Source organism: Dyadobacter sp. (genome assembly GCF_039919315.1).
Classification (GTDB): domain Bacteria; phylum Bacteroidota; class Bacteroidia; order Cytophagales; family Spirosomataceae; genus Dyadobacter.
Genome location: NZ_JBDSFX010000058.1, coordinates 1 through 57,671, shown reverse-complemented (window position 1 = coordinate 57,671; position 57,671 = coordinate 1). Strand labels below are relative to the sequence as shown.

Below are 57,671 nucleotides of genomic sequence, written 5' to 3'. Positions count from 1 at the left end.
TAAATGTATATTTGAAGAATTTTTAATTTAAGAAAAGATATTTTTAAAATTTTATAATTATTCATCCATGAAATCCAACCGTAGGTCCTTTCTGCGCTTATCAGCAATTGCGCTGCCCTTTTCCAGGGTGAATACGTTATTCGCCAAAAACGCTGTCAATAAGCCACTTGTCATCTCTACCTGGGACAGCGGCCAGATCGCGAACGGCGCAGCCTGGCCGCTATTGGAAAAGGGTGGTACTGCCTTAGACGCAGTGGAGCAAGCTGCTATCGCCATTGAAAACGACATCAATTGCTGCGTAGGACTGGGCGGCAATCCCGACCGCGATGGTTATGTGACCCTGGACGCGTGCCTTATGGATGATAAAGCGAATTGTGGTTCGGTAGCATTTCTGGAAAGGATCAAACATCCCATTTCGGTTGCAAGAAAGCTCATGGAAACCACGCCTCACGTATTTCTGGCAGGCGTGGGTGCACAACAGTTTGCTCTTGCCAATGGCTTCAAACTTGAATCAGCCAAACTTTCTCCCGACGCTGAAAAAGCATATAAAGAATGGCTTAAAAAAGCGGAGTATAAGCCGGTTATCAACATTGAACATCAGCAGTCCCACCCGAAAGGACACGGCCCATTTGCACCTGAAAGGCTGGAAGATGGCTCTTTTAACCATGATACGATGGGTACACTGGCACTGGACGCGCAGGGAAATCTGTCGGGAATGTGTACGACCAGCGGTATGGGCTTCAAAATGCGTGGCCGGGTTGGCGACTCCCCTATCATTGGCGCGGGGCTTTTTGTGGATAATGAAATAGGCGCGGCCACCTCGTCAGGGCAGGGTGAAGAAGTGATCAGGGTCTGCGGAACGCACCTGGTAGTTGAGTTTATGCGCTCCGGGCTGTCTCCGGAAGAGGCTTGTAAAAAAGCAGTAGAACGCATTGTAAAACCTAATCCCGAACGTGCCAAAACCTTCCAGGTTGGCTTTATCGCGGTCAACAAACAGGGCCAGGTGGGTGCATATTCGGTTCAGCCGGGTTTCAACTATACCGTTACCGAAAAAGGCGGTAAAGGAGTCGTAATCAATGCAAAAAGTCATTTTGCCTGAAATAGTCGTAAGGCTCGGTCATCTCGTTTTATTTAATCAAAAATGAATTTAAAATCCACCATTTTTCTTCTGGCCGGTCTGCTATCGGCCGGTTTTGCTGATGCACAACAGCATTCCGAACAAGACCATTCCAAATACATCGCCCCTACCGACCCGCTCGTACAGCAGAAATTGAGTAAATGGCAGGATGTAAAATTCGGTCTCCTTATGCACTGGGGAACGTATAGCCAGTGGGGAATTGTAGAATCATGGTCGCTGTGCCCGGAAGATGAAGGCTGGTGTGAGCGAAGAGGACCGCATTCGCATGATTGGTTTGAGTACAAAAAAGCTTATGAAGACATTGCCAAGACATTTAATCCGGTCAAATTCAACCCGGAAAGATGGGCGCAGGCAGCCAAAGGTGCAGGCATGAAATATGTGGTTTTCACAACGAAACACCACGACGGATTTTCGATGTTCGATTCCAAATACACTGATTACAAAATCACAAATACGCCTTTCAAATCGAATCCTAAAAGCAATGTGACCAAGGAAGTGCTGGCGGCTTTCCGCAACCAGGGATTCATGACGGGTACCTATTTCTCTAAACCCGACTGGCATACCGACTCCTACTGGTGGCCATACTTCCCACCGAAAGACCGCAATGTGTCCTATGACCCGAAAAAGCGGCCTGAACTGTGGAATAAGTTCAAGGACTTTACCTACAACCAGATCGAAGAACTGATGTCCGATTACGGTTCCGTGGACATTCTCTGGCTGGACGGCGGCTGGGTTCGCCCATTCAGCTCTATTGATCCCAATATCAGCTGGCAGAAAAGCATACCTTATGACCAGGACATTGACATGGCGCGCATCGCTAAAATGGCAAGATCACATCAGCCGGGCCTGCTCGTAGTGGACCGTACCGTGACCGGAGAATTTGAAAATTACGTGACGCCCGAGCAATCCATTCCCGATCATTATATGTCGATCCCCTGGGAGTCGTGCATGACGATGGGGGATTCCTGGTCTTACATTCCCAAAGAAAACTTCAAATCCACCCAAAAACTGGTTCATACCCTTATTGACATTGTTGCCAAAGGTGGTAACCTGCTCTTGAATGTAGCGCCCGGCCCAGACGGTGAATGGCACGAAGAGGCATACCAGCGCCTGGAAGAAATGGGTAAATGGATGAATGTGAATGGTGAAGGCATTTATGAAACCAAACCTTTGGCACCTTACCGCAAAGGCAAATGGGCGTATACCAAAAAAGGAGCAACCACTTATGCTTTCTACCTTGCGGAGACGGGAGAAAAGCTACCTGCTACATTGAAACCCGAAGGTCTTCCCCTTGCCGCTAATGCCAAAATTCACTTTGCAGGAAACAAAAAGACATTAAAAGTGAAGGAAGGGGCCATTGAAGTTCCGGCAAAAACGATTGCGGAAGTTGGCCAGCAGCCGGCTTATTTGTTTGTGATCAACTAGGACCTGGGAGGAAAGGATTGGTACATTTTACCTCGGGTAAGGATTCGTAGCAAAGTAACGTCTGGATGAATACACTCGATGCCAATTCGCCACTCGCCAATGCGTATCCGATAATAATTTTCGCCGCTTTTCTGACCTTCCATTTTTTTGTAATCAAGACCGGCAGATTCCAGATTCTGGGCAGCTTCCAGTTTTTCTATCACATCAAAAACTCGCCTTTGAATATCCAGAGGTGTACTTTTCAAATCTTTTTTAAACCTTTTAACATACTGAACTACCATCCCATTTCTTTCTTCAAATCAGAAACAGGGTATCGGGGTTCATTACTTTCAGCCCGCATGAGTTCGAGGAAAAAGAAATCTTCCAGCTTTTCGTTTTGTATAATGTCCAATATCTTTTTCATTTCCGCCTCAGTCCAGCTTCCACGTTGCTTTTTGACGCTGAATGTCGGCGCCGGAATACCTATCTGTTCCGCTAGAAAAGCATTTTTATAGCCAGACTTGTTGATCAGGGTTCCCATATTTTTTTTCAATTCCATATAGTTTTCCACGATGTTGAACATGACCTAAATTTATCTGAACGTTGAAGATGATTTCAAATTTACCAATTAAAATTAAGGTTTTTGTTATGGAAAAATAACCAACCATGCAGTCTGTTCCAGATTGGGAATTTAAGACAACATACTTCACAAAAATTAGTGAACTGAATCAAAAAAACCGATCTTCACTTTTCAATAATACAAAGACTTACTACTTAATGTCACATACAAAATGATCAAACCCGTAGCCGCTCTTCTTCTCCTTATGGCATTGAATACTTTCGCGCAAACCCCTCCCAAACCTTACGGCGCATTCCCCGCACCCAGGCAGGTAGCATGGCACGAAACGGAGGTTTATGGCCTTATTCACTTCACACCTACTACTTTTGAAAACAAAGAATGGGGATATGGCGATGCGGATCCGAAGACATTCAATCCCAGCAACTTTAATGCAGAGCAAATCATATTGGCTGCCAAAGCGGGCGGACTGAGAGGCATCGTATTGGTCGCGAAACACCACGACGGATTTGCACTCTGGCCTACCAAAACGACCGAATATAACATTTCAAAAAGCCCGTTCCGCGACGGAAAAGGTGATTTGGTAAAAGAAGTAGCCGACGCGGCTAGAAAACACGGACTCAAATTCGGTGTATATTGCTCTCCCTGGGACCGTAATAATGCCAAGTACGGCACGCCCGAATACCTGGCCATTTACCGCGAACAATTGAAAGAATTGTATAGCAATTATGGCGAACTGTTTATGTCATGGCACGACGGCGCAAACGGAGGCGACGGCTACTACGGCGGTGCCAAAGAAAAACGCTCCATTGACAACACGACCTACTATCAATGGGACTCGACCTGGACTAACCTGACCCGCAAATTACAGCCAACAGCCAACATTTTCAGCGATATCGGCTGGGACGTGCGATGGGCAGGCAATGAAGACGGAAGCGTGAACGAGACTTCCTGGGCCACATTGACTCCGAAACCTTCGGAAGGCCAAAATGTAGCAGTTCCGGGCCAGGCCAATGCTACTGAAAACCCGGGCGGTACCCGAAACGGAAAGTTCTGGATTCCTGCCGAATGTGACGTACCATTGCGGAAAGGCTGGTTTTACCACGCTAATGAAAAACCAAAAACGCCTGAAAAGCTCTTTGACCTGTATATGAAAAGTGTTGGTCGCGGCGCGGCACTAGACCTGGGCCTCGCCCCCGACACCCGTGGGCAGCTTCACGACGACGACGTGGCCGCTCTGAAATCATTTGGTGAGCACGTCAGGCAAACATTCACTACCAACCTTGCCGGAAAAGGAGGTTCAAAAGCAGTGAATGTGCGTGGTTACAATTCAGTTTACAGCGCCAAAAACATCCTCGACGGACGGCCGGAAACTTACTGGGCGACAGATGAAGATTTCAAAACACCCGAAGTAACTATTGACTTTAGCCAGCCAATCACATTCGATATTATCAGTATTCAGGAATTCATTAAACTAGGCCAGCGGATCGAAGAATTTGCGGTAGACGCATGGCAGGGAACTGAATGGAAGGAAATCCATAAAGGTACCAGCATTGGCGCCAAGAGACTCGTCAAACTGGAAGCTCCGATCACCTCGGCCAAAGTGAGATTACGGATTACAAAGTCACCTGTAAGCGTGGCGATCAGCGAATTCGGCCTTTATAAAGACTCCGAATAGTAGATTAAATGTCAGTATTTTATCATGAAAGTCCTGCTGGAAAAGAAAAATTCCCGGCGGGACTTTTTCTTTGTCCGACCAATACTTTTCACGCGCGTAAACTGTCTTTGGTAAAATAAAACAATAAAATTTTGTTATTCCAATAATCTACCAAACAGTATTTTATTAATGGGAGTCATTACCTATTTTTGATCATAACGGTCATTTTCCCCGTTTCACTGCTCTTGGCTCAGTTCACAAAACATACTGATGATGCTGTACTTTGGAACTGTTTCCGGAATGGTGATGAGGATGCGTACACGGAGCTGGCTAGGCGCTACTATCGCCCGCTGGCGCAGTACGGGAGACGATTTACACCCAATATGCAGGTAGTCGAAGACGCTCTGCAGGATCTGCTGGTACATCTCTGGCTACACCGGGAATCCCTCAATGAGACACCATCGGTCAGGTTCTATCTTCTCAAATCATTCAGGAACAGGATCCTGAAAACCATTAAGCCGCTGGCCGAAGAAGTGGAGCTGACCAACCATTTCGATGACCTGAATGCTGAATTTTCACGCGAGGATTCCATGATCCAGGGTGAAAATGACCTGGCACTAAAAAAGCAGGTCAGGAATGTGATGAACCAGCTTCCGTCGCGCCAGCAGGAAGTGATTTACCTTCGTTTTTTTCAAAATCTCAAACCGGAAGAAATTGCCGGTCTTCTCTCCATCAATCCGCAGTCTGTCAGTAATCTTATCCAGCGGGCACTCCATAACCTGCGTGAAATCTGGACCTCCGCCTCCTCATATTCTCTTTTCTTTTATTCATTTTACCAAATTTTATATTAACATTTCAATAAATTAAAAAATATTCTGCCCCAAGCGAGTATTCGACCGATATAAACGGATAATGTTAAAAAACAGCACTCTATCCGCTATGAATCACTCGTTCACCACATCACTTCAACAACTCTTAGCAAACCCCGGATTTATTCAGTGGGCCAGAGGTGAAAAACCGGAAGATGATATCATTTGGAAAGAATGGGCGGGCCTGAATGAGGAGCGGACAAAACTCGTTGAAAAAGGCCGCGAACTGGTGATCGCCGTCGAGTCCGAAAATCAGGACCTGACCGACGAACATATTGAGAATAAGATCGGTCAGGCGCTTCGCATTGCCCAACAAAAAGAGCTGCTTAAAAAGACCAGGCAGCTCACTTCGATCCGTCCATTGTTTGCTTCCGGCTGGAATGTAGCAGCATCGTTGTTCATCATACTCGGATTGGGTTTTGCGCTTTTCCGCATTTATAAAAACAATAAGCAAAAGCTCGCACCGTCAGTGGCAGTGTCCCAGGAAAAACCCGAAACCATCACTGAGGTTGTCAATCACGACCAGGCGCTCAAATATGTGCAATTACCCGACGGCAGCTCCGTAGTACTGCACAAGAATAGTAGTGTGAAGTTCCCCAAACAGTTTGCAGCCTCCAAAAGAGCAGTTTTTCTGTCTGGCGAAGCCTTTTTTGAAGTTACCAAAAATCCGGAGCAACCGTTTTTTGTATATGCCAATGAACTCGTGGCCAAAGTACACGGCACCAGTTTCAGTGTGAAAGCCGGGGCCGACGACGAGCAGGTGATCGTAGCGGTGAAGACCGGTAAAGTTTCGGTATTTACCCAAAAAGATGCCAAAGCAAAACAGTATACGGACGATAAAGAACTGACGGCACTCATTCTGACTCCTAATCAGCAGGCTACATTCGAAAGAAACCACGATCGTCTGTTCCGCACTACGTTGAGCACAGCCATACTACTCAATATTCCGATTGAAAATCAGGAATTCACTTATTCTGAAACGCCTGCGGAGACCGTTTTCGAAGGATTGAGCAAAGCATACGGTGTTGATATTGAATTCAATAAAGAAATCATGTCCCAGTGCAGCATTACCGCTACTTTGGGTGATGAGCCACTTGAAAACAAGTTGAAATGGATCTGTACCATTCTTGAAGCTGAGTACGAGATCACACCAACCAAAATAACGATCAAGGGAAATCCATGCAGATAACTATTCACCTAAACCAAACCCTATTTGACTAAAAACAACAAAAGGTGAACGATGCGTCAACATCATTCACCTTGTATGTAAACCCCCACTCTATGCTGGCGCTAAGATGATCCCCGGACTGGAAGTCCTGACGGGATACTGGGAATTATTTTGCTGATTTTTTATAACCTACAAAACAAACAAAAGTATGAAAAAAACCTTTTACCGGCAGAATTACCTGCTCAAAATTATGAGAATCAGCCTCATACAAATGATGATGATCGTCGGGTTCACACAGCTGTCCTTCGCCTTCGATGGTTTCGGACAAGAAGTGTTGAACCGCAGGGTTACGATCAACATTAAGGAACAAAAAATCGAAGCAGCTTTAAACCAGATCGGTAAACTTTCAGGTGTGAATTTCATGTACAGCCCTGAACTGATCCGGTCACAACGCAAAGTAACTTTCAGCGCGAAAGAAGAGAAGCTGGAAGCTATACTGGATAATTTTCTTACGCCTTTGCAGGTCACGTACGAGGTCTCCGGCAAACAGATCCTTTTGAAAAGGGCGTCTGTGAAATCATCAACCCCGGCTCCTGAGAGCAATGGTTCAGCGATTAAAACCATTCAGTCCATCGATATCCCTGTAAAAGGAAAAGTAGTGGATGCTACCGGCGGTACTGTTCCGGGCGCAACAATAGTATTGAAAGGAAGCTCGTCGGTGGGTACTACCACGGACGCGGATGGCGCTTTTTCACTGACGGTCCCTGATGGCAGTACGACGTTGGTGGTGTCGTCTATCGGCTTTCTGACTCAGGAAATTGACATTACCAACAAATCAATGGTGGATGTTACATTACAATCCGATGTGAAAGCATTGAGCGAGGTAGTGGTGACAGGTTATTCGTCTCAATCCAAGAGAGATATTACCGGCGCGGTAAGTACCGTGGACGCTACCGAACTGACCAAAGTGGCTGCGCCCAACGTTGCCCAGCAGTTGCAGGGACGTGTGGCCGGGGTTACTGTTACCTCCAATAACTCGCCTGGCGGTGAGGCTACCGTACGTATCCGTGGTTTTGGAACGATCAATAACAATGATCCTTTGTATGTGATCGACGGTGTGCCGACCAAAGGTGGATTGAACAGCATTAACCCGAACAACATTGAGTCGATGCAGGTGTTAAAAGATGCTTCCTCGGCTTCTATTTACGGTTCGAGAGCGGCGAATGGTGTGATCATTATCACTACCAAGAAAGGAAAAGCAGGTGCTCCGAAATTCACATTTAATTCACGAGCGGGCCTGCAAACTGGCAAAGTTGACCTCGACCTGATCAAAGATCCGCAGCAATTCGGTGATCTGCTTTGGACACAGCGGAAAAATGCAGGCGTACTCACCAATGGTAACCCGTCGCATCAGCAGTATGGCAATGGCGCCAATGCAGTGGTACCTGATTACATTCTGGCCGGATCCAGCTACGGATTGTCAGAAGGAGATCCGAAAGTGAACCCTTCGCTGTACAATTACAACCGGGCCGGTTTTTACCAGATCGTCAAAGCAAATAAAGAAGGTACCGATTGGCACAAGGAAATCCTGCGCCCGGCTGCGATCCAGGAGTATAATGTGGGTGCACAAGGTGGAACAGAAAGTGGGAGGTATGCAATCGCATTTAACTACTTCAAGCAGGACGGTGTACTAATTCACACTTCTTTTAACCGCTATTCATTGCGTTCCAATACTGAATTCTCGTTCAAGAAACGCATCAGGATCGGCGAGAATTTGGAAGTAAGTTATACTGAAAATAAGGGCTACTATAACAATAACGGCACTTCCAGCTCAGCCAATAACCAGGATGGAAACCCGATCGGAAATGGCTATCGTATTCCTTCTATCATTCCTGTGTACGATATTATGGGCAATTTCGCTGCTACCAGAGCGGCGGGACTTGGACCTGCCACCAACCCTGTGGCGCAGCTTTGGAGAACCAGAAAAAACCAGACTAACAACTTCCGCGCATTCGGTAATGCATATCTGGAAGTGGATATCCTGAAAGATCTGACTGCAAAATCAAGCATTGGTATTGACATTACCGCCGCCAACCGCGTAGGTTATACCCTGCTGGATCTGGAAGAAGCAGAAATTGAAGCGGCCAATGCGCTGACCAATGCTAATGCTTACGACATCAACTGGACGTGGTCGAATACATTGAATTACAACAAAACACTGGGCAACATTCACAAGCTGGGCGTGCTTTTAGGAACGGAAGCGATCAAAGGAACAGGTCGAGACTTTTCAGCCACGCGTACTACATTCTTCTCGGAAGATCCTCAGTACATGTTCCTTAACTCAGGTACGGCGGGAATCAACAATACAGGTGCTGGCTACGAATGGGCGCTTTTCTCCATTTTTGGAAAAATCAATTACTCATTAATGGACCGCTACCTGCTGGAAGCTACGGTACGTCGCGATGGTTCTTCCAGATTTGGGCAAAACAACCGGTACGGTACGTTCCCTGCATTCAGTGCGGGATGGAGACTTTCGGAAGAAGCATTCCTGAAACCGGTTTCATGGATTGATGACTTGAAAATAAGAGCTGGCTGGGGCCAGACCGGTAACCAGGAAATTGGAAATTACAATGGATTCAGCACCTACCGTTCAAGCCTGAGCCTTTCTTCTTATGCTATCGATGGCTCTAACAACGCCGTGCAGTCTGGATTCGACACGGATGCATTCGGAAATCCTGATGCTAAATGGGAGACTACCACGCAGACCAACATTGGCTTGGACGCAACCTTCCTGAAAGGAGTGTTCGGTCTGAACCTGGATTTGTATAACAGAACGACCTCCGATATGCTTTATCAGGTGAGCTTGCCTGCTACTCAGGGTGTTGCTACCATTCCTTTTGTCAATGTCGGAGAAATGAACAACAAGGGAATTGACCTTGGGATTGACTTTAACAACAAAGCATTGAATGGTGACCTTACCTATTCGGTAGGCGTTAATTTCTCGACTTACAAAAACGAGGTTAAAAAGCTGAACAGCAGCACTTCCGCTGTACTACTTGGGCCTGCGATCCGCAGCTATACCTGGACACGTTCGGTTGCCGGAATGCCTTTATACTCATTCTACGGCTTGCAGATCGATGGCATTTACCAGAATCAGGGCGATGTGGATAGTGGTCCAAAATATCCTGGTTACGCTGCAATTGGTAAATACAAATACCACGATACCGACGGCGATGGTACCATTACCGACAACGACCGCAAGTTCCTGGGCAACCCACACCCTGATTTTACCTATGGTATCAACCTGAATGTGGGTTACAAAAACTTCGACCTCTCGGCATTCTTTCAGGGTGTGAAGGGTAACCAGATCATTAATATGGTAAAACGCTGGGTTGATTTCAACAACCAGGCTGGTAACAGAAGTCTTCGCATGCTGAACGATTCCTGGACTCCTCAAAATCCCGATGCAGCATTGCCAATCCTGGATGCTAACGATAGCCGCAGCCAGCAGCCATCGAGCTACTTCATTGAAGACGGTTCGTATTTCAGAATGAAGAACCTGACGCTGGGCTACACATTGCCTACCTCAATGCTGTCAAAAATCGGTTTCGAAAGCGCACGAGTTTACCTACAGGCGCAAAACCTTTTCACGATCACCAAGTACAGCGGCATCGATCCTGAGGTTACGTCGGTTGGCTCCACTCCGGGAAGCACGGTACTTGGGGTAGACCAGGGAAATTATCCTAATTCCAAAATGTACCAGATCGGTATCAATTTCGGATTCTAAAAACGGGTATAATCAAAAAATCACTTATCTGAGAATTATAAGTTTATAGATATGAAAAAGAGAGTATTGGTATTAACAGCATTGGTTTGCGCGGGGATGATGACGTCATGCGGCGACAGCTTCCTGGAAACCACACCGCTCGGCGTGGGAAATGAGCAATCACTTTCGAATAAAAATGGCGTCAATGCAGTTTTGATCGGCGCATACAGTTTGCTGGATGGCGTTGGTTCCGGCCCCGTCAATACATCGTCTGTCAGCAACTGGATCTACGGTTCCATCGCTTCGGACGATGCCTACAAAGGCAGCGACGTAGGTGATCAGGCGCAGATCACGACCATTGAACGCTACATTCCGCAGGCTGATATTGGTGCTTATAACGACAAATGGGTGGCGGTGTACGACGGTGTTTCCCGGTCCAACAACACCATTAAACTGATCGGGCTTGCTACCGACATGACCGAAGCCGAGAAAGCGCAGGCATTGGGCGAAGCCCGCTTTTTGAGAGCGTGGTACCATTTTGAAGCCAAAAAGCTTTGGAATATGGTCCCTTACGTGGATGAAACCGTAACGGATTACATCAACTTGCCAAACGATAAGGACATCTGGCCAAACATCGAGGCAGATTTTCAGTTTGCAATCGACAACCTGGCGGCCACCAAAGCGCAGGTAGGCCGCGCGAGCAAATGGACGGCCAAGGCAGCTTTGGCCAAAGTACATATGTATCAGGCTGATTACACTGCGGCGAAACCACTTTTGGATGACATTATTAAAAATGGCCCTTTTGCATTGGTAGCCAGCTTTCACGACAATTTCAGGATCTTGACTGAGAACAACAGCGAATCGATCTTTGAAGTACAAATGTCGGTAGGTGATGGTGGTAGTGGCCAAAACGGAAGCTGGGGTGATAATTACAACTTTCCTTACGGCTCGGCTCCCGGTGGCTGCTGCGGATTTTACCAGCCTACTCAAAACCTGGTCAATGCATTTAAAACGGATGCCGCAGGTTTGCCGTTACTGGATACATTCAATGATGTAGATGTAAAAAATGACGAAGGTCTTGCCTCAACAGATGCATTTGCTCCTTATGAAGGAACATTGGATCCAAGATTGGACTGGACAGTTGGCCGCAGAGGTTTGCCATTCCTGAACTGGGGCACACATCCAGGTAAGAACTGGATCAGAGACCAGAGCTTCGGTGGGCCTTATACGTTCAAGAAGTTTTTTGCTTACAGTGGTGAAAACGCAGGTGCTGAATCGCCTCGTGCCAATGCCAACAACTACCGCGCGATCCGTCTTGCCGATATTCTTCTCATGCGTGCAGAAGTTGCCGTAGAAGAAAGTGACTTGGCTACCGCGCTCAGCATTGTCAATCAGATCCGGAATCGTGCTGCTAATGTGGTGGTAATGGGTGCGGATGGCAAGCCTGCTGCCAACTATCTAGTGAAACCTTATACTGCTTTTGCAACACAGGAATATGCAAGAAAAGCGGTTCGTTTCGAACGTCGCGTGGAACTCGCCATGGAAGGTCACCGTCATTTTGACCTTGTTCGCTGGGGCGTTGCTGACGTTGTTTTGAATGCCTATTTGACCAAAGAAAGCAAAAAGAGAACCTATCTGACCGGGGCTAGCTTCGTGAAAGGTAAAAGCGAGTATTTCCCGATTCCGCAGGCGCAAATTGACATTATGGGATCAAATGTATTGAAGCAAAATCAGTAGCATTCAATCCTAAGCTCCTATTTAATTATATTCCGTAGTTAATAAAGTGCGATTTCTCTGGATTCGCACTTTTTTATGCCACGAATGCACTAATAGGCACGAATGCATTAGTGTGCATTCGCGGCCGCCGCTGCGGTGTATTCGTGGCATAAAATCATTTATAGTAATGATTCTTACACCGCATAATAAACAATATATTTCCCTCAACACGATAAACCAATCTGTGCTCATCTGTAATTCTTCTGGACCAGCATCCAGACAAATTAGCGCGCAACATTTCCGGCTTTCCTTTTCCTTCGAAGGGAGTTTTCAGGCATTCCTTGACCAGCTCGATAATTCGTTTAACGATGTTTTGTCTACCATTTGCCATTCAACATATTGTTCCCAGGCATCAGGGTACCACGAACGCGTCAATGCTCAATAAGATCTCGCTGAATAAAGACGCTTCTGTTATTTTCGAAGTCGTCCATGGCTTGGAGAAGGCGCTCCCTGTCAATAGGGCTGCTCAATAATGATTTCGGCATTGAGCGATAATTATCGCGTCGTTTTCAACTTTGTAAACAAGACGATGCTCATCAGTTATTCGTCGCGACCAATACCCAGCATAGTTTGAGCGCAGTAACTCGGGCTTTCCCTTTCCTTCAAAGGGGTCCGAAGACATTCTTTAATTAGCTCATTGATTTTCTTTACGACACTTCTGTCGATACCCTGCCACTCCAAATACTCCTTCCAAGCATTGGCTTGCCAAACGAGCATCAAAGCTCAATCAAATCATGATAAACAAGATTTCTTCCGTTTTCAATGTCGTCCATGGCTTGCAGAAGCCTTTCCCGGTTGACGGAATTACTCATCAAATAATCCGTAGTATTCATCTCGACAGATTTCCCTTTCTGAGTTTTCCGGCTCAAAAAGTTAAGAATGATCCGCTTTTCTCTCTCTGTCGCCAAAGCTAATCGTAGCATAATGAATATTTTATATGTTAGTATGTGTCATGAATTGAGTACTGTATTTCAAATGATAAGAAAAATTTCAAAAAGCACCACTCCGCCGCGACGACCCGCGCACGATCAGTTCCGTATTCAAAATTTTCCTTTCGTGCAGGTTCAGATCCTCCGAATCAACGAGTTGCAGGATCCATTCTGCTGTGGTCCGACCGATTTCCAGGGTGGGCTGCCGGACTGTGGTGAGCCCGGGACCAATGTAGGCGGACTCGGGATTGTCGCTGAATCCCACTACCCCCAGTTCGTCAGGAATACTGATACCCTTTTCCTTTGCAATGAGCATAATTTCAATGGCAGAGGAATCATTGACAGCAAAAACCGCGTCCGGGCGATCGGCGAGATCCAACAGGTATTGACCGTAGATTCTCGCCTTTTGCTGCGTCAGCATTCCCTGAATGATCATGTGGTCGTCAATGCTTTTCCCATGCTTCTCCATGGCTGCCCTGTATCCCCTCAGTCGTTCCTGGCTCACCTGCAGTGTAAGCGGTCCCCCAAGGTGGGCGATTCGTTCGTATCCGTTCAATATCAAATGCTCCACAGCCAAAAACGACGCTTCAAAGTCGTTCACTACTACCTTCGGGACATCAATTTCTTCGCATACCCGATTAAACATGATCAGGGGTATTCCCCTTTTTTCAAAAACACTGAGGTGGTCAAAATTATTGGTTTCCTGCGTCAGCGAGATCAGCAGGCCGTCGATCCGGTTCGCGAGCATTGCTTTCGTATTCGAGATCTCCACCTGGTACGATTCATTACTCTGCATGATCGTAAGGTTATAGCCCGCCTTGGTCAGAATGTCGTGGGCACCGATAATGACATTGGGGAAAAACGGGTTATGAAATTCCGGAACGATCATTCCAATTGTGTTCGTTTTGCTTTTTACCAGATTGTAGGCAAGCTGGTTGGGCTGGTAGTCTAGTTGCGTTGCTTTATCCAGTACCGCCTGGCGCGTGTCCGGGCTGATGTCCGCGTGGCCGTGCAATGCGCGCGAAACCGTGGAATTGGAAACCCCAAGTGATTTGGCAATGTCGATGATGGTGGTTTGGTGCCGCTTTTTCCGAACCAATGATTGGGATGAGTCATCTTTTTCGGAACAGGTAAAATAGTAATTGCAAGGTTTGCAGAGGTACCGTTGCTTTCCTCTTACGTAACCTGCCTTCATTATCCCATCCACTTCTCCACATTTCACACACTTGATCATTTCAATTGTATTATTTATATAAACAGACAACAAAACTCCCTTTTAGGCATAGTCAGCAATCAGTTTACAAAAATATAAAATTCTCATATTAAAAATACATAAAACCATATATCGGTAACGTCTCCGCAAACGTTACCGATATTTTTTGTTATAATTCTTGAATTATTAGGCTTTAAATAGTCTTGATTCCGGCTCATCGAGCCATTATCTTCAAGTAAATGTGTCATTTTGAAGCGCAGAAACCACATTGGAATTGCACTGCTGAAAAAATTTATCAGTTATCAAATGCTCTAAAAATTGTATTATTCCATTTAACCCGATAGTTGATCAAACCCTAATTTTTTATCTATATGAAGAAAAAAATACATTATTTATTCTTGCTTCTGGGAATGTGCCTCGGAACAACGTCGTATGTTTTTGCCCAGGGTCAAACCGTGACCGGAAAGGTCATCGATGAAAAAGGCGAAGGAATCCCGGGAGCAAGTGTCACTGTAAAAGGAACACAGGTAGGAACGCTTACGACCGCAGAAGGCACCTACTCGCTGGAAGCACCAGGAAGCGGCACATTGGTATTTTCTTTTGTTGGCTATTTGAAAGAAGAAGTAGCGATCAGCAACCGCACAGCTGTAAATATATCCCTCAAAACCGACACCAAAGCACTTGAAGAGGTGGTGGTAGTAGGTTACGGAACGCAGCGCAAGGTGGAAACCACGGGTTCCATCGCGTCCGTAAAAGCATCAGACCTTGTTCAAACCCCGGTTGCAAATATCGCGCAAGGCTTACAGGCACGTGTCGCAGGGGTGCAGATCAACCAAAACTCGGGCGCACCGGGTGGAAACATCAGCGTCCGGATCAGGGGAACAAACTCGATCAACGGATCTTCCGAACCTTTATATGTGATCGACGGAATTCAGATTTCCAATGGCGGCGGCATCACCGATGTGAGCCCACTTTCGACCATTAACCCTAATGACATTGAATCCGTTGAAGTCCTCAAAGACGCTTCTGCTTCTGCAATCTACGGAGCAAGAGCCGCCAATGGTGTAGTACTGATCACGACCAAAAGAGGTAAAAACGGTGTGACGCGCGTCACATTCGATAGCTACTATGGCACTCAAAAAGTTAATAAAACATTGGATGTACTGAATGCATCCGAGTTTGCACAACTGGAAAATGAGGTTTTCAAAAACACCTACTACCCCGACCCTGCGTCACTTGGCGAGGGTGTAAACTGGCAGAGCTATATTTTCCGCAAAGCACCGATCCAAAATCACCAGCTTTCCATTAATGGTGGAAACGAAAAGACGCAGCTAGCCATGTCTCTCAACTATTTTGACCAGGAGGGAACATTCATCGGTTCGGGTTTCAAACGCTACTCTTACCGCCTCAACCTGGATCACCGTCTTAGTAAATCCATAAAAATAGGTACCAGTATTTTGGGAAGTTATTCGGTCAATGATGGCATTCAGACCGGTGGAGAGAACATTGGTGACGGTGGAGCAGTTCTTTCGTCGGTACTCGGTGCAGCGATCGGTGCACCTCCGACATTGAAACCATATCGCGAAGACGGCTCTATCTTTCCATTTGGCGAACAGGCCGGAGGTCAGTACCGGGAAGTGGTAAACCCGCTCAATTTTGCGGCTGCTTTGAATAAAAGGGACATTAAGAGAACGCTGGCCAACCTTTACGGTGAAGTCAATCTGACACAAGGCCTTACGTACCGCGCTTCCTTTAACATCGATCAGCGGGGCGAATTATACGATGGCTACTCACCGAGGTCAATTATCAATAAAAGCGACCTGAATGATAACTCAGGCTCGGCTTCCAAAGCCAATGCTAACTACCTGGCCCTGCTACACGAAAGTATCCTGACTTACAGTACCAGTCTTGGTAAAAACCACACATTCAAAGCCACAGCGGTATTTGGTACGCAGTTGGAGCAGGCCAATTCTAACGCAATGAATGCATCCGGCTTCCCGAATGATGCTACGCAAAACGAGGCAATGCAGCTGGCATTAACCCGTACCGTGAGCAGCGGCAGAAGCAGCCAGCGTCTGGATTCTTACATGGCGCGTGTCAATTATGGTTTCAAAGACAAATTCTTCCTGGATCTGACAGCCCGAGCCGATGGTTCCAGCAAGTTCGGTGCGAATCACAAATACGGTATCTTCCCTGCCGTTTCCGCAGCCTATCGCTTGGTAGAGGAGCCGTTTATGAAAGACCTATCCTGGCTGTCCGACCTGAAATTGCGGGGTAGCTTTGGGATTACGGGTAATGCGGGAGGGATCAACCCCTACCAGTCACTTTCCACCGCAGCAGCTACCGGCAGCGACTACATGCTCAACCACACTTACACGACGGGTATTAATCCGACCGGTATCGCCAACCCTGATCTTCGCTGGGAGCGCTCGGTACAAAGCAATATTGGACTGGATATCAGCTTGCTGAATAACCGGGTAAGCATCATCGCAGATGTTTATCGTAAAAAAACTGATGATCTGTTATATGTCAAAACACTTCCATTGAGTGCTGGTTATGGCTCAATCACAGGTAATTATGCCTCATTGGAAAATAAAGGTCTCGAACTTGCGGTGAATGCCCGTATCCTGAACGGTGCCCTCAAATGGGATGTATCTGCCAATGCAACCATTAACCGGAATAAGGTACTGGACTTGGATGGAGGCGTAACCAATGAGCGCTTCGTGACGACCTACACGGTGTTGAAAGTAGGCCAGCCGCTGGGAATGTTTAAAACTTACGTTTTCGACGGTGTTAACCAGACTGGCGATGCTATTCTTCCGGGTTATGACGGCCGTTTGGGTGGACATAAAATCAAGGACGTAACCGGCGACGGCCTGATCTCGGCAGCTGACCAGATGATCGTAGGTAATCCAAATCCAAAATTCATCTACGGTTTTTCTACCAATCTGGCTTTCAAAGGCTTTGACCTGGGCATCTTTATCTCCGGATCGCAGGGCAATGACATTTACAATGCAAGCAGGTTATCCTTCGAAAATCCGCTTGGTCAGCGCAATTTGCTGAAAGGTGTGGTAAACCGCTGGTCTCCTACCAACCCGAGCAACCAGTATGTAAGCGGCGCGCAGGGCGGAAGGTTACCAATCTCAAACTATGTGGTGGAAGACGGTTCTTACATGCGCTGCAAAAACCTGACACTCGGCTATACCTTGCCCAAAATCAAACGGGTACAGGGGATAAGACTGTATGTGAGTGCGAATAACCTGTTCACGATCACCGATTACAGCGGGTATGATCCTGAGGTAAACACCTATGCCGGTTCCAACACGGTTATTGGCGTCGACAACTTCGTGTACCCGCAATCGAGATCATTCCTTGGCGGAATTCAGGTAACATTCTAAAACCCTCAACGCTGACTTCTTAGCATTCAAAATATGAAAAAGACATTCAAAATAACCGCAAGCTTATGTACCCTGGCAGCGTCCATGATGTTGCCATCCTGCGAGTTGAACGAGACCATTTACTCGTCCATTTACACGGAAAATTTCTATAAAACTGCCTCCGATGCTGAAAAAGGGCTCGTAGCAGTTTACGGAGCACTGGGAAGCCTGAGTGGTGGCCCGGCGCTTACCCTCATCGCCGATTTCAGCGACGACCAGACTTACCCACGCGGCGTGGTGGGGAGAAACACATTGACATTGTTTACCTATGATGTCAACTACACTACCCAGAAAAGCAACAGCCGGGTGAATGAGTCGCCCCAGCAGATCTGGCAGGCTTGTTACATCGGAATTGAAAAGGCCAATTGGGTCATTGCCAAGGTTCCTGATGCTACGATGGACGAAAACCGCAAGAAGCAGATTCTCGGCGAAGCGTACTTTTTGCGCGCTTTTTACCACTGGTTTTTGACTAAAAATTTCGGCGATATTCCGGTAAAGATCACGCCTAGCTATACCGAAGAAGAAGCATTGACAGCCAAAAGCCCAAGGGCAGATGTTTACAAGCAGATATACAGCGACCTGGACCAGGCTTCGGCAGCAGGGCTTTCGTCGTATCCGGCAGTAGAAAAAGGTCGTCCGTCCAAAGAAGTCGTGAGCGCATTGTACGCCAAGGCAGCATTATACAATGAAGACTGGGCGAAAGCTTTGGAAAAAGCAAAAGAAGTGATTAACTCCAACAAGTACTCATTAATGGCTGATGTACAGGATGTTTACAAATACGACAAAGAAGACGCGGCGCGGATTGAAAATATGTGGGCATATGAGGTTGATCCTGTATCTCCCGGACTGGGCCACCAGTTGGTAGGTCTTTGCGGACCTTCGGGAAGCGCTGCTCCTGCTTACGCACGGACTTCGTTTGGCTCCATGTTTGCCTACCAGGCGTTTTTCAACTCTTTCGATCCGACCGATAAGCGCAGGACATTGCTGGATACCAATTACATTGACAAAACAGGGAAAACGGTTCCTCAAAAAAGCATTACGCCCATTACTACTCAGGGCGTTTTGATCAAAAAATACCAGGACCCGGTTTCTACCATTGGCCTGATCCCGAACATTCCTATTTTGAGATTACCTGATGTGTACCTGATTGCTGCTGAGGCAGAAGCACGTATCAATGGAGCTACAACCGTCGCTTATGAGTATGTGAATGCGGTGCGTAAACGCGCTGGCCTTGCCAACTTAAAAACCGGCCTGACAAAAGACGCCTTCATCGACGCAGTCTTGCAAGAGCGCGCGTGGGAATTTTTTGCAGAAGGCGACCGCTGGTATGACCTTACGCGCACCGGCAAGTTCCTAACTGTGATCCCGAAAGCGGTGAACAGTGTATATCCGGTTCGCAATGTTACTGCCAAGAACAAATACTTCCCGATCCCGCAGGATGAGATCAATGCCAATGCCAAACTGGAACAGAACCCGGATTGGAAGTAATGGTGAATTTTGAATGAATGAATTTCAGGCAAAACCCCGTCCGGGCTTGCTGTTTCCAGAAAAACGATATCAATTTATCCGCCGAGCCCCAGCGGGGCTCCCTGTTTATAAATGGTCAAAACGCTTCTTTTATTGATGATGCTTACACTTTTCAATGCTCCAACTTGGGGAATTGAAAGGATCCGTGAATTCACGATTGTCGAGAACGATACGCTGACCTACACATTGAAACTCGCGCTGGATGAAAACGGGAAGCCGCAGTATTTTTTCAGAAACATCTTCACACCGGTTTGCTACACCAATGAATGCAAACCGGTGCATATTAATTTCTACTGGGACCTGCTCGGCAATTATGTACGCTACGATCTACCTAAAAATAAGGTGCTGACCAAAGTTGATCATGACGAATTTAAAGAGGAAGACTACCAGAAGTTGCAGGACATTCTGGCCCAGCCCAACTCAATTTTCGCCGATCTTAAAATGGAGGACCTGATCGTAAAAGGTACCGAAAGCCTTACTGATTCGGTAGATGCCAAAGCAGGTGCGACATTGAAAACCATTAAAAATCAGGTGATCGACGGGGCAGTGTACACCTGCTACACATTATGGCACATTGCTTACGGCAAAGCGGTTCCGGAAATACAAAAAATTATAGAAGGCTATGCCAACGAAAACCTGTTACACCAGTTTCTGACCAGTACCAATCACAATTATCAATACTGGGCAATGGCCAAAGTGACGGATAAAAATGGTGTAGTTCAAAAACCCTTCGAAAACGACATTAAAAAGGTTATTGGCGGGAAAAATATTTTTACTGCCAGGTATGCGCTGCAACATACCGACAGCCAGTTTTTCACCGGTGAACAAAAGCAAAAATGGCTTTGGGAAATATTCCAAACCTCATCCTACGCCTTACAAATTGCAATTTTGAAGAAACTGACTACTATTCCCTTAACCCCATCATTAAAAAACAACCTAACCACGGCCAGCTCCTCATCCAACGAGGAACAGGCCAAACTAATCAACGCCATACTCGCCAAACAATGAAAAAAACATCCTTTCATATCGGATCATCATCCCCGACCGCGATCCCCAACGCCAACGCCAACGCCAACCCAGGGCTTAAGCCCTGGGCTAGGGCCGACATCGGCATCGGCGCATGCATGCATACACCATCCGGACGGCGTACCACATCATCATCCATACAGACCAACCCCGACGCCAACCCAGGGCTTAAGCCCTGGGCTAGGGCCGACATCCGCATGCACGCATGCACGCATGCACCATCCGGGCGTACCACATCATCATCCATACCGACCAACCCCAACCCCAACCCCAACCCAGGGCTTAAGCCCTGGGCTAGCGCCGACATCGACATCCACATGCACGCATGCACGCATACACCATCCGGGCGGCGTATCACATCATCATCCATACCGCCCATGGCCAACGCCAACCCAGGGCTTAAGCCCTGGGCTAGGGCGATGGCCATGGCCACCGCGCTCCTGATCCTACTATCGGTCCACGCCTCAGCCCAAAACCACGTCTTCGTGGAAACCGAATCCTTTGAAAACAAAGGTGGCTGGGTAATCGACCAGCAATCGTTTGTAGTGATGGGCTCGTCGTACCTCATGGCGCACGGAATGGGCAGGCCAGTGAAAGATGCGACTACCACTGTGAAATTTCCTAAAAAAGGAAAATACCACATGTGGGTACGCACGAAAGACTGGGCGCCATTCCCAAAAGGGCCGGGCAAATTCGAGATTAAACTGGACGGCAGGGCTGTCAGTCAGGTCTTCGGTTCCAGTGGATCCGATGAATGGAAATGGTACGACGGCGGCGAGACGGAGGTCAAAAGTGATCAGTTGAGTCTGACATTAAAAGACCTGACTGGTTTCAATGGTCGCTGCGATGCGATCCTTTTTACGGACGATTTGAAATTCACACCTCCAAATAAGCTGGAAGAACTCACCACATTCCGCAAAAAACTACTGAACCTTACCGAGAAACCTGCCGACGCTGGCGACTTTGATATGGTAGTAGTGGGCGGCGGTATCGCAGGAACCTGCGCAGCGATTTCAGCTTCACGCATGGGACTGAAAGTGGCTTTGATACAGGATAGGCCTGTTTTAGGAGGAAATAACAGCTCGGAGATCAGGGTACATTTAATGGGTGATGTAGATAAAAACCATTATCCTAAACTAGGAAGGATCGTAAGAGAAATGGACAATGGCGACCCGGGAAATGGTAACCCTGATGCCAAAGAATACGGCGACGCAAGGAAAATTGCGATCGTAAAAGCGGAGAAAAACATTTCCCTTTTCCTGAATACCCACGTTTATAAAGTGGAGAAAGAAAACGATATCATTACCGCGGTCGTAGGCCGGGATATTGCTACTAATAAAGAATTACGGTTCGCCGGATCGTTCTTTTCGGATTGTACCGGCGACGGAACGATCGGTTACCTGGCTGGTGCTGAGTTCAGAATGGGCCGTGAGAGCAAAGCTGAAACCGGTGAATCACTAGCAGCCGAAAAAGCCGATGATTTTACATTAGGTACCTCTAATTTGTGGGCTTCTCTGGACAGAGACACCGTTTCCTCTTTTCCCGAAACACCCTGGGCCATGCAGTTTTCCGACGAGTACCACATTGATGAGCCCAAAGCTGACTGGCAGTGGGAAACGGGTTTTGGAAACTTCAACACCATCACCGACGCCGAAAAGATCCGCGACCATAACCTGCGGGCCATTTACGGAAACTGGTCTTACCTCAAAAAGAACAAGCCGGCGAAATATGCCAAAAAGGAACTGGCCTGGGTCGCTTATATTGGCGGAAAACGCGAGTCGAGACGTATTATCGGTGACCATATTCTGAACCAGATGGACATTCAGGAAGGTAAATTATACCCGGACGGCTCGGTGACTGCAACCTGGACCATTGATCTCCATTTCCCCGACGCGAAAAACAGTCAGTACTTTGAGGGACAAGAGTTTTTTGCGGGTACCAAACACATTAAGGTTGCACCCTACACAATTCCCTATCGCTGCTTATATTCGAAAAATATTCAAAATCTGTTTGTTGCAGGACGGAATATCAGCACCACCCATGTGACTTTCGGAAGCACCCGTGTTATGCGCACTTGTGGCATGATGGGCGAGGTTGTTGGTTTTGCAGCATATCTGTCAACCAAATACAAAACGACTCCGCGTGGGGTTTACCAGGATCACCTGCCCGAATTAATGGGCATTTTGAAAGGTGAAACTTTGGCCCCGCAGCCGTAGTGACTTTTGTTTAAACCAATGATAATGAATCGATTTTCGGCAGTAGTTTATTTCGTAATGTCCTGGACGCTGCCTGATTTTTCCAGGGCAGCAACTTTGGAAACTCCAATGGTTTCCATCAGCGGAGAGGCGCAAGGTACCACTTACCATATCAAGTACTTTGACGAGCAAAACCGCAATTTCAAAGTTGAGATCGATTCCATCCTCAAAGAATTTGACAAATCGCTATCCAATTATCGGACCGACTCCGAGATCGTCGAGTTTAACAAATCCAGCTCATTGACATTCCGGCTACCCTATTTTTATCCGGTTTTGAAAAAATCAGAAGAAATATTCAAGGAAACAAACGGCGCTTTCGACCCGACCATTATGCCGCTGGTGGAAGCGTATGGATTTGGACCGAAAAAGAAGATCGATCCTGAGAATGCCAATGTAGATTCGCTATTGCAATTGATTGGTTTTCAAAATATTCAGTTTGACAAGAACTCAGTAAGCAAAAAAAAACCTCATATCCGGCTGGATTTCAACGGCATTGCCCAAGGTTACTCGGTTGACATTATTAGCCATTTTCTTGAAAACAAAAATATAACCCGGTTTATGGTCGAGATCGGTGGCGAGGTCGTTTGCAAAGGGAAAAAGAACGACAGGCAGTACTGGGTTGCAGGAATAGAAAACCCACTGGTTCCGGGCACATTGCATTCATCCATTGTCCTCGCCGACCGCGCGATGACAACCGCTGGTAACTACCGAAATCATTTCAAGAAAAACGGGCAGGTTTTCAATCATATTATCAATCCCAAAACCGGTTCAATGGAGCAAAGTTCGGTGCTGAGTGTGACGGTAATTGCCAAAGATGCGATCACGGCGGACGGCTATGATACCGCGTTTTTTGTGATGGGTTTAAACGGCATCAAAAGCTTTTTGGCCAAGAGAAAAGATATTGATGTATACGTGCTATACACAAACAACCAAGGCAAAATGGAGGCTTTTGTGACCGACGGAATCAAGAATTTTATTAAAGAAATATCCAATTAAATGAGACTTTTCCTAACCCTTTTCCTGACTGTTATTTTGCTGAGCAGCGTATTTGCCCAGCAAAAATTTTCTAATGCACTTTCCAATGACCACATTCAGATTCATTGGCAAGAAGAAAAAGGCAGTTGGCGGATTTATAAAATTTTGGTAAAAAAAGATGGAAAATGGGTAGAAGGACTGAAACCGTCGGGCGAGTACACCTTACTTTATTCCGAAACCAAACCGTCCGCCGAGCCCAAAGAAACATTTGAAAAAATCACAGGCGGCAAGTTTCCGGAAGACAACTACCATTATCAGGAGGTGCAATGGAAAGAGAGCACGACGGAGGTCTCATTGAATACCGCAGGCGAGGCACTTCATTTTCTGCCTCATTCATTGCTGATCAAAAAAGATGAGCTGGAATTCAAAAAAGAGACAGAAGTAGCTACGGTGGTTGCCAGCTGGAAACTCGATCCGAATTTCCCGGGTGATGTGCTGGTAACCATGACATTGACACCCAAAAAGAAAGGCTACTTTTCACTGGCCTCGCCTACATTAGCCTCTGTTCCTACTGAACAAATGGCTTGGACATCGGTACCTGGCTATTTTCAGAGCAACTTTTTACAGAAAAACTTCGCACTCTCCTACGCATACGGACACGGCGCACCCGCTCGCCCAGTCATTTACCGTGAACGTTGTGCGACCACGCTGAGCCCGCTGGTGAGTACTAAAAACGGTATCACATTGTCTGTCATACCTGAGCCGGGGCTGGCGAGGGATCCCTGGGCAAAAGAAAAACTCACGCAAACAGACTGGTTTTTGGGCTTATCGCACATGAACCGTAAAGCGCAGCTTTCCCCTACCCTTTACTTCCCGGTTTTAGGAGAGCCAAAGTCAGAGCGCAATGTGGGCGAAACGATCAGCTACTCATTCAGGTACAGCCTCATTGCCGGCGACTGGTTCCAGGCTGTGAAGCATGCTGCCAATGATATTTACAAATTCCACGAAACGCTGGCACTCCGGCAAAGCAAGCAATCGCTGACCGACCGTATTGAAAAAATGCATCATTACCTTACTGATCCTGCGACCTCACTTTGGAACATTGAAGAATTTGAGGAAAAAAAGATCGGCGCGCAATCCTATCTTGGCGGGGTCGTCGGTTCCAATAAGGACGCGATGAAAAACGCGGATTACGGCGCGATGTGGATGCTGGCCAATGCTACTAATGATCCTGAACTGAGAGAAAAAGTGTTGCCTCCAGCCCTGAATTTCAAGCTGGTGCAGCAGGATACTGCAAAAGGATTTTTCGATGGCGCAATAGAAGGTCAATACTATTTGGCCAAAAGCAAAAAATTCGTCGAAGAATGGGGTGAAGTGGTGGAGCCTATCGCGCTGACTTACTACGTGTTACTGGACATGGGTAATATGCTCCTGTTTGCGCCGGATAATGCTGAACTCAAAAACAGGCTGCGGTTAGGCGCCGATAAATTGCTAAACTGGCAGCGCACAGATGGCAGTTGGGCGGTAGCTTACGATCGCAAAACAGAGCAGGAAATCTTCAAGGACATTAAGGATGTAAGGCCTACTTTTTACGGAATGATTGTCGCCTACCGCCTTTTAAAAGATGAAAAATACCTGAAAGCTGCTCAAAAAGGTGCGGACTGGTTTATCAAAAATGCAGTGGAAACCGGCGCGTTTCTGGGTGTTTGCGGCGATGCACGTTATGCCCCGGACTTCGCAACTGGCCAATCGGCGCAGGCTTTGCTGGATCTGTATGATTTTACCAAAAACAAAAAATACCAGCAGGCCGCCATTACCTGCGCGAAATTCTACACCACGTCCATTTATACGCATCCCATTGCGAACCAAAACCCTAAAACAGTAAATGGCACCAACCGTGAAGATTGGGAAATCAGTCAGAGTGGTTTGAGCTTTGAGCACGGAGGGATTTTTGGCTCTGCGACGCGTCTTGGCCCTATTCAGCTGGCTAGCCACGCAGGCATGTTCATACGGATGCATCAACTCACAGGAGAACAAATATTCGCCGATATGGCACGCTCAGCGGCAATTGGCCGGCATGCATTTGTGGACAGCAAAACGAGCGTCGCATCGTACTATTGGGCTGCGATGAACAAGGGCGCCGGACCTTATCCCCATCACGCGTGGTGGCAAATCGGCTGGATTACCGATTATTTGCTTTCGGAAGTGGCGTTGCGGTCAGGTGGAAAAGTTGAGTTCCCGAGAGGTTTTGTTACCCCAAAAGTAGGCCCGCACCAAACCTATGGCTTCGAGGCCGGGAAAGTGTATGGCGAAAAGGCAAACCTGGTCATCCGTGAAGGATTTGTAGCAGCTATTCAACCAACAGTAGACTGTATTTTGGCTGAGAATAACTCTAAAAATGAAGCTTACGTTATCCTGCTAAACAACCGTTCCCAACCTTCCGATGGCAAGCTAACATTCAATGCAGAAAAATGGGCTGCCGGCAAAAAGATCAAAAATATTGTCAAAACTGCTTCGGGTGAAGCTGTCAATGCTCCTTCCTATCAGCTGCCGGGATTTGGAATGGAAGTGTATACTGTGCGGTTTGAATAGGTTTTTAGTAAAAAAATAGAGCGTAATTTTTCAAAAAAATGATTCGCATTAGAATAGGCATATTCATTCTGTTCAGTGTTTTTACCAGCCAAATTGCTTTGGCAGGCGGAATAAAAATGCCCTGGTTTTTTGGTGATAATATGGTTTTGCAACGTCAAAAACCCATTCAATTGTGGGGCACAGCGACGCCAAAATCTTCATTTATCATTGACTTTAATGGTGAAAAGAAAAAGGTAAAAACCGAAGCAAGCGGTAATTGGGAAGTGACTTTTCCTGCCCGGGAAGCAGGCGGACCGTATGCTATCAATGTCGTTTCCGACAGTTCATTTTCTTTCCAAAACGTAATGATCGGGGATGTCTGGCTATGCTCCGGGCAATCGAATATGGAGTGGCCGGTGAGCAAAGTTTTTAATGCTTCCTACGAACTCAAAAATGCCGACCTGCCGCAAATCCGGTCGTTTACCGTCGCGAGAGAGATCAGCACAAATCCGCAAAGCAATACTACCAAAGCACTCTGGCAAACCTGTACGCCTGACAATGCAGCTTCGTTTTCGGCGGTTGCTTACTTTTTTGCAAGAGAAATTTACAAAACACAACACATTCCCATCGGTATCATCCACACTTCCTGGGGAGGCACCTTCATTGAGCCGTGGATCGGGCTGCAAAACATGAGCGAGCATGCTGATTTTAAAAAACTGGCAGACCAATTCAATGCTAAATACAAGGGTAACAACTCACTTGAACTGAGCCAGCAGGCCTATGCGACAGATTCACAAAAGTGGATGGAAAATTTGCAGAAAAGCGACAGTGGCTTTGTTGAAAAATGGTATTCACCAGCATATCAGCCCAAAAACTGGAAAAAGCTGATCGCTCCCGACTATTGGGAAAATCATGGTCTCCCCGATTTTGACGGGGTTGTTTGGTTGCGCAAAGAAGTGAATGTGCCTGCGTCAATGGCAGGTAAACCGCTGCTTTTGAATGTGGAGACGTTGAAGGATTACGACATTACTTACTTCAACGGAACCGAAATTGCGCGTGGAACATGGCAGCCGGGCCGAAGGATTTATACCATTCCAAAAGAATCGGTTAAGGAAGGTAAAAACCTTATTTCTATCAGACTTGAAAACTTGTCGGGCTTGGGAGGTTTTACAAGTCGGGACGCTACCCAATTATGGCTAAAAGAATTGGCAGAATCTGAAAATCCATTGATCATTCCATTATCCGGCGAGTGGCTTTTTAAAAGCAGCTTGCCACTTAGTTCATACCCTGCCAAACCAGTTGATCCGTCTGAAAATCGTAAAAATCTGTCGGTCATTTACAATGCAATGATCGCCCCATTTGCGGATTTGGGGCTTAAAGGATTTCTGTGGTACCAAGGTGAGGCGAATGCTTCCGACGCTGCCAAATACAAAAAGTTACTTCCACTGCTGATTTCCGATTGGCGAAAACAATTCAATCAGGGTGAGCTACCCTTTATCATTGCGCAGCTGGCAAGCTTTGGAGCGCTGACTTCAAATCCCGTCGAATCAAACTGGGCCGAATTACGCGAGGCGCAAATGGCGACATTGGCCGTTCCGCAAATCGGACTGGCAGTTACCATTGATTTAGGAAATCCATACGACGTACATCCGATTTATAAACAGCAGGTGGGCGAACGAATGGCAGCCGAGGCCCGACGCATTTGTTACGGCGAAAACGGTCTGCAAACCTCTCCATTGTACGAATCCATGCAAATTGAAGGCAACAAAATCCGTTTGAAATTCAAGTATGCGAGTAATGGGTTGAAGCCAAAAGAAGGCGCTTTGAAAGGATTTGCGATCGCCGGAGAAGACAACAAATTTGTTTGGGCAAAAACAAAAATTGAAGGAGGCGAGGTGATCGTTTGGCAGGATGGTATCGATAATCCAAAAAGCGTGCGTTACGCCTGGGCAGGCAGTCCGGTGGAAAGCAATGGGGCCAATCTTTACAACCAGGCAGGCTACCCCGCCTCCCCTTTCAGAACCGATAAGCCTTAAAAACCAGTCGTTCGAAAACTGGATGTATGAATTCACTAATAGTTCATTACTAAACCCAAATATGAATACCACCATTGATACCGTTGTCATTCTCGTCTTTTCCGCATTCGTGATGGGCATTGGGATGTTATTTGCGAGAACCGGAAGGAATTTAAAGTCATTCTTTGCGGGAGGAGAAGCCGTGCCCTGGTTCATCGGCGGATTGTCACTTTTCATGAGCTTTTTCTCGGCCGGTACATTCGTTGCATGGGGCTCCATTGCCTACAAACACGGCTGGGTAGCGATCACGATTCAATGGACGATGTGCATAGGAGCACTGATAACAGCACTTTATCTGGCTCCGCGATGGAAGCGGACCGGCGCACTGACAGCCGCCGAATTCATCCGTGAACGTTTGGGGTTGCCGGTTCAAAAGACCTACATTTTCATTTTTACACTGGTTTCTATTTTTATCAAAGGCTCTGTGCTGTATCCGGTTGCGAGGCTTGTCAGCGCTTCACTGGATCTGCCGCTGGTGCCTTGCACCATTGGCTTGGGACTGTTTATGATTGCCTACACGGCTGTCGGTGGGTTGTGGGCGGTGATGGTGACCGACATTTTGCAGTTTGTGGTTTTATCGGCGGCGGTATTCATTTTACTGCCACTTTCATTCGAAAGAGTCGGTGGCTGGGAGGGGTTCACGCAACGCGTACCTGATGACTTTTTCAACCTTTTGAATGGGGAATATACCATTGGTTTCGTCGCCGCATTTGTCATTTATCACATTTGCTACATTGGTGGTAACTGGACAATGGTGCAGCGCTATACCAGTGTGGATAGTGAAAAATCCGCCAAAAAAGTGGCTTTTCTCTTCGCCGGACTATACCTCATCAGCCCGGTGATCTGGATGTTTCCTCCAATGATTTATAAAGCCATTAATCCTTCACTAACGGGCCTGGATACGGAGAATGCGTATTTGATGATCTGCAAACTGGTACTGCCTCCGGGTCTGCTCGGGCTCATGCTCACCGGCATGTATTTTTCCACGTCCGCCAGTGCCAATACTGCTCTGAATGTGGTCTCAGCAGTGTTTACCAATGATATTTATAAAGGAATGGTGAACCCGACGGCTACTGACAAGCAGCTGATACGGGTGGCGCGAGGCTCCTCCTGGGTATTCGGATTGGGCATGATTGGAATTGCATTAATTGTACCGGCTGCGGGTGGGATCGTGGAGGTAGTACTCAGCATTTCAGCTATTTCAGGCGGGCCATTACTCGCTCCACCGATCTGGGCTTTGTTTTCAAAACGGCTGACCAGCACAGTGACGTTATGGGTTACGGGCGTTGGTCTCACTGTCAATTTATTCTTTAAAATACTGGCTCCGCTGCTGCTGGATTTCAAGCTGTCTCGGGGAATAGAAACTATTGTTGGTGTGGGATTACCACTGCTGCTTTTACTGGCGTATGAACTCTGGGCCCGCTCGAAAGATCTCACTGCCAATGAGTATCGTGAATACCTGGTATCCAAAGAACAAAAAAGGATCAATGCATTGGAAGTGAATGCGGAGGAGACATTGGAGATCAAACGTCAGAACCGGTTTGGTTTGCAGGTAATTGCCGGCGCGTTGCTTTTCACGGCGGTGATGCTGTTTATTCTGAGTGTTTTGACGACATCGGGTGCAGTGATTACGGCTGGTGTGGCGACGGTGGTTTTATTTTCCGCATTGATTCCGTTTTTGGCGTCTCGGAAGGTGGAGGTGATTGGGGAATAAAACCAGGTAAACAGCATTGGCAGCTAAAAATGCCGTAGGCATGAAACATTTTCAGGATGCAAAAAATATTATCCCATAAAACCCTTATAATGAAACATTTACACAATACCATATTAACAATCATTCTATTATTATCAGGCCTGACCACCTTCGCCCAATTCAAAATCCGCGAACCCAATGCGATCCCTCTCCACGGCGAATGGCTGTTTGCCCTTGACCCGGCGGAAACGGGTGTTACCGGCAAATGGTACACCAACAAAACCGCCGAAAGCGGGCGGATGGATAAGGTGGTGGTGCCACATTGCTTCTCGTCGGATCCGCGGTATGCTGGTTACACGGGCACAGTCTGGTATTTGAAGCAGTTTCCCCTGAAACCAGTATCTGGCAAAAGGGTTATCCTGCATTTTGATGCTGCCTATTACAAAACACATATTTGGCTAAACGGCCAAAAAGTCGGCGAACACGAGGGCGGCTATACTCCATTCGGTTTCGACGTGACGGACTTTTTGAAAGATGGCGATAACCTCCTGGCCGTTTCGGTGAACAATAATACGTGGAAGGCCGGCACGATTCCCGGTGCAAAAGACAATGGTCAGATTAATGACCCTTTTATGGGCTGGCTTAATTACGGCGGGTTGATCAGGCCGGTATACTTTACGATTGAGCCGGAAGTTTATGCCGAAAACATCAAAATAGACGCATTGCCTGATCTCACGAAAGGTACCGCTACCATTAAAACAAAACTCAGAATCCGTAACGCTTCCAAATCCAACGCAGCTCCGAAAATTGGATATCATGTAATTTTCAATGGTAAATCAATTCCGCTGACCTGGAAAACGAAGTCACAAAACATTACAGCGGGCCAAACATTCAATGCAGAGGCAGAAGCAACCTTTACCGCAGCGCAGGTAAAGCTTTGGGACCTGGATAACCCTCAATTATATCAACTCAAAGCCTTCGTCGGAGAAGATTCCATTGCTGCCAATTTCGGGATCAGAAAGGTGGAAGTGAAAAATGCCCAACTGCTTTTGAATGGCAAAGCCATGAAACTCGGTGGCGGCAATCGCGTGGTAGATTATCCCGGACTGGGTTCTGTGGAGCCTGACTGGCTGGTCGAGAAGGATTTCAAGTTGATGAAAGAGGCAGGTATGGAGTTTCAGCGACTCACCCACTACACGCCTTCCGAGTATTTTTACGACCTGGCTGACCGCCATGGCATGCTGATCATTACAGAAGCTGGTAACTGGCAACTCACTCCTAATCAAATGGATAATGATTCGATGCGCAAGAAATTCCGTTCCCAGTTTGTCGAAATGGCTGAAAGGGATTGGAATCACCCGAGTGTGATCGCTTATAGTGTGGGCAACGAGTACTCGTCGGATCTGCCTGCTGGCCAGCGCTGGACGAAAGATATGATTGCATTTGCAAAGGAAATTGATCCGACGAGGCTATACACATTCGCTTCGATGCGACTGAATGCGATGCAAAAGAAGCCGGAAGACGAGGCGAGCCAGTATGTGGATTTCGTATCAACCAATACGTACGGAAACCATGCAAAAGTGTTTGATCACATTCATAGTCTTTATCCGGACAAACCCATACTTGTAAGTGAATGGGGAACCCGCGCGGATACCAAAGATGAGGCATTTCAGGCACAGCATATTAGCGACATGATCGCCGAAGTACGAAAACGGCCATATATAGCAGGCACTTCCTGGTGGACATACAATGACTACCAAAGTCGCTATCATAACACGAATGCCAACGGATATCGTCCCTGGGGAATTGTTGGACCAGACCGCTCCTACCGTCCGGCTTATGCAGTTCACCAGAAAGAATTATCGCCGGTAACCGTTGAAAAAGTGAGTTTCACAAAAGGAGATCAAGGGGAACATCAGCTGGTACTGCGTATTACTTCCCGTGCCGATTTTCCTTCCCGCACGATCAAGGGATATGTCCTTCAAACTGAAAAGACCAGCATCAATCTTCCTGAAATGAATCCGGGAGAGAGCAAGGAAATCACAATTCCGGTTCGAGGTTTTGAAAAAACGGAACATATAACAATCTCTAAACCCACAGGATTTATCACCAACGAGGTCGACATTGACCTGAAATAAAATAAAACAGATTTAAAATTCACTCCGGCACGCCGGACACTGAAATGGCGATTTTAATGAACTGACCAATGATAAAAGAAGAATCAACACACAAAAGACAACCAAAAACAATAGCATTATCGGCCGATCTGGTGATTGTGGGAGGTGGATTAACCGGTACCTGCGCCGCGGTAACGGCAGCACGGGCAGGTGTAAAAGTAATCCTGGTGCAGGATAGGCCGGTTCTGGGAGGCAATTGTTCCAGCGAAGTCCGGCTATGGATACTCGGCGCTACTTCGCACATGGGCAATAACAATCGTTGGGCGAGGGAAGGCGGTGTGATCGACGAGATCATGCTGGATAATATTCACCGGAATCCAGACGGTAACCCGCTGATTTTTGACATTGTACTGCTGGAAAAAGTAGTGGAGGAGGCCAACATTACGCTGCTTTTGAATACGGCGGTTTATGATCTGGACAAGAAGAGCGGGTCGGAAAATGATGCTATTGAAACTATATACGCCTTTTGCAGTCAGAATAGCACCAAATATGTGCTATCAGCCCCCCTTTTTTGTGATTCATCGGGTGACGGAATTGTGGGCTTCCTGGCAGGCGCAGCATTCAGGATGGGTGCTGAATCAATGGAGGAGTTTGGTGAAAAATTCGCGCCGGACAAGGCTTATGGTGAGTTGCTTGGACATTCTATGTATTTCTATTCCAAAGACATAGACCGTCCGGTTAAGTTCACGCCGCCGTCTTTTGCGTTGCAGGACATTACCGACATTCCGCGTTACAAAACTTTCAGTCCCAAAGACTTTGGCTGCCGGCTATGGTGGCTGGAATACGGAGGCAGGTTGGATACGGTTCACGATACTGAAAAAATCAAATGGGAGCTCTGGAAGGTTGTTTATGGTGCGTGGAACTACATTAAAAACTCTGGTGAATTTCCCGAAGCGGAAAATATGACATTGGAATGGGTCGGTACCATCCCCGGAAAGCGGGAAAGCCGCCGGTTTGAAGGTGATTATCTGATCAAACAGCAGGACATTGTCGAACAAAAAACATTTGACGACACCGTTGCATTCGGCGGATGGAGTCTTGATCTGCATCCTGCCGACGGTGTTTACAGTGATCAGTCTGGCTGTAATCAATGGCATAGCAAGGGGGTTTACAGCATTCCTTATCGTTGTTTTTACAGTAAAAATATTAGTAACCTCTTCATTGCGGGCAGGATCATCAGCGCTACACACGTAGCGTTTGCATCTACGCGGGTAATGGCCACGAGCGCTACCGGCGGACAGGCGGTGGCTGTGGCGGCGGCTGTTGCTAAAAAATACAATTGCACACCGAGAGAAGTGGGTGAACTGCACTTGGAAGAACTGCAACGGGAACTATGGCGTTCGGGTCAATATTTACCGCAGACTACAATTTCAGATCCTGATAATCTGGTTGAAAAAGCGAACATTGCCGCATCTTCCAGTCTGCAACTCCGGGAATTAAAAGTCTCCAATCACTGGGCGACCATTGAACATTCCGTGGCCCAAATGCTGCCAGTGCATGGAAAAATGCCTGCTGTCACGGTTTGGGTAGAGGCTTTGCAACATACAACCCTGGATGTAGAACTCCGCAAAAGCAGCAAGGCATTCAACCACACGCCTGACGTCACTTTGGAAAAAAGGACTTTTGAATTGGCTCCCGGCAAACATGAAATTCAGCTGGACTGGATGAAAGTTTTCAATGAGCAATGTTACGCTTTTGTGTGTTTGATGAAAAATGAAAATATCAGGATCCAGTATAGCGACACACGGGTAACGGGCCTGCTAACAGTTTTCAATGCAACCAATCCCGCTGTCTCCAACTATGGCAAGCAAGAGTCTGAGGAAGATTTGGGCGTAGATACATTTGAATTCTGGTGCCCGCAGCGTCGGCCGGAAGGACGTAATCTGGCGCTACTTTTAAGCGAACCAATCGATCTTTTTTCCCCTGAAAACATACAAAATGGCCTGCATCGCCCCATTGCCGGCCCTAATGCATGGGTTGCAGGATTGGACGATCAAAATCCGGAACTGACTATTGAATGGAGCGAGCCGACCAATGTTTCTACCATTGAACTGATCTTTGATACCGACTTCGACCACCCGATGGAGAATGTCATTTATGTACACCCGGAGACTGTCATGCCGTTTTGCGCAGCTAACATTGAAATTTTTAATGATAGGGATGAACTCGTTGGCAGCATTAAAGACAATCATCAGACAAAAAGGACCGTAAATGTCCAACAGCCAACGTCAACGCGTTATTTGAAATTTAAAGTAATCAATTCTAATGCTAATGTTCCTGCTTCACTCTTCGAAATCCGTGCCTATGCTTGACTTGTCTCGTACTTTCTTCTTTGAAAATTAACAATTAGGTCTTAAATTTGCCATCCTCGTAGCAAACTATTGTTTGCTATTTTGTTGACTGTTTACTCTATAATAATAGTATACTACATAGACTTTGAAGGAAGCAGCGGACTTTACACCCTCATCTGATGCCACGAACGACTGGGAATCTTTGCATGTAGCTTACATTGCAAGTGGTGATCCTGAGGAAGATCGGCGTTTGGCTGCTCTTGCGAGGGAAAAGGGACAGGTAGTTTTTTTAAGAGATTTGCCGGAAGAATCAGATTTCCGCTTCAATACCAGTAAAGAAACGAGTGACGCGGCACCGAAGACCTGGAATACACCTCGGAATAGTACAAAAACCCCGCTAACCTGGGAGACCATTCAGCAAAAGATATGGGCAGCGACTATTCGCAAACGTACCGGAACGGAAGTCGCAGTCAACATTTTCTCAGCGATAGCATTAATGATCGTGGGACACCTGCTGTTCACATTCTTCACCTACGACCGCCTCACTGTTCTCTGGAACGATCTTGAACTGAACGAAAACTTCTTTTACTACGTACTCGGCGGTTTCGTTGCGCAAATGATCGACGGAGCTTTGGGTATGGCATACGGCGTAACTGCTGCTACTTTTTTGCTGACATTGGGGGTACCACCCTCCGCAGTAAGCGCGAGCGTTCATACTTCCGAGATATTTACCAGTGGGGTTTCCGGTTACATGCACCTCAAATTTGGGAATGTAAACAGTAAGCTCTTCAAGAAAATTCTATTCCCTGGCGTACTAGGTGCGATTGCCGGAGCTTACTTACTCTCGTCCTTTGAAAAATATATTTATATAATTAAGCCTTTGGTGGCAGTGTATACGCTGATTCTGGGAATTCTTATTATTCAGAAAGCGTTAAAGAAGCGAGTTGAAAAAAGGCCTATGACCAAAATAGGCTGGCTGGCACTGGCGGGCGGAACCCTGGATTCAATCGGTGGCGGTGGATGGGGACCTATTGTTACTTCAACATTGATTGCAAGAGGACGTCATCCGAAATACACGATCGGCTCGGTGAACCTGGCCGAATTTTTTGTCTCGCTGGCGAGCTCGGTTACATTCATCAGCATCATCGGCTTTTCACATTGGCAGGTGGTTTTAGGTTTAATACTAGGTGGTATGGTAGCCGCTCCGATCGCCGCGAACCTTTCAAGAAGATTACCTATTAAAACAATGATGATCATGGTTGGTACCATTGTAGTGATTGTGAGTTTGAGGATTATTTATATGGTTTTGAGTGATTTGTAGGTATGGTTTGGCTAGTAGCTGTTAGCGATTAGCTTTTAGCTTTTAGCTGCATTCGACCTGATAGTAACATTGAAAATTGATTTAAGTAAATAATAAAAAAGGCTAACAGTTAACAGTTAGCAGTTAATAGCTGCATTTTACCTGATAACAACATTGAATTGATTTAAGTAAATAATAAAAAAAGGCTAACAGCTAACAGCTAGTGGCCAAAAGCTAAAAATGAAAAAGCAAACCAAAGCGATACGTACCCAGACACCGAAAACAAAGTATCGTGAGCATTCCACTCCTCTGTTTTTGACCAGTAGCTTCACTTTTGAAAGCGCCGAGCAGGGAAAAGCACTTTTTGAAGAAACAGAAGACGGAAACATTTACAGCCGTTTTTCCAATCCTACTGTTCAGGAATTTGTGGACAAGGTTTGTCTTCTGGAAGACTGTGAAGATGGCGTTGCTACTGCGACGGGAATGGCGGCAGTGTTTGCGAGTATGGCTGCTTTGCTCAAAACCGGAGATCACATTATCGCCAGTCGGGCATTGTTCGGATCTGCTCATCAGGTGATTACACAAATTTTGAGCAAATGGGGCATAACTCATACTTACCTGGACGCGGATGCCAGCGAGGGTGACTGGGAAGCTGCGGTGCAACCTAATTCAAGAATGGTTTACCTCGAAACGCCATCCAATCCGGGGCTTGATCTGGTAGATCTTGCAATGGTGGGAAGGCTTTGCAAAAAGCATAATTTAATCTTTAATGTTGATAACTGCTTTGCTTCACCGGCTTTACAAACACCGGCGGATTTTGGTGCTGACCTTGTCCTGCATTCGGCAACGAAATTTATGGATGGCCAGGGCCGTGTTTTGGGCGGAGTTGTTGTTGGTAAAAAAGAATATATCAAAGAGTTACGGTTTTTCTGTCGTCAGACGGGCCCGTCTATGTCACCATTTAATGCCTGGGTTTTGACTAAAAGTCTTGAAACACTGGGCCTGAGAATGGACAGACATTGTGAAAACGCATTGAAGCTTGCACTGGCTTTGGAAAAACATCCGGACGTGAAATCTGTGAGATACCCTTTCCTTGAATCGCATCCGCAACATGAGCTGGCCAAACAGCAAATGTCAGCCGGTGGCGCTATTGTTACTATTGACCTGGAAGGTGGTTTTGAGCGTGTTTCCGCATTTATGGACGCACTGGAAATCGCTTCACTATCATCAAATCTTGGTGATACCAGAACCATTGTAACAAACCCAAATACAACTACACACGCGAAACTAAAACCTGAGGAGAAAAAAGCTTTGGGCATTACCGAAGGTTTGATCCGTATTTCGGTTGGTTTGGAAGACATTGAGGATTTGATCGAAGATTTCGCCAACGCCGTGGAGGTGTCTGTGAAAAGTGATATATTAGATTGATTGAAACTTAAACAAATACATACATGCACACAACAACGATTGAGATTCCTGAGCAGTTTGAAAGAGAGAAAATCTTGCTGTCAATTGCAGGTCAGCTTTATGCAAAAGAAATTCTTTCGTTGAGACAAGCGGCTGATTTAGCAGGCGTAAGTTTGAACAAATTCATTATCAGCGAATTACCAGCAGACAATCCATTGCGAATGCTTGTTCCAGAGGGTGAAGATCTTACTACTGAGGAAGGCGTACAAAAACATATAGAAAGAACTGGATATACCGGTCTGAATAAAGAAAAGCTTGACGCTTTGAGAGACACCCTTGCAATAGAAGAGCCTCTTGAACTTTTGCTTTCGCAATTAACTAAATGAAATATGTACTTGATACAAACGTCATTCTGGCTTATTTACGAAAACACCCGGTTTGGGATAAAATAGAAGGGCCTTTTGGAATATTTGAAACAGGAACAGTTGTATATCTACCGGCAATCATAGGGGGAGAGCTAAGATCTATTGCTATTCAAAATAACTGGGGATATACTAGGACGGTAAAACTGCAAATATTGATAAAAGAATTTGTGCCGGTAACGAACCTCTACGCTGATCTTGTTGAGCGTTACGCAGAAATTGACGCATTTAGTCAAGGCAGATTGCAGGAAAAACAATTGAAAGATTCAGCCAGAAACATGGGTAAAAATGACTTGTGGATTGCTGCGACTGCGAGTGTTTTAAATGCAACATTAATAACAACGGACAGGGACTTTGATCATTTGAATGAGGAATTTTTGAATGTTGCCCGTTTTGATTTGATATAATAAACACCATGAACGAGACCATATTATCTTCTTTAAACGCGGCCATCGAAGGCAAAAGTGAAATAGAATCGCTGGCAATACTGGCGGACCTGTTCCCTGGCGAAATTGTATTTTCAACGAGTTTGGGTTATGAAGACCAGGTTATTTCTGATCTTATTTTAAAGAACAGTATCGACATCAGTATTTTCACATTGGATACCGGAAGGCTTTTCAGTGAAACATATATGACGCTGCAAAAAACGAACAACCGGTATGATACCAAAATAAAAGTCTACTACCCGCAGACGCCAGCAGTAGAAGAACTGGTAAGCACAAAAGGCCCATTGAGTTTTTACGAATCGGTGGAAAACAGAAAGGAATGCTGCTTTATCCGTAAGGTGGAACCGCTGAACCGCGCATTGAAAGGTGCGAAGATTTGGGTGACCGGTATCCGGGCAGAACAGTCGGGAAATCGTCATGATATGCCAAGGCTTGAATGGGACGAAGCACATCAGCTGGTGAAGTTCCACCCTATCCTTGACTGGTCATTTGAAGAAGTAAAAAATTATGTAAAGTCCAATGGCATTCCTTATAACCCGTTGCATGATAAAGGTTTTGTGAGCATTGGCTGCGCACCCTGCACCCGTGCGATACAGGAAGGTGAGGATTTCAGGGCCGGCCGCTGGTGGTGGGAAGACGAATCGAAAAAGGAATGTGGTTTACATGCGAAGTAGCTCTTAGGCAACAGCTTTTAGCTATGAGCTTTTAGCTTTTCGTTTCTGCTTCAAAATATAATAAAAGCTAACAGCTAACCGCTAAAAGCTCATTAGCAACATCAATCTCGAAAGAAAAATAATAACTATGTCAATTTCAGTTAAAGAGGCCTCCGATATTGATAGTCGTGAGTTAGGTAACGAACGAAGAACTCCGGATTATCTGGATCAACTGGAAGCCGAGGCCATTTACATTATGCGTGAAGTGGCTGGCCAATTTGAGCGCCCTGCCTTGTTATTTTCTGGTGGAAAAGACTCGATCACGCTGGTTCGTCTGGCGCAAAAAGCCTTTGCTCCCGGCAAAATCCCTTTTCCTTTGGTTCATATCGATACCGGACACAATTTTATTGAAGCGATCGAATACCGCGATGAATTGGCTGAAAAAACCGATTCGAAACTGATCGTGAGATATGTGGAAGATACCATTAAAGCCAAAGGCCTGAAAGAACAGACAGGAAAGAATGCAAGCCGTAACTGGTTGCAGACCTTTACTTTATTAGATACTATTGAGGAGTTCGAGTTCGATGCCTGCATAGGTGGCGCACGCCGGGATGAGGAAAAAGCACGTGCAAAAGAGCGGATATTCTCTTTCCGCGATGAATTTGGTCAATGGGACCCGAAACGTCAGCGCCCTGAGCTTTGGAACCTGTTTAACGGAAGAATTCAGAAAGGCGAAAACGTACGTGTATTCCCGATCTCGAACTGGACCGAGCTGGACGTATGGGCTTACCTGAAAAGAGAAGGCATTACGCTTCCTTCCATTTACTTCGCACACGAGCGTGAATTGATCTTGAGAGATGGAAAGTTGCTGAACAATACACCTGTTATTGAAACAGATCCTGATGATCAGATCGTAACTCGTCAGGTTCGTTTCCGGACGGTGGGTGATATGACCTGTACCGCAGCCGTAGAATCCAGTGCTGCAACCCTGGACGAAGTGATCGCAGAAATCACCGTGTCACGGATCAGCGAACGAGGCGAAACCCGGATCGACGACCAGCAAACGGAAGCAGCCATGGAAGACCGTAAAAAAGGAGGATATTTTTAAGCCCCCCTTCGGCTACGCTCAGGGTGACATTCAGTCATTGACTCATTCAATCATTCAAAATTGTTAAGGTGGATTTATTAAGATTTATTACAGCAGGTTCCGTAGATGACGGAAAAAGTACGTTGATCGGACGCTTGCTTTACGATACAAAAAACATTCTGGCGGATCAGATGGAGGCTATTGAGCGTGCCAGCAAAACCCGCAATACAGGTGAAATTGATCTTGCATTGCTAACCGACGGCCTTCGTTCGGAACGCGAGCAGGGGATTACCATTGACGTTGCGTACAAATATTTTCAAACACCAAACCGTAAGTTTATCAGTATCGATGCGCCGGGGCATATTCAATACACCCGAAACATGGTTACCGGTGCTTCCAATGCCGATTTGGCGATTATTCTGGTGGATGCGCGTCACGGTGTAGTGGAGCAAACCCGCAGACATTCGCTGATCGCCTCGATGCTGGGCATTCCCCACGTGATTGTGGCTATTAATAAAATGGACCTGGTTGGTAACTCAGAAGATGCGTTTTTAGAAATCGCAAAATCGTACGAGGAGTTAGCTAAAAAGCTCAATATCAAAGACCTGACCATTATTCCAGTAAGCGCTTTGAACGGCGACAACATTGTAGACAGATCGGTCAATATGAGCTGGTATACGGGCGAAACGTTGCTTTCTGTTTTGGAAACTGTGAATGTATTGAAAGATCAGAATCTGGAAGACGGACGTTTCTCTGTTCAATATGTGATCCGTCCTCAAACTGAGGAATTGCACGATTACCGTGGCTATGCAGGCCGGGTACAGAGCGGAAGTTTCAAAAAGGGTGATCTGGTCAAAGTATTACCTTCTGAAACGGAGTCAAAAATCGCTAAAATTGAATTCGGCGGAAACGAAATGGAGGAGGCGTCTGTTCTAGAATCGGTAACAATTTTGCTGGAAGACGACGTTGACATCAGCCGCGGAGATATCATTGTTTCTTTGAATAGTTCCCCGGTTGTGAGTCAGGATATAGAGGCGCTGGTGTGCTGGATGGACGACAAAAAGACATTGAAACCAGGTAACAAATACGTACTGCAACACGGCACAGCAAGATCCCGCTGTTCAGTCCGTGACATTGAATACCAGATTGATATCAATTCATACGAAAAACTGGACGAGGTTGAAAGCCTGAAACTGAACGATGTCGCAAGAATTGTTTTGAGAACCGCCCAACCCATTGCCTACGACCCTTATCAGAAAAACCGCGCAAACGGCGCCGCTATTCTGATCGACGAAACATCGAATGTTACCGTTGGGGCTTGTATGATTGAGTGAAATTGTCATCCTGAGCGTCGTACATAGCACTTCGACTATCGCTGCAGTCATCTGACTGCTATGCAAAATGTGTGACAATAAAATATACTATTCCGATAGACGATTAGATTACAAGAAATACCATCATGAGCGAAATAATCATTTCTGACAAAGTATCCGCCGTTGCAAAGCGTGATATCATTGATTTAAACAGTAAAATCAATGCCTTTAACTCAGGTGAAACGCCGGAAGAAGCATTCCGTAAGTTTCGTCTGACACGTGGCGTGTACGGTCAGCGCCAGCCAGGCGTGCAAATGATCCGTATTAAACTTCCCTATGGACGCATTACCGCAGACCAGCTCGTGCGCATTGCCGATACGTCCGACAAATTTGCAACCGGTAACCTGCATGCTACCACGCGCCAGGATATCCAGTTGCACTTTGTAAAGCTTTCGGACTCGCCTCAACTGTGGGCGGACCTGGAAGATGCGGGTATAACATTAAAAGAAGCCTGTGGAAATACCATCAGGAACGTCACGGCATCTTCCATAGCGGGTATTGACCCAGACGAACCTTTTGATGTAACACCCATCACGCATTCGATATTCACTTATTTCCTTCGCAATCCTATCAATCAGGATATGGGACGGAAGTTTAAAATAGCTGTTTCATCTTCCGAAAAAGACTCTGCGCTCGCGTTTATTCACGATGTGGGTCTGATCGCCAAAATGGGCATGAATGCGGCTGGTGAATCAGTAAAAGGTTTCAAAGTGTTAATAGGCGGAGGATTAGGCGCGCAGCCTTTCTCAGCCCAAACTGCATTTGAATTCCTGGAAGAAAAAGACGTAATACCATTCATTGAAGCATTGCTTCGTGTTTTCGACCGTTACGGAGAACGCGTAAGACGCCACAAGGCCCGGATGAAATTCCTGTTGAATGACATGGGGCTGGAAGGTATGATGGCTAAGGTGGAAGAAGAACGTACCGCTGTTAAAAACAAAGTCTTCACGATTCCTGAGGATCTGTTTGGTACCAATGAGATTGAATCAATCAATCATGCGCCGCGTCCTTCATTGAGCGAGGTCGAGATTTTGAAAATTGCTGCGGAAAGCATCGATGCTTCCCAGCTGGATACTTTCACAAAATGGCTTCGTACCAATACATTTGAACAAAAACAAAAAGGCTGGCATGCAGTTCAATTACGGGTTCTCTTGGGCGATATGCGCTCTGATACTGCCCGTACATTGGCTGACATTGTACGCCAATATGCTGCCGATGACATTCGTGTGACGGTGAATCAAGGATACATTCTTCGCTTTGTTAAAGGTGAAGATCTGGTAGCGATCTATCATGAACTGGCAAAATTAGGACTTGTAAATCCTGGTTTCGACAGCACGATGGACATTACTACCTGCCCCGGAACTGACACTTGTAACCTGGCGATTTCCAGCAGCTACGGGATTACACGCGTACTGGAAGATGTAATGCGTGACGAATATCCTGAAATGATTTACAATCAGGACATTAAAATCAAGATCAGCGGCTGCATGAATGGTTGCGGCCAGCATAATGCATCCAACATTGGTTTCCACGGCAGTTCTATCAAAAATGGCAAGCTGGTACTTCCTGCTTTGCAAGTGCTGCTGGGCGGTGGTTTTTCAGGTGATGGCATTGGTTTGATTGGCGATAAGGTGATCAAAGTTCCTACCAAACGTGGACCGGAAGTATTGCGTACGCTTTTCAATGATTTTGAAACGAATGCATACGATGGTGAATATTACAACCAATACTACCAGCGCCAGACGAAGAATTATTTCTTCCAGCTGCTGAAACCGATCGCAGACCTCTCTACGGTACAGGATGATGACTACCGCGACTGGGACCACGACGAATTGTTCAAAACCGAGATCGGAGTAGGAGAATGCGCGAGTGTGCTGGTGGATCTTGTGGCTACGACCATTACCGAAGGACAGGAAAAACTAAATCTTGCCAAAGAAAACTTCGACTCAGGCATTTGGGCTGACGCGATATACCATGCTTATAATGTACTGATCACCGGTGCAAAAGGCCTGTTAATGACCAAAGATGTGACTACTAACACACAGTACGGCATTATCAACGACTTTGAAACGCATTTCGGCCAGGAGTTCAAATACGAAACACCTTCGGAATTCACATTGACAGACAAAGCAGAAACTCCATTCCGCTCACTGGCTTTCAGTATCAACAAGTTTGAGCCGACAGAAGCGTTCGCGACTTACTTCCTGAGTACAGCCGAGCAGTTCCTGGATTTCGTCCGCAACACAAGAGAGTCACAATTAATGGAAACCGGAGAGCCCGTTTTGCAGGAATTGTCATTTGGAAAAGATAGTTAATATATGGCCGCCGGCAATCGGCTTTCGGCAGTCGGCTCTTAAAGTTTGACTGCCGACAGCCGACGGCCGAAGTCTCTAAAATATGAAACTGACACTAATTGGTGCAGGTCCGGGAGATCCGGACCTGATCACTTTGAAAGGGATCAAAGCTTTGAAAAAAGCGAAAGTCGTGCTCTACGATTCCCTTGCCCACCCCTCACTTTTGGATTATTGCCCGGAAGATTGCGTTAAAATCCTTGTCGGAAAACGATTTGGAAAAACCAGTTGCGGACAGGATGATATCAATGAACTCATTGTTGAAAAAGCACGTCAATACGGCGAAGTGGTGCGGCTGAAAGGCGGCGACTCGTTTATTTTCGGACGTGGCTATGAAGAAATCATGTTTGCCGCAGAGTATGGCATCGAATCGGAAGTAATTCCGGGCATTTCGAGTAGCTATGCTGTACCGGCACTGGCAGGCATTCCTCTGACTTCAAGAGGCGTCAGTGAAAGTTTCTGGGTCATTACCGGCACTACGAAAGAGCATCAGTTATCCAAAGATCTTTATCTGGCAGCGCAATCTTCGGCTACGGTTGTGGTTTTAATGGGACTTCACAAACTGGAAGAAATCGTGGCGATGTATTCTGGGTTGGACAAAATGGACGAGCCTATCACGATTATTCAGAACGGGACGCTTGAAAATCAGAAACTGGTTACGGGCAAGATCAGCAACATTGTGCCACTTTCGAAAGTAAGCGAAATGGCGTCTCCGGCCATTATTGTCATAGGAAAAGTAGCAGCGCTACCTGATCTGTCTTATGATAAAGTTCACGAAATGATGCAGAAGCAAACTGGTGTAAATGGATTTGCAGATTAGAGCAGGCCTAGGACCCAGTGCAGGTCGATCACATTACCTTTACCTTTAAATTCCAGGAAATAGATAATGCCGGCTAGTACCACGTAGCTGATGAACAGCCATTTCTTCTTCATTTCGTACTGATCGTGGTGATGGAAATAATCGTAAACCATCGAAGCAGTGAATCCAAAGATCATGAATACGAAAGATAACAACCCGCAGTCCTGTCTATAATGCAAATAGGGATGCAGAGCAGGAGCGCCGAGTACCAGATACATCAGCCACATTCCAAACCCCACCCGGTACAGGTACATGCTCAGGCGGCGGTCGTTCTTGATGTCAAATAATCCTTCCAGCACGTTCTTACGTATGTTTTGAAACAGTGAATCTACCAAAAATCAAAATCAAATGCTAACATTTTACAAACACATATTATATACGTAGTTTTGTCAAATTTGCATAAATGAAGCGCATTATTGCCCAAATTCTGTTTTCAGTACTGAACCAAATTTCCCGCCTTTCCTGGAAAAATGCCTTCCGGCTTTCTGATTTTCTCTGCTGGATGCTTTTCGGAGTTTTTGGATACCGTAAAAAAGTAATCTGGCAAAACCTGAAAAACAGTTTTCCCGAGAAAAGCGATGCTGAGCTCCAACGCATTGCCAAAGATTTTTACCTCCATTTCACGGATCTCATCGTCGAAACTATCAAGTTCCGTACTGCCAGCCCGGAATGTGTCCGCGAGCGGCTGCAGGGTGATATTAGCATCATGGATGACTTTTATGACAACAAGACTAACATCATCTATCTAATGGGCCACCGGGGCAACTGGGAGCTCGCTAATCTGTTCTCGTCGCTTTGCTTTACGCATGAATGCATCGTGGTATACAGGCCGCTTCAAAACCAGGCTTCCGATCAGTGGTTTCTGGATCTGAGAACACGGTTCGGTGCGAAGCTTGTTCCCATGGACGGCATTTTTAAAGAGTTGCAAAAACCGCGGGAAAAACCCTACGTGGTCGTGCTGGCCAATGATCAGTCGCCAAACCCCAAAACAGCGTTCTGGACGAGGTTTTTGCACCAGGATACAGGCGTTTTCCGTGGCGTGGAAACCATTGCCCGGCGGTATAACCTGACGGTACTATACGCTGATTTCAGCAAAGTGGCAGACAAGCGGGGATACTATCATGTTGACATCTCAACCATTACTAGCAAGCCTAAGGAAGTCCGCAACAACGAAATACTGGAAAGGCAGATCCGTATACTCGAACAGAACATTAACACGCAGCCACATAACTGGCTGTGGAGCCACCGCCGTTGGAAGCACAAACGCCCTGAATGCCTCAAACCTGAGCAAATATTGATATAGAAGTGCCTGTGAGGAACTATTTCTTTTGCATAATGGGTTTGTTTTTGCAGAAGAATTTACTCGATGAAGACGCTCCCTATCAGACTGCTATTGGTTATCCTGACGGCAATTTCACGGCTTTCATGGAAAAAATTATATAAGCTCTCGGACGTTTTCCGCTTCCTCATATTCGACCTCGGACATTACCGTAGAAATGTGATCCTTACCAATCTTCGCAACAGTTTCCCATCTTACGACTCCAATACGATCGAGTCGATAGCACGGGATTACTACCGGAACTTTACCGATATCGTTTTTGAGACCATTAAATTAAGATCTATTTCCAGGAATGATCTGCTGAAAAGATTTGACCTGGAAACGTCGATCCTGGACTACTATTCCGGAAAACAGCAGAGTTTGGTGGTGTTGGCGGGGCATCTTGGAAATTGGGAAATGCTCAACTTGTTTGCTTCTGCCAAATTATCCTACCAAATTGTGGTCGTTTATCACGAACTGGCCAATGATATTTTCGAAGACTGGTTCAAGAAAGTGCGTACCCGGTTCGGTACTGAAATGGTGCCAATGCGGGAAGCGATGAGCCGCGCACTGGCCCCCGCCGAAAAACCATTCCTGTTTGTGCTGATCAATGACCAGTCGCCGGTACCGCAGAAAGCATACTGGACGCGGTTTTTGAATCAGGATACGGGAATTTTCAGAGGTGCCGAATTGATTGCGAAAAGATTAAATGCACCGGTTTTGTACATGGGCATACTCAGAGATGATTTTAAAAGAGGTTTTTATAAGGCCTATTTCAAACTGATAACCGAAAATCCTAAACAAGAACCTGCTAACCATATTCTTCAAAGCCAGATTGAATACCTGGAAGAAGACATTAAACGACAACCTGATAACTGGTTGTGGAGCCACCGCCGCTGGAAGCATACCCGGCCGCAGCACCTCCTGCCTTATCCGAAAAGTCAAGAACTAAAAGTGAATAAACCGGTCAAATTCTTAATTCTGCGTTTTTCTTCCATTGGCGACATCGTGCTGACGACGCCGGTCGTAAGGTGCCTGAAACAACAAATGCCGGATGCTGAGATTCACTATTTCACGAAAAGCAAGTTTGAGTTTATCCTGAAAGACAATCCTTACATTGATAAGGTCTGGCTCCTGGAAAAAAATACCAGCGAACTGCTTTCCATTCTCAAAAAAGAGAAATTCAACTACATTATAGACCTGCACAGGAACATCCGGACATTACGGATCAAACTCGCGCTGGGTGTGCCGTCTTTCAGTTTTGAAAAACTGAACATGCAGAAATTCCTCCTGACCCAATTCAAGATCAATTATCTGCCCGACGTACACATTGTCGATCGCTGCATGGATACTTTGAAATCGCTTGGGATAACCAATGATAACAGGGGTCTCGACTATTTTATTCCATATAAAGACAATGTAGAACTTGCCTGGTTACCTCAGAGCCACCAGAATGGCTTTGTGGCCTATGCGATAGGCGGGCAGCATGGCACCAAGAAACTTCCCGTCCTAAGAATGATCGAGCTTTGCAGAAAGATCAATTTCCCTATGGTTTTGCTAGGCGGGAAAGAAGATTTTGAGGCGGGTGAAGAAGTTCGAAAAGCACTGGGCGACACATTGATACTGAACTCCTGTGGACAATACAGTTTCAATCAGTCGGCGTCGCTGATTCAGAAGTCGCTGATCGTATTTTCACACGATACGGGTTTAATGCACGTAGCGGCAGCTTTTAAGAAAAAAGTGTATTCGATCTGGGGCAATACTGTACCGACTTTTGGAATGTATCCTTATAAGACCGCATTCGAAATTCTAGAAAACAAAAATTTGGAATGCAGGCCGTGTTCCAAAATCGGGTACAAGGAATGTCCAAAAAAGCATTTCAAGTGTATGAACGACATCTCTTTCGACTTTCCTATTAAAGAACTACCATTGGCAAATTAGTGTTGCCTTTCCTACTATATATAAGGTTAATCCACAATCTCTGATCAATGACAAAAAAGGTAAACATAGGTCTGGTGCAAATGAGCTGTACCGATGATGTTGATGCTAATTTTCAAAAAGCTGTTACTAAAATCCGTGAAGCTGCTCGAAAAGGCGCGAATGTGATCTGTCTTCAGGAGCTTTTCAAATCACTATATTTTTGTGACGTAGAAGACCACGCCAACTTCGCGCTTGCCGAAGCGATCCCCGGCCCTACTACTGATACATTGGGCGCTCTCGCCAAGGAGCTGCACGTGGTGATCATTGCTTCACTGTTTGAGAAAAGGGCACACGGCCTTTATCACAACACCACCGCCGTCCTGGACGCCGACGGTGCTTACCTCGGAAAATATCGCAAAATGCACATTCCCGATGATCCCGGATACTATGAAAAATTCTATTTCACGCCGGGCGACGCACCAACGGGCGATTCCCAGGAACAGGGTGATACGACCGGTTACCGGATATTCGAAACAAAATTTGCTAAAATCGGTGTATTGATATGCTGGGACCAGTGGTATCCCGAAGCAGCAAGAATTACCAGTTTGATGGGCGCTGAAATATTATTTTATCCTACTGCCATCGGTTGGGACACGAATGAGCAGGACCAGTTGATCAATGAGGAGCAATACGGTGCGTGGCAAACTATCCAGCGTGGGCATGCTGTTGCGAATGGTGTGTATGTAGTATCCGTCAACCGGGTGGGACGCGAGGCCGAACAGCAGTTTTGGGGAGGTTCTTTTGTGTGTAATCCGCAGGGAAGGTTACTTTTCCTGGCCCCGCACGAGGGAGAAGTAACACATGTTCAGGAGCTTGATCTTGAAAAACTGGATCATTACCGTACTACCTGGCCGTTTTTGAGAGACCGGAGAATTGATTCCTATAAGCCTATCTTGAAGCGATACATTGATTAGAGCTGCTAACAAAATATAAATATTCTTAGTTTTCTAAAAAGAGGGCTCCCTAAACGGGGGCCCTTTTATTTTTTTGCCATTTAGACGAAATTAGGTTAATAAATCATCGTTTGTAACCTAAATTTTATTTAAAATTCATTTTTTACGTATATAAATATCTCAATTTTAGATCATTAATTGCAATCTATCTAAAATCAAGTCTACACACTCCATAGAGATCTCGCAGAAACAGGAAATTTGAAACTAATTATAAAATTATTACTAAAACATTTTATAATAATTTTAAATGACCAATTATTATTGCAAAAAACTTCAATTTTTAGATTTATTCTCTTGCATTTTTTGACATTGTCAGTATATTTGAAATGTCATTAAACGAATGACCGAACTTCTAATCCGAAGATATATTCCAGCCGCACATGAATATATCTGACCGTATTGGGAGGAACATTGTGAAAATCCAAAGGTTCGTCTTACGACCTTTTGGCACGTTCCACCTCAATACAATATAATTTTTTTAATACTGGTTTCTCGACACCGTGGACAAACAAATTTGTCGGAGTCTGGTTTTTTTGCCCAGTCTAAAACTTCTACCACTGTTTGTCCTCGATTAAAGAGGGTATTGCTTTCCGGAAAAGCAGTTTTGCAAGCTTATGGCTGTGTTGTTATGTCCACGCGAAAGTGTGTGCGGCGCACGGCAACGTGGACACCACACAGCCATAACTTTTTTCTTCCCAAATACAACCTAACAACAATTTAACCCTAGTTCCCCATGCGTAAAGTTCTACTCTTATTATTATGGGTCTGTCTGTGTTCTCCGGCTGCTTTCGCGCAAGTGCGTCAGTTGAGCGGTAAAATATCAGCTGCCGACGATGGTCTTGGATTAGCTGGTGCTTCTGTTATTTACAAGGGTACCAACGTCGGTACCAATGCAGACGCGGATGGAAAATTTAGCTTTTCAGTACCAGGCGATGGTGTCCTGGTTGTCTCGTATGTTGGATTTTTAATCAAAGAGATTGCAATCGGCAATCAAACTCAGTTTGACATCAAATTAGATGCAGATACACGTCAGCTTGCCGAGGTGGTAGTAACCGCTTTTGGTATTGAGCGTGAGAAAAAAGCACTAGGCTATACAGTACAGGAAGTAAAAGGAAGTGCATTAACAGAGTCACGCTCTACCAACGTGGCCAATGCATTGTCCGGAAAAATCGCAGGTGTGAGAGTACAGGCAAACGGTGGCCCGGGTAGTGGATCTACGATCCAGATCAGGGGCTCGTCCTCCGTTTCCGGAAACAACCAGCCATTGATCGTTATCGACGGTGTACCTATGGAACAAACTGCCAACAAAACACTCGGAGGAGGAATTTCGGAAGTTAACCCGGACAACATCAAGGAAATGTCTGTTTTGAAAGGACCTAACGCTGCCGCCCTATATGGATCGCGCGCTGCCAACGGTGTTATTCTGATCACGACCAAAAATGGTCAGGGTACCAAAGGTTTAGGCGTTGAAATCAACTCGAACATTACATTTGAACGTCCCTGGATCAAGCCAGATTTCCAAAACACTTATGGTGGTGGAAATGGTTACAGGACATGGTACAACGACGGATGGAGCTCCTCCATTACCGACGCTGCGCAGATCGCACAATACAGGGCGGTTTACGACGGAAGATATCCGCTTGCCGGATCAGCAGGAACAGATGAAAGCTGGGGAGCTCCAATGGACGGGCGTCTCGTGAGACAGTGGTGGACTGGTGACGATGTTGCACCACTGACTCCTCAGCCTAACAACTGGGACGAGTACTGGGATACCGGCCGCACGATCACCAACAGCGTTGCGCTATCAGGTGGTAACGACAAAGGCTATTTCCGTTTAGGATTGAGCCGGGTGGACCAGAAAGGGATCATGTACTACAATGATTTCCACCGCAACAACTTCCGCATCAACTCAGGATACAATCTTACCAAAAATATCAGCATTACATTGTCCGGTGAATACATCAAATCCGGCTCTGATAACCGTAGCTACTCCGGCGGCCAGGAATTTATCTGGTCACACCGTTCTGTTTCATGGGATCAATTGCGTGACTATGAAAAATACACGGACGTGCACAACCAAAAAGTGGGCGATACTGATCCACCAAACTGGCAGCATACATTTTTTACCAACCCTTATTTTTCACAAAAAAGACTACCGTCTGGCAATGAGAAAGACAGGTTGCTAGGGAACATTGCATTGAATTACAAAATTCTGCCTTCATTGACCTTAATGCTGCGCAGCGGAACCGACTATTGGAGCGATACCCGTATCAATGTTACCAACTTCCTACGTGTTCGTAACGGTACACGTACCCCGGGCCGTTTCAACGAAGAAGTATTGCGCAGCCAGGAAACGAACTCGGATTTCATGCTGACTTACAACAAAAGCCTAAGCACAGATTTCAGCCTGAACGTTCAGGTGGGTGGAATTCAGCGTAAAAATTATTACAAAAGAAATTACTTCGCTGTGGGTGAAATGGTTGTAGACGGCTTGTATAATGCAGGAAACTCTGTACCAAGCGCCAATACCATTGAAAGTTTGATTCAGGAGTCAGAAACACAAAGCCTTTTCGGAACTGCTAATTTCTCATGGAGAAACGCACTTTTCCTTGACCTTACTGCAAGAAATGACTGGTCAAGTACATTGCCGTCCAATGCACGCTCCTACTTCTACCCTTCTGCATCTGTGAGTGCGGTGGTTACAGAGTTGTTTGACCTGAAAAGCAATGTCTTGACATTCGGAAAACTGCGTGCGAGCTATGCACAGGTTGGAAATGACGCAAGTCCTTATCAATTGGCCCAGACCTTCACATCAAGTGGTTCATGGAATGGCTCGGTTCCCAAGTTTTCTGAAAATATCCAGATCGCCAATTCCGACTTGAAACCTGAAATCACAACAGGTCTTGAAGTAGGTGCGGACCTGCGCTTCCTCAAAGGAAAAATTGGTTTGGATGTTACCTACTACGAGCAAACTACCAAAGACCAGATCCTGGGCGTTGAAATCTCCAAAGCCAGCGGCTACAACACAAGGATCCTGAATGCAGGAAAGATCACTAACAAAGGTGTCGAGGTTACTATTTCAGGAACACCGATCAAGTTGTCGAATGGTTTCAGCTGGGATGTATCTTTAAATTATGCACGTAACCGTAACAAGGTAATCGAGCTTGCCGAAGGATTAACTACTTACACCCTTGCTACCCAGAGAGGTATGAGCTCTGAGGCCCGGGTAGGAGAAACATACGGAACATTCTACGGCGTTGGTTTCCAAAAATCCCCGGACGGACAGGTTGTTTACGGTGCGAATGGATTGCCGGTGACAGTGTCCAACCAAAAGCTGGGCAGTGTTCAGCCAGACTGGATCGGTGGTATGCAGAACACATTGAATTTCAAAGGGTTCTCATTGAGCGCATTGGTTGATGTTCGCATCGGCGGAGACATTTACGACGAAGGAACTGGTACTGCCCGCTGGACTGGCCAATACGCAGAAACTGCCCTAGGCCGTGAAGAAGGGGTGATTGGAAAAGGTGTACGTGAACAAACTGCTGCTGACGGAACCAAATCTTTCGTACCCAATGACATCATCGTTACTGCCAACCAGCTTTATGGTTACAGCAACCCACGTAACTACCACGAGTCGGCGATTTTCGATGCGAGCTATGTAAAACTTCGTGAATTGTCGCTGGGTTACAACTTTTCTCCTTCGTTCCTGAAAAGAATCAAAATTCAGTCCGCTAAACTTTCAGTGGTAGGACGCAATGTGTGGATGATCTTCAAAAACACACCACATATCGATCCTGAAATTGATGCAAAAGGAGGAAATGGACAAGGATTTGGTTACGGAGAACTTCCAAGTTCACGCAGCGTAGGTATGAACCTGTCGTTGTCATTCTGATCCAGCTAACCTAATTAACGGACCTTAAAGAACTTCGAAATGAAAAAGATATTTAATCATAAAACCGTTTGGATGACAGCATTAGCGGGGATTCTGACTGCAACCAGCTGTACCAAAGATTTTGATGAAATGAATACGAGTCCAAACAGCCCGACGGCTATCGGACCTCAGTACCTGCTTCCAACCGGGATCGAAACGGCGATCGATCGCTACTGGGGACATCGGACCCGTTTCGAGCGTATCAACATTGATGCGGCCGAACTGTACGTACAGCATCTGACCCGGAATATTTATTCCAATGAAGGCGATGACTACACGGTTTCACCTGCATTGGTTGCGAACAACTGGAAAGGCTTTTACAATGACTCTCAGCTGAATTTCCAGCGCATTATCCTGCAAACAGGCGAAGGCTCTGCAACGCCCAACCCTAACTACGAAGGCGTAGCATTGGTGATGCGTACCTGGGTTTTCTCATTGCTGACCGATTTATATGGTGCGATTCCTTACACAGATGCCATCAAAGGAACAGCTGATACTCCTGTTTACACGCCCAAATACGACCCAATGGACGTGGTATATGCAGGTATGCTGAACGACCTAAAAATGGCCAATGAAAAATTGACCGTAGGTGGTCCGGCTGTCGCAGGGGATATCCTGTACTCCGGCGACATTTTGAAATGGAAAAAATTCGCGAATTCATTGCGTCTGCGTCTTGCGAACCGTCAGGCAGCCAAGAAATCAGCTGAATCCAAAGCGATCATGGCTGAGATCCTAGGCGACGCGGCCAAGTTTCCGATCTTCACCAGCAATGCTGACAATGCACAACTGAACTGCACGCTCGTACTTCCAAGCAACAATGAATGGAACCAGGTAATGAAGCAGGACGGACGTACCGACTGGAATATCAGCAAAACGCTGGCTGACAAAATGAATGCACTGGACGACAGCCGCATTACGGTTTACGCCAATGCAAACAAGGATGGCAAATACGAAGGACATGCAAACGGACTACCTGACGCCATTGCCACTTCCTACCTAGCCACCAGCGCGACCATTGGAAATGCATTCACCAAGCCGGAAGCGCCGGAAGTGATCATGACTTTTGCTGAATTGAACTTTATTCTTGCCGAAGCTGCACTGGATGGTGATATCACTATCGGAACAGCTAAAACTTACTTTGAAACTGGCGTGGCAGCATCGTTCGCGCAATATGGCCTGACGCCTTCGACATCATTCCTGACGAAACTCGGCGCGGTAACCCGTGAAAAAGTATTGGAACAAAAATGGGTCGCTCTTTTCGCTCAGGGTGTAGAAGCCTGGATCGAATGGCGCAGAACAGGATTGCCTGTTTTCCCAGCTCCTGATCCACGTGCAGTATTACAGAACGGCGGTATACTGCCAACCCGTTTCCCTTATCCTAACTCAGAGTATTCGTTGAATGCTGAGGCAGTGAAAGCAGGAGAAGGATTGAACGGTGGGCCTAATGATATGAAAACCAAATTGTGGTGGGCTGAAAAGTAATGTTCGCAATCATTTCAATTTTATTCAAGAATCCGAGATTATGAAAAATATCAAAACATACTTTCCCGCGTTTTGCCTCGCGCTAACCCTATCGCTGGGCCTGGTATCCTGCAAAGAAGAAGATCCGTTTCTGGACAATGATGTTGCACCGGTACTGGTAGATATCGTGGGAGCTGCTTTCGGCGCGCCAATTGCCAGCGAACCAACCGTTGCTTACAAAGCAACTGATGCCAAACTGACACTTTCGGCCAGGCTGCTTGAACTGGATAAGACCAACATTCTGGATCATACCAAAGGCATTGACTCTATTCCCGTACCAAACGTTGCGATCAAAATTACATTACGCACCGGTACCGTTCTTGGCGAAGTAACATCGAATGCACAAGGATTGGTAACCATCGATAAAACATGGGCAGAACTGGGTGTTGCAGCCCCAAAGGCAGGGTCGGTCACCAAGATCTCCTGGACTGGAAGCTACAAGGGAATCGCGTTCACAAGATTTTCGCAAGTACAAGCTAACTAATTGAAAAACAGGCCAACTATTGACCATAGTTGGCTTGTTTATTTGTAAATTGTATCAATACATTACCCAATAATATTTATCGTCACGTACTTACTAAACATTTGAAAAATGAATCAAAAAATTGACCGTCGGAATCTGTTAAAATCCGGTTTAATGGCAATCGGAGGTATGACCTTAGCACCGCACCTGAGCATGGGAGCTTTCTCAAACTCACCACTACCATTAGATCCTGAAAGCCGCATTTACCGCAGCCCAATGGTAAGAGAACACTTTTTACCTGCTGATTTTAAAGCGCCCAAGATTATCGCAAAACTGAATGCTAACGAAAACCCTTACGGACCACCAATGTCTGCACAAAAAGCAGTAGCGGAGTCTGTGAAATACGGTAACCGTTATGCATGGAAAGAAATGTATGACCTGATTGATAAAATTGCGAAAAAAGAAGGTGTAACTGCCGATCATATTATGATGGGCCCTGGTTCGTCTGACCTTTTGGAAAAAGTAGCTCTGGTAACATTCATGAAAGGCACAGGAAACATCGTTTCTGCTGACCCTTGCTATATGTCACTGGTACAGGTTGCCAAATCTGTAGGTGCAACCTGGAAGCCTGTTCCGTGTACTGCCGACTGGTCACATGACTTGAAGGCAATGGAAGCTGCTATCGACAGCGAAACTAAACTGGTTTACGTTTGTAACCCGAACAACCCAACCGGAGCGATCACAAAAGGACAGGATCTGCTGGATTTCTGCTCACGCGTTTCGGAGAAAGTTCCTGTTTTTGTAGACGAAGCTTACATTGAACTAGCTGTTGGTGCTGACACTCAGAGCATGATTTCTCTTCTTACTCAGAAGAAAAACGTAATCGTTGCCCGTACTTTCTCTAAAATCATGGGAATGGCTGGTATCCGTGTGGGTTATATGGTTGCTCTTCCATCTTACCTGGAAACCATCAACAAGATCACCCGCGGTGGAATGGGGATCTCTTATACTTCCATTTTCGCAGCATCTGCCAGCCTGGATGACAAAGAGTTCCAAGGTACTACACGTAAACTGAACCACGAGGCGAAACTATATCTCTACGAAAACCTGGACAAAATGGGTTATAAATACATTCCATCGTTCACCAACTTCGTACTATTCCCGATCAGCATTTCAGGTAAGGAATTACTTACTAAAATGACTGCAAAAGGTGTGGCCGTACGCTCATTTGATATCCAAAACAAACCATGGTGCCGCGTAAGTCTCGGTACAATGGACGAAATGAAAGCCTTCGTCGGCGCACTGGGGCAGCTGAGCTAGGTCCGTTGTCACACTAAGCAAGCCCCTTGTCACACTGAGCGGAGTCGAAGTGCATTTTCCTTCTACTCCGCTCAGGATGACAAACTATTTTCACTCCTATTAATAAAATTCCCCGGAAGTACTACCCTCTTTAAACATCTTCATGATACCCATTGACCATTCAAATATTTTTTGATTATGAGTGATGCATTGCAAAAAACCATAACACTATTGCTGTTGATTTCTCTGGGTCTGCTTCTCAAAAGCAAATTCAAGAGTAAGGATCAGACGAACGGTATCAAGGAAATTATTTTATCCGTTGCATTGCCGTCTACGATCTTCATTTCGTTGATGAAGATTGATATTGACTCTTCCATGATCATTATCCCACTGGTGACCCTGGTTTTTAACTTCTTAATGTTCTTCTCCGCGCCGCTTGCTTTTGCATTGTTTGGGATTGAAAAAAACAGCCCTACCGGCAGAACACTGATGATGCTGATTCCTTCGCTAGCGCCAGGATTATCGTGCTTTCCCTTTATTGCTGAGTTTCTGGGTGAAAAAAGCCTTGCTATCGCTGCCCTTGCGGATGTAGGTAACAAGTTTTTTGTCCTCATTTCATTGTACATTCTCGCGATGAACATGTTCCTCAAAAACAGCGATGATAAGGAGACTAAAATGGGCGGAAAGCTGAAAAGTCTTTTTGCCAGTATGTTTCAGGAACCCATTAATATTCTGATTTTTCTGGCGATCATTCTCCTAAGCCTCGGCATTAATTACAAAACGCTTCCATCGGTTGTTTTGGATCTTTTTGACAAGACCAGTGCGATGATGACACCGCTCGTATTACTTTTTATCGGCCTGGCCGTGCAGCTAAAGGAAGGCAAGAAGCGTATCGTTGCAAGTATACTGTTCTTCCGGGCAGGCAGTACCATGCTCATCAGCGCGGGAATGATATACGTGCTGAACATCAATGATTTATCAATGATTCTTTTAGCAATTGTGATCCCTTTGAGCGCTGCTAGTTTCTGGCCGCTGGCACATATTTCTGCTTTCAACCTCAGGGAAGAAGCCAAATCGCTACCCAAAGAAAAGAGAACATTTGACCTGGAACTGGCCGTGTTGCTGCTGGCATTCTCACTGCCATTTTCAACTATCCTGATCCTGGCGATATTGTCATCCGGAGCCTTTTTTGCTCACACTTCCACTTTGGTAACTGCCGGATTGATATTAATTTGCCTGGGCGCTGTGCCCAATGCTTTGAGTAAGGTGTTTGTTAAAATGTCCAAAGCATGATTTTGAAGAATAAACAACCATTTATGCATAAGATCATCATCACTTCTTTTCTTTCATTTTTTTCATTGAATTTATTGGCCCAGTCGGAAAACGCTGTCGATAGCAACATTAAATCGGAAGAAACGATTAAGGTCTCTAAGAAAAAGAAACGGTACAAATATTTTTCAGGAAGCGCGCCGGTCACCATGGCCGACGGAAGTGTAAAACCGATTGCTGATGTGAAGGTTGGGGAGCACGTTAAGACCTGCAAGAATGGGAAAAGTACAAGTACCCAGGTCATGCAGATCGACATTTACAACCAGCCTAACTCTACATTGACGGCCATTTACTTACGTCCAGCCGAAAATGACAAACCCGATTCGCAGATAGTCCCTGCCCTGCTCCTGGAAGCGACCCCGCATCACCTGGTTCAGACCAAAAGAGGTAAAAAAAGAATGAACAAGCTGTCCAAGAAAGACATTCTCTATCATTATGAACCTTCGACGGGCATT

At 46.1% G+C, this 57,671-nt stretch carries 40 protein-coding genes and 3 pseudogenes; 36 read left to right on the top strand and 7 right to left on the bottom strand.

What is annotated here, in order from left to right; all coding sequences use genetic code 11:
• Window positions 1-67 precede the first annotated feature (67 nt).
• Window positions 68-1,099: a N(4)-(beta-N-acetylglucosaminyl)-L-asparaginase gene (locus ABIO93_RS17155; RefSeq protein WP_348069810.1), complete on the top strand. Its 1,032-nt coding sequence runs from the start codon at window positions 68-70 to the stop codon at window positions 1,097-1,099.
• A gap of 42 nt (window positions 1,100-1,141) precedes the next feature.
• A complete protein-coding gene (locus tag ABIO93_RS17150; protein ID WP_348069809.1) occupies window positions 1,142-2,563 on the top strand; it encodes an alpha-L-fucosidase in 1,422 nt (473 codons plus the stop codon).
• Here the strand turns inward: ABIO93_RS17150 and ABIO93_RS17145 are convergent.
• Together ABIO93_RS17145 and ABIO93_RS17140 are read right to left on the bottom strand one after the other, a co-directional pair.
• Window positions 2,560-2,844: a type II toxin-antitoxin system RelE/ParE family toxin gene (locus tag ABIO93_RS17145; protein WP_348069807.1), complete on the bottom strand. Its 285-nt coding sequence runs from the start codon at window positions 2,842-2,844 to the stop codon at window positions 2,560-2,562. The genes ABIO93_RS17150 and ABIO93_RS17145 overlap by 4 nt on opposite strands.
• Window positions 2,838-3,125: a hypothetical protein gene (locus ABIO93_RS17140; RefSeq protein WP_348069805.1), complete on the bottom strand. Its 288-nt coding sequence runs from the start codon at window positions 3,123-3,125 to the stop codon at window positions 2,838-2,840. Before ABIO93_RS17140 ends, ABIO93_RS17145 begins: the two co-directional genes overlap by 7 nt.
• Window positions 3,126-3,333: 208 nt before the next feature.
• On the opposite strand from ABIO93_RS17140, the gene ABIO93_RS17135 reads away from it, so the two are divergent.
• From ABIO93_RS17135 to ABIO93_RS17115, 5 genes are all read left to right on the top strand, one after another.
• A complete protein-coding gene (locus ABIO93_RS17135; RefSeq protein ID WP_348069804.1) occupies window positions 3,334-4,797 on the top strand; it encodes an alpha-L-fucosidase in 1,464 nt (487 codons plus the stop codon).
• Between the two features lie 224 nt (window positions 4,798-5,021).
• The gene (locus ABIO93_RS17130) at window positions 5,022-5,627 is read left to right on the top strand and encodes a sigma-70 family RNA polymerase sigma factor (RefSeq protein ID WP_348069802.1); all 606 of its coding nucleotides are present in this window, start codon (window positions 5,022-5,024) and stop codon (window positions 5,625-5,627) included.
• Window positions 5,628-5,715: 88 nt separating this feature from the next.
• Window positions 5,716-6,834 carry a FecR family protein gene (locus ABIO93_RS17125; protein WP_348069801.1) on the top strand — a complete coding sequence of 373 codons (1,119 nt, stop codon included), beginning with the start codon at window positions 5,716-5,718 and terminating at the stop codon, window positions 6,832-6,834.
• Between the two features lie 187 nt (window positions 6,835-7,021).
• Window positions 7,022-10,600: a TonB-dependent receptor gene (locus ABIO93_RS17120; protein ID WP_348069799.1), complete on the top strand. Its 3,579-nt coding sequence runs from the start codon at window positions 7,022-7,024 to the stop codon at window positions 10,598-10,600.
• A gap of 51 nt (window positions 10,601-10,651) precedes the next feature.
• Window positions 10,652-12,316, top strand: coding sequence for a RagB/SusD family nutrient uptake outer membrane protein (locus ABIO93_RS17115; protein WP_348069797.1), 1,665 nt, complete (start codon window positions 10,652-10,654; stop codon window positions 12,314-12,316).
• Window positions 12,317-12,470: 154 nt separating this feature from the next.
• On the opposite strand, the pseudogene ABIO93_RS17110 reads toward ABIO93_RS17115, so the two are convergent.
• The 4 genes and pseudogenes from ABIO93_RS17110 to ABIO93_RS17095 form a co-directional block, all read right to left on the bottom strand.
• Window positions 12,471-12,679 (bottom strand): annotated as a pseudogene (locus ABIO93_RS17110) (Txe/YoeB family addiction module toxin).
• 142 nt (window positions 12,680-12,821) lie between these two features.
• Window positions 12,822-13,072, bottom strand: a pseudogene (locus tag ABIO93_RS17105) (Txe/YoeB family addiction module toxin).
• Window positions 13,072-13,278: a hypothetical protein gene (locus ABIO93_RS17100; protein WP_348069796.1), complete on the bottom strand. Its 207-nt coding sequence runs from the start codon at window positions 13,276-13,278 to the stop codon at window positions 13,072-13,074. Before ABIO93_RS17100 ends, ABIO93_RS17105 begins: the two are co-directional and overlap by 1 nt.
• A gap of 67 nt (window positions 13,279-13,345) precedes the next feature.
• Complete coding sequence (locus ABIO93_RS17095) at window positions 13,346-14,518, bottom strand: substrate-binding domain-containing protein (protein ID WP_348069794.1); 1,173 nt, start codon at window positions 14,516-14,518, stop codon at window positions 13,346-13,348.
• Between the two features lie 350 nt (window positions 14,519-14,868).
• On the opposite strand from ABIO93_RS17095, the gene ABIO93_RS17090 reads away from it, so the two are divergent.
• The 19 genes from ABIO93_RS17090 to cobA all read left to right on the top strand — a co-directional run bounded on the left by ABIO93_RS17090 (window position 14,869) and on the right by cobA (window position 44,383).
• Window positions 14,869-17,895, top strand: a complete 3,027-nt coding sequence (locus ABIO93_RS17090; RefSeq protein WP_348069793.1) for a TonB-dependent receptor — start codon at window positions 14,869-14,871, stop codon at window positions 17,893-17,895.
• 33 nt (window positions 17,896-17,928) lie between these two features.
• Window positions 17,929-19,422 carry a RagB/SusD family nutrient uptake outer membrane protein gene (locus ABIO93_RS17085; RefSeq protein WP_348069791.1) on the top strand — a complete coding sequence of 498 codons (1,494 nt, stop codon included), beginning with the start codon at window positions 17,929-17,931 and terminating at the stop codon, window positions 19,420-19,422.
• A 135-nt stretch (window positions 19,423-19,557) separates the two neighbouring features.
• Window positions 19,558-20,469, top strand: coding sequence for a hypothetical protein (locus ABIO93_RS17080; protein WP_348069790.1), 912 nt, complete (start codon window positions 19,558-19,560; stop codon window positions 20,467-20,469).
• 437 nt (window positions 20,470-20,906) lie between these two features.
• Window positions 20,907-22,703: an FAD-dependent oxidoreductase gene (locus tag ABIO93_RS17075; RefSeq protein ID WP_348069878.1), complete on the top strand. Its 1,797-nt coding sequence runs from the start codon at window positions 20,907-20,909 to the stop codon at window positions 22,701-22,703.
• Window positions 22,704-22,727: 24 nt separating this feature from the next.
• A complete protein-coding gene (locus ABIO93_RS17070; protein WP_348069788.1) occupies window positions 22,728-23,738 on the top strand; it encodes an FAD:protein FMN transferase in 1,011 nt (336 codons plus the stop codon).
• A complete protein-coding gene (locus tag ABIO93_RS17065) occupies window positions 23,739-26,309 on the top strand; it encodes a glycerophosphoryl diester phosphodiesterase (RefSeq protein WP_348069786.1) in 2,571 nt (856 codons plus the stop codon).
• 38 nt (window positions 26,310-26,347) lie between these two features.
• Window positions 26,348-28,324: a sialate O-acetylesterase gene (locus tag ABIO93_RS17060; protein WP_348069785.1), complete on the top strand. Its 1,977-nt coding sequence runs from the start codon at window positions 26,348-26,350 to the stop codon at window positions 28,322-28,324.
• Window positions 28,325-28,385: 61 nt separating this feature from the next.
• Window positions 28,386-30,077 (top strand): sodium:solute symporter family protein, encoded by a 1,692-nt coding sequence (locus ABIO93_RS17055; protein WP_348069783.1) that lies wholly within the window; start codon window positions 28,386-28,388, stop codon window positions 30,075-30,077.
• Window positions 30,078-30,166: 89 nt separating this feature from the next.
• Complete coding sequence (locus tag ABIO93_RS17050) at window positions 30,167-32,194, top strand: glycoside hydrolase family 2 TIM barrel-domain containing protein (protein ID WP_348069781.1); 2,028 nt, start codon at window positions 30,167-30,169, stop codon at window positions 32,192-32,194.
• Window positions 32,195-32,262: 68 nt separating this feature from the next.
• A complete protein-coding gene (locus tag ABIO93_RS17045) occupies window positions 32,263-34,545 on the top strand; it encodes an FAD-dependent oxidoreductase (RefSeq protein WP_348069780.1) in 2,283 nt (760 codons plus the stop codon).
• A gap of 124 nt (window positions 34,546-34,669) precedes the next feature.
• Window positions 34,670-35,845 carry a TSUP family transporter gene (locus tag ABIO93_RS17040; RefSeq protein WP_348069778.1) on the top strand — a complete coding sequence of 392 codons (1,176 nt, stop codon included), beginning with the start codon at window positions 34,670-34,672 and terminating at the stop codon, window positions 35,843-35,845.
• A gap of 219 nt (window positions 35,846-36,064) precedes the next feature.
• Window positions 36,065-37,252, top strand: coding sequence for an aminotransferase class V-fold PLP-dependent enzyme (locus tag ABIO93_RS17035; RefSeq protein WP_348069777.1), 1,188 nt, complete (start codon window positions 36,065-36,067; stop codon window positions 37,250-37,252).
• 23 nt (window positions 37,253-37,275) lie between these two features.
• Window positions 37,276-37,617: a UPF0175 family protein gene (locus ABIO93_RS17030; protein WP_348069775.1), complete on the top strand. Its 342-nt coding sequence runs from the start codon at window positions 37,276-37,278 to the stop codon at window positions 37,615-37,617.
• Window positions 37,614-38,060 (top strand): PIN domain-containing protein, encoded by a 447-nt coding sequence (locus ABIO93_RS17025; protein ID WP_348069774.1) that lies wholly within the window; start codon window positions 37,614-37,616, stop codon window positions 38,058-38,060. Before ABIO93_RS17030 ends, ABIO93_RS17025 begins: the two co-directional genes overlap by 4 nt.
• Before the next feature lie 8 nt (window positions 38,061-38,068).
• The gene (locus ABIO93_RS17020; RefSeq protein ID WP_348069772.1) at window positions 38,069-38,773 is read left to right on the top strand and encodes a phosphoadenylyl-sulfate reductase; all 705 of its coding nucleotides are present in this window, start codon (window positions 38,069-38,071) and stop codon (window positions 38,771-38,773) included.
• 127 nt (window positions 38,774-38,900) lie between these two features.
• Complete coding sequence (gene cysD, locus ABIO93_RS17015; protein ID WP_348069770.1) at window positions 38,901-39,860, top strand: sulfate adenylyltransferase subunit CysD; 960 nt, start codon at window positions 38,901-38,903, stop codon at window positions 39,858-39,860.
• A 68-nt stretch (window positions 39,861-39,928) separates the two neighbouring features.
• Window positions 39,929-41,173 carry a GTP-binding protein gene (locus ABIO93_RS17010; protein ID WP_348069769.1) on the top strand — a complete coding sequence of 415 codons (1,245 nt, stop codon included), beginning with the start codon at window positions 39,929-39,931 and terminating at the stop codon, window positions 41,171-41,173.
• A gap of 125 nt (window positions 41,174-41,298) precedes the next feature.
• Window positions 41,299-43,527, top strand: a complete 2,229-nt coding sequence (locus tag ABIO93_RS17005) for a HEPN domain-containing protein (protein ID WP_348069767.1) — start codon at window positions 41,299-41,301, stop codon at window positions 43,525-43,527.
• A gap of 82 nt (window positions 43,528-43,609) precedes the next feature.
• On the top strand, window positions 43,610-44,383 hold the full coding sequence (cobA, locus tag ABIO93_RS17000; RefSeq protein ID WP_348069765.1) for a uroporphyrinogen-III C-methyltransferase: 774 nt from the start codon (window positions 43,610-43,612) through the stop codon (window positions 44,381-44,383).
• Here the strand turns inward: cobA and ABIO93_RS16995 are convergent.
• The gene (locus tag ABIO93_RS16995; protein ID WP_348069876.1) at window positions 44,380-44,721 is read right to left on the bottom strand and encodes a hypothetical protein; all 342 of its coding nucleotides are present in this window, start codon (window positions 44,719-44,721) and stop codon (window positions 44,380-44,382) included. The two genes, cobA and ABIO93_RS16995, sit on opposite strands and share 4 nt — an antisense overlap.
• Window positions 44,722-44,825: 104 nt before the next feature.
• Between ABIO93_RS16995 and ABIO93_RS16990 the strand changes: the two genes are divergently transcribed.
• From ABIO93_RS16990 to ABIO93_RS16945, 10 genes and pseudogenes are all read left to right on the top strand, one after another.
• Window positions 44,826-45,725, top strand: a complete 900-nt coding sequence (locus tag ABIO93_RS16990; protein WP_348069764.1) for a lysophospholipid acyltransferase family protein — start codon at window positions 44,826-44,828, stop codon at window positions 45,723-45,725.
• Between the two features lie 63 nt (window positions 45,726-45,788).
• Window positions 45,789-46,631 (top strand): annotated as a pseudogene (locus ABIO93_RS16985) (lysophospholipid acyltransferase family protein); the annotation flags it as partial.
• Window positions 46,632-46,694: 63 nt separating this feature from the next.
• Window positions 46,695-47,681, top strand: coding sequence for a glycosyltransferase family 9 protein (locus ABIO93_RS16980; RefSeq protein ID WP_348069874.1), 987 nt, complete (start codon window positions 46,695-46,697; stop codon window positions 47,679-47,681).
• A gap of 47 nt (window positions 47,682-47,728) precedes the next feature.
• Complete coding sequence (locus ABIO93_RS16975; protein WP_348069762.1) at window positions 47,729-48,634, top strand: carbon-nitrogen hydrolase; 906 nt, start codon at window positions 47,729-47,731, stop codon at window positions 48,632-48,634.
• Between the two features lie 772 nt (window positions 48,635-49,406).
• Window positions 49,407-52,565: a SusC/RagA family TonB-linked outer membrane protein gene (locus ABIO93_RS16970; RefSeq protein WP_348069760.1), complete on the top strand. Its 3,159-nt coding sequence runs from the start codon at window positions 49,407-49,409 to the stop codon at window positions 52,563-52,565.
• 39 nt (window positions 52,566-52,604) lie between these two features.
• Entirely contained in the window at window positions 52,605-54,086 is a 1,482-nt protein-coding gene (locus ABIO93_RS16965) for a SusD/RagB family nutrient-binding outer membrane lipoprotein (protein ID WP_348069759.1), read from the top strand.
• A 40-nt stretch (window positions 54,087-54,126) separates the two neighbouring features.
• Window positions 54,127-54,609 (top strand): hypothetical protein, encoded by a 483-nt coding sequence (locus ABIO93_RS16960; protein WP_348069757.1) that lies wholly within the window; start codon window positions 54,127-54,129, stop codon window positions 54,607-54,609.
• 108 nt (window positions 54,610-54,717) lie between these two features.
• Window positions 54,718-55,908 carry a histidinol-phosphate transaminase gene (locus ABIO93_RS16955; RefSeq protein ID WP_348069755.1) on the top strand — a complete coding sequence of 397 codons (1,191 nt, stop codon included), beginning with the start codon at window positions 54,718-54,720 and terminating at the stop codon, window positions 55,906-55,908.
• Between the two features lie 177 nt (window positions 55,909-56,085).
• A complete protein-coding gene (locus ABIO93_RS16950) occupies window positions 56,086-57,180 on the top strand; it encodes a hypothetical protein (protein WP_348069754.1) in 1,095 nt (364 codons plus the stop codon).
• A 23-nt stretch (window positions 57,181-57,203) separates the two neighbouring features.
• Window positions 57,204-57,671, top strand: a 468-nt coding sequence (locus ABIO93_RS16945) for a hypothetical protein (RefSeq protein WP_348069752.1), incomplete at its 3' end; no start/stop codon positions are given.

Excerpts from the sequence above, each read along its gene's own strand:
- ABIO93_RS17035 (WP_348069777.1), top strand. The coding sequence starts at position 36,065 with ATGAAAAAGCAAACCAAAGCGATACGTACCCAGACACCGAAAACAAAG.
- ABIO93_RS16955 (WP_348069755.1), top strand. The coding sequence starts at position 54,718 with ATGAATCAAAAAATTGACCGTCGGAATCTGTTAAAATCCGGTTTAATG.
- ABIO93_RS16990 (WP_348069764.1), top strand. The coding sequence starts at position 44,826 with ATGAAGCGCATTATTGCCCAAATTCTGTTTTCAGTACTGAACCAAATT.
- ABIO93_RS17025 (WP_348069774.1), top strand. The coding sequence starts at position 37,614 with ATGAAATATGTACTTGATACAAACGTCATTCTGGCTTATTTACGAAAA.
- ABIO93_RS17055 (WP_348069783.1), top strand. The coding sequence starts at position 28,386 with ATGAATACCACCATTGATACCGTTGTCATTCTCGTCTTTTCCGCATTC.
- ABIO93_RS17065 (WP_348069786.1), top strand. The coding sequence starts at position 23,739 with ATGAGACTTTTCCTAACCCTTTTCCTGACTGTTATTTTGCTGAGCAGC.
- ABIO93_RS16965 (WP_348069759.1), top strand. The coding sequence starts at position 52,605 with ATGAAAAAGATATTTAATCATAAAACCGTTTGGATGACAGCATTAGCG.
- cobA (WP_348069765.1), top strand. The coding sequence starts at position 43,610 with ATGAAACTGACACTAATTGGTGCAGGTCCGGGAGATCCGGACCTGATC.
- ABIO93_RS17030 (WP_348069775.1), top strand. The coding sequence starts at position 37,276 with ATGCACACAACAACGATTGAGATTCCTGAGCAGTTTGAAAGAGAGAAA.
- ABIO93_RS17115 (WP_348069797.1), top strand. The coding sequence starts at position 10,652 with ATGAAAAAGAGAGTATTGGTATTAACAGCATTGGTTTGCGCGGGGATG.
- ABIO93_RS17125 (WP_348069801.1), top strand. The coding sequence starts at position 5,716 with ATGAATCACTCGTTCACCACATCACTTCAACAACTCTTAGCAAACCCC.
- ABIO93_RS17070 (WP_348069788.1), top strand. The coding sequence starts at position 22,728 with ATGAATCGATTTTCGGCAGTAGTTTATTTCGTAATGTCCTGGACGCTG.
- ABIO93_RS17140 (WP_348069805.1), bottom strand. The coding sequence starts at position 3,125 with ATGTTCAACATCGTGGAAAACTATATGGAATTGAAAAAAAATATGGGA.
- ABIO93_RS16970 (WP_348069760.1), top strand. The coding sequence starts at position 49,407 with ATGCGTAAAGTTCTACTCTTATTATTATGGGTCTGTCTGTGTTCTCCG.
- ABIO93_RS17050 (WP_348069781.1), top strand. The coding sequence starts at position 30,167 with ATGAAACATTTACACAATACCATATTAACAATCATTCTATTATTATCA.
- ABIO93_RS17060 (WP_348069785.1), top strand. The coding sequence starts at position 26,348 with ATGATTCGCATTAGAATAGGCATATTCATTCTGTTCAGTGTTTTTACC.
- cysD (WP_348069770.1), top strand. The coding sequence starts at position 38,901 with ATGTCAATTTCAGTTAAAGAGGCCTCCGATATTGATAGTCGTGAGTTA.
- ABIO93_RS17095 (WP_348069794.1), bottom strand. The coding sequence starts at position 14,518 with ATGATCAAGTGTGTGAAATGTGGAGAAGTGGATGGGATAATGAAGGCA.
- ABIO93_RS17045 (WP_348069780.1), top strand. The coding sequence starts at position 32,263 with ATGATAAAAGAAGAATCAACACACAAAAGACAACCAAAAACAATAGCA.
- ABIO93_RS17145 (WP_348069807.1), bottom strand. The coding sequence starts at position 2,844 with ATGGTAGTTCAGTATGTTAAAAGGTTTAAAAAAGATTTGAAAAGTACA.
- ABIO93_RS17150 (WP_348069809.1), top strand. The coding sequence starts at position 1,142 with ATGAATTTAAAATCCACCATTTTTCTTCTGGCCGGTCTGCTATCGGCC.
- ABIO93_RS17100 (WP_348069796.1), bottom strand. The coding sequence starts at position 13,278 with ATGCTACGATTAGCTTTGGCGACAGAGAGAGAAAAGCGGATCATTCTT.
- ABIO93_RS17005 (WP_348069767.1), top strand. The coding sequence starts at position 41,299 with ATGAGCGAAATAATCATTTCTGACAAAGTATCCGCCGTTGCAAAGCGT.
- ABIO93_RS16950 (WP_348069754.1), top strand. The coding sequence starts at position 56,086 with ATGAGTGATGCATTGCAAAAAACCATAACACTATTGCTGTTGATTTCT.
- ABIO93_RS17155 (WP_348069810.1), top strand. The coding sequence starts at position 68 with ATGAAATCCAACCGTAGGTCCTTTCTGCGCTTATCAGCAATTGCGCTG.
- ABIO93_RS17120 (WP_348069799.1), top strand. The coding sequence starts at position 7,022 with ATGAAAAAAACCTTTTACCGGCAGAATTACCTGCTCAAAATTATGAGA.
- ABIO93_RS17075 (WP_348069878.1), top strand. The coding sequence starts at position 20,907 with ATGGCCATGGCCACCGCGCTCCTGATCCTACTATCGGTCCACGCCTCA.
- ABIO93_RS17020 (WP_348069772.1), top strand. The coding sequence starts at position 38,069 with ATGAACGAGACCATATTATCTTCTTTAAACGCGGCCATCGAAGGCAAA.
- ABIO93_RS16960 (WP_348069757.1), top strand. The coding sequence starts at position 54,127 with ATGAAAAATATCAAAACATACTTTCCCGCGTTTTGCCTCGCGCTAACC.
- ABIO93_RS16975 (WP_348069762.1), top strand. The coding sequence starts at position 47,729 with ATGACAAAAAAGGTAAACATAGGTCTGGTGCAAATGAGCTGTACCGAT.
- ABIO93_RS17085 (WP_348069791.1), top strand. The coding sequence starts at position 17,929 with ATGAAAAAGACATTCAAAATAACCGCAAGCTTATGTACCCTGGCAGCG.
- ABIO93_RS17080 (WP_348069790.1), top strand. The coding sequence starts at position 19,558 with ATGATGCTTACACTTTTCAATGCTCCAACTTGGGGAATTGAAAGGATC.
- ABIO93_RS17135 (WP_348069804.1), top strand. The coding sequence starts at position 3,334 with ATGATCAAACCCGTAGCCGCTCTTCTTCTCCTTATGGCATTGAATACT.
- ABIO93_RS17090 (WP_348069793.1), top strand. The coding sequence starts at position 14,869 with ATGAAGAAAAAAATACATTATTTATTCTTGCTTCTGGGAATGTGCCTC.